The sequence below is a fragment of the Promicromonospora vindobonensis genome (assembly GCF_042685865.1).
GTDB classification, from domain to species: domain Bacteria; phylum Actinomycetota; class Actinomycetes; order Actinomycetales; family Cellulomonadaceae; genus Promicromonospora; species Promicromonospora vindobonensis.
In genome coordinates, this window is record NZ_JBHUOG010000002.1 from 1 (window position 1) to 56,888 (window position 56,888).

Below are 56,888 nucleotides of genomic sequence, written 5' to 3' on the forward strand. Positions count from 1 at the left end.
GTCTTGTTGACCGCACTACTGGCGTGTCGTCCGGGTAGCACGCGCTGGCAGCACCGACGCTGATGCCCTCTGGCCCGACCTTGAGGAGCAGCAGCAATGACACCGGACGTAGATGGGGAAGACGGCAGCCGTTCGGTCGCGGAACTCGTCGTGACACGCAGCGGCGCGGTCCGGCCGACCCGCGCGGCGGATCTGCCGTGGGTCGTGTGCGACGGCGCAGGTATGGCGATCGAGCCGGTCAGCGAGTTCCTGCGCGAGCTGCTCGCATGTGGGAACGGGACCTCGTCATGCCGGTCGTACGCATACGATCTGCTGCGCTGGTTCCGGTTTCTGGCCGCGGTAGATGTGCCGTGGAACCGGGTACAGCGCGCAGAGGTCCGTGACTTCGTGCTGTGGTTGCGCACGAGCGTCAACCCGGCCAGGGAGCGGTCGCGGCCTGGTGCGTCGGCGCCGGGGGCGATCAACGCTCGGACCGGGAAGTCGTCGCTGTCTGCGGGATATGCGCCGGCCACGATCAACCATGCGTTGTCGGTCGTCGCGGCGTTCTACGCCTTCCACGTCCGGACCGGCAGAGGGCCGATCGTCTCGCCCGTGCCGGCGCAGTCTCGTCGTGGCGGGCGGGTCTACTCCCATCACAACCCGATGGAGCCGTTCGCGTCGCACAAGCGGGGCAGCTACCGGCAGAAGCAGCCAGAACTGCCCCCGCGTGCGGTGCCCGACGACGTCCTGGACGACCTGTTCTCCCGGCTCGGCTGCAACAGGGACAGGGCCATGTTCAGCATGTACCTGTCCAGCGGTGCCCGGGCCTCGGAGCTGCTGGGCATGAGCGTCGGGGATGCTCACCCGGGCGAGGGGCGCATCTACGTAGCGACCAAGGGCCTGGGTGGGATCAAGCAGGCGTGCCCGGCGGCGCCGGAGGCGTTCACGTGGCTCGCTCTCTACCTCGGCGAGCTCACAGGTGAGGGGCACCGGCCCGAGCCGGACGAGCCCCTGTGGTGGACCCGACGTAACCCGCTCAGGCCGCTGACCTACACCGCGGTGCGCGCGGTGCTGCGGCGCATCAACGAGTCGATCGGCGCGAACGTCACATTGCACGACCTGCGGCACACTCTCGGGCTCCGGCTGATCGCGGACCCGCAGGTCACCCTCGTCGACGTCCAGCAGGTCTTGCGACACCGGCAGATCACGACCACGGGCCTCTACCTGCGGCCTCGCGTCGACGAGGTGATCGCCAGGGTTCACGAGCACTACACCCGCCCGAGACCCGAACCGCGTCCGCTCGCCGGGTGGACCTACGACGAGCAGGATCTGTCCGACGTGTTCGGGGAGCACTGATGGTCGGGCGGCACGGGCAGACGACCCGCGTGACACCGGTCAGCCGGCGGGAGCCCGGCGTGCTCACCGCCCCAGCCGTTCCAGCCTACGTCCCGGCGCTGCCGGGCCAGGAGGGAGCAACGCGGCAAGAGCTGGTTCGCCTGGCCGAGGGGTTGCTGGAAGGTGGGTCCTCCTCCCGGCAACGTGCGGAGCACTCCCTGGCGCTGAGTCGTGCCCTGCACTGGCTGGAGACCTTCGACGGCGGGGACTGGCAGGAGCGGTGGCTGTACAGCGGTTCCGACCAGGTCGGTCACCGGTGGCTCCCGGACGTCCATCCAAAGGCTCGGCATTCGCTGACCTCGGGCATCAGGATGCTGATCGTGCTGCGCGCGATCCGGCCCACGTACGCGTGGTTCTTCGCCAGCCGCCTGCTCGGGGTCTACGCCCAGTTTCGCCAGCACAATCACCCCGCCGTCTTCGCTGCGATCGAGCCGCACACCGCTCGCGCGGACACGGGCAGCTACGCCGCCTACGCGTTGACCGTGCTGACGCACATCGCGATCGTGACCGGTAAGTCGCCGCGAGACATCGATACGGCCGACTTCAACACCTACCGGGCCGCGCGAGCTGCCTCGGGGCGTCCTAGCATTGGCCTGCCCCTGGCCTACGAGGCGCTGCAGGCGATCGGCGGGCTCGTCGGTCAGCCCCCGACGCTGCGGCAGGCTATAGCCCGCGGGCAGCTGACGGTTGCCGAGCTCGTCGACCGCTACCCGATCGTCGATGCCGGGGTTCGTGACCTGCTCGTGCACTACCTCGTGGAACGCTCGACGGTCCTGGACTACAGCACCCTGAGCAGTCAGGTCCAGCTCCTGGCCGGCCTGTTCTGGTGCGACCTGGAGCGCCACCACCCCGGGATCAACTCCCTACGACTGTCCGACGAAGCCATCCAGGGATGGAAGGAACGGTTGCGGGTCCTGCCCGACGGCAGCCCGCGCAAGGGCACCCACCTCATCCTCCTCGTGGTCCGGGCTCTCTACCTCGACCTGCAGCAGTGGGCACTGGAAGACCCAGCCCGCTGGGCGCAGTGGGCCGCTCCGAGCCCGATCACCGAGGCCGATACCCGAGGCAAGATCAAGGAACTCCGCCTCCTGAAGGCGCGCATGCAGGCGCGCACCCGCACCCTGGTCCCGGTCCTGCCACGCCTGGTCGCCACCGCCCAGGCTGAGCTCGAGCACACCGGCAAGCTCCTGGCCGCGATGCAGAACACGGAACCGTTGGCCGAGGTCATCATCGACGGGCGCCGCTACCAGCGCACCAAGACCACGTGGAAGATCAATGCCGTCGCCCTCGACGACGATCCCGGGCCCCGGTTCGATGTCGCGCAACGTGACACCGACGCGTTCTGGACCTGGGCCACGATCGAGGTCCTGCGCCGCACCGGAGTCCGGGTCGAGGAACTCCTGGAGCTGACGCACGTGGGCCTGCGCCAGTACCAGGCGCCCACCGGCGAGATGGTGCCCCTGCTGCAGATCAGCCCGTCCAAGACCGACGCCGAACGCGTCATCCCCGCCGACCCTGTTCTCGTCTCCGTGCTGGCGAAGATCATCCGCCGGGTCAAGGACGACGAGGGACGCGTCCCATTGGTCCAGCGTTTCGACGAGCACGAACAGATCTTCGGTCCGCCCCTGCCGCACCTGTTCCAGCACGTCGTCAACTACCAGCGCCAGGTCATCTCCACCGAACGCATCCGCAAGCTGCTGCGCAAGGTCGCAGGGCGGGCCGACCTGCGCGACGTCGACGGAACACCGCTGCGGTTCACCCCGCACGACTTCCGCCGCGTGTTCTCCACCGAGGTCGTCAACGGCGGACTGCCGATCCACATCGCCGCGAAGCTACTCGGCCACCTGGACCTGAACACCACCCAGGGCTACGTCGCCGTCTACCCCGAAGAAGTCATCAGCCGCTACCGAGCCTTCGTCGACGAACGTCGGCAACGCCGCCCGAGCGAGGAGTACCGCGAACCCAGCGACGCCGAGTGGAACGAGTTCCGCGACCACTTCAGCCTCCGCAAAGTCGCCCTCGGCACCTGCGAACGCCCCTACGGAACCCCCTGCCAGCACGAACACGCCTGCGTCCGCTGCCCGATGCTCCGCATGGCTCCTACCCAGATGCCACGCCTGCTCCAGATCGAACGCAACACCCACGAACGGCTCGAGGAGGCCCACCGTCTGCAATGGCTCGGCGAGGTTTCCGCGCTCGAGGAGAACCTGCGGCACATCGCTGAGAAGAAGCACCAGGCCGAACGGCAGCTGCGGCAGGCCGACAACGACGAGGCGGGGCCCGACGCGCTCGACTGACGAGGAACACCGGTGAGCGCCTCTCCCGTTGGGTCCGCTCATCGACGCGGTGAGCGGCACGGCCATCACCCCGGCGGTGCGGAGCACGCCGCCTGACGACGCCGCACGGCTCCCTACCCTGCTGCTGTCCGGTCCAGCTTCGGCGAGTGCGTCCTTGATCAGGGTCTCCAGGGTCGAACGGTCGACCTCGCCGATTACGTATGCGGCGACCATGCGACTGGGGTCGAGCACGATCGTGGACGGCGCGGCTTTCAGGGGCACGGTTGCGGACAGTGCCGCGACGACGGCGCCGGTGTTGTCCTGCAGGCCTACGTGTGGAGGTCGAGGATCGACCGCACGGTCGCGGTGATGATGTCGGCGACGTCTGTGGTCTTGATGCGTCCGGCGCGGTTCTCCTCGGCGGCGCCGTGCAGGACATAGTGCACGACGTTCACCAGCCACTCGATCGGAAGGTCAGTGCGGAACGCGCCCTCGTGCTGGCCACGGCGGATGAGTTCCTCGATGCGTTCTCCCGGACCCGCGTGCAGCTCACGGATGCGGCCGGCGGGCAGGACGCCCTGGGCGGCGGCAAGCAGCGCCGCTGACTCCGCGACCAGCGCCCAGCTGGACGCGAGCAACCGGTCCAGGGCGTCGCGTGCGTCGCCGCCGAGATCGACGGCGGACAGCGTCTCCTCTCCGGCCCGCAGCGCGTCGACGAGAGCCGCCTCCACCAGATCCGCGCGGGTCTTGAAGTGTCCGTAGAGCGTCATCCGGCCCACGCCCGCTGCCGTGGCGATGGCATCGATGGTCGCGTCCGGGTCTTCGCTGAGGCTGACGCGTGCCGCGGACACGATGCGGGCGATGCTGCGCTCGGCGTCGGCTCGCCTCCGCGGGCGGGTATCGGTGCTCATGCCACCCAGCCTATCTCGTACGGGAATATACGGGTTATGCTGCCGCTTGTAACTCGTACTTCGACATACGAATTAGTCCATGGAGGACGGCGATGACAACGAACAAGACCAGCGCAGCAGCCCCACAGCGGGATGCTGGGCATCCGTTGCGGTGGCGCATCCTGGGGTTCCTCGGGGTGGCGCAGCTCATGCTGATCCTCGACGTGACGGTCGTAGCCATCGCCTTGCCGCACATCGAGACCGATCTGGGCCTGAGCCGGGCGGCACTGACCTGGATGGTGAGCGCGTACACGCTGACGTTCGGCGGTCTGATGCTGTTGGGCGGGCGGCTTGCCGACCTGGTCGGGGCGAAGCGGGTGGTGCTCGCCGGCCTGCTGATCTTCACGGCCGCGTCGCTGCTGACTGGGCTGGCTGACTCCACCGTCCTGCTGCTGGGCGGTCGCATCGCCCAGGGCGTCGGCGCGGCGCTGCTGTCACCGGCGGCGCTGTCGCTGGTCGTGACACTGTTCGACGGCGAGGAGCGGAACAAGGCCCTCGGTGTGTGGTCCGCGCTCGGCGGCGGCGGCGCGGCCCTCGGCCTCCTGGTCGGCGGGCTGCTCACCGCCGGACCGGGCTGGCCTTGGGTCTTCTACGTCAACGTCCCGATCGGCCTGGTGATCCTTGTCGGCCTCGCCGTCCTGCTGCCCCAGCAGAGCGGGGCAGTACCGCGCGCCCGGCTCGACGTGCTCGGCGCGCTGCTGGTCACCGCTTCGTCGGGCTCGCTGATCTACGCGCTGATCAACGCCGGAGAGGACGGGTGGCTGACGTCAACCACCGGGTGGCTCGTGCTGCTGGCCGTCGCCGGCTACATCGTGTTCGTGCTCTGGCAGCGGACTACGCGTTCACCGCTCATGGATGTCGCCCTGCTCGCGCGGCGCCCGGTGGCGACCGGCACCTTCCTCATCCTGATGGCGACGATCCTGATGATCGCCGTGTTCTTCCTGGGCACGTTCTACTTCCAGCACGCACGCGGCTACGGCGCACTGCAGACCGGCCTGCTGTTCCTCCCGGTCGCGCTGGCCACGATGCTCGGCGCGAACCTCACCGGCCGTGCCATCGCCCGCCTCGGCGCGCGCACCCTGGCCGTGACTGGCCTGCTCGTCGCGGCGATCGGACTTGCCGTGCCCGCACTCTGGACGCAGCCCGTCGCCGTGACCGTGGGCGTCGCGATCGCGGGGGCCGGGACCGGCGCGCTCTATGTCGTCGCATCTGCGACTGCGCTCGGTCAGGTCGCCCCCCACGAGGCCGGCGTCGCCTCAGGCCTCGTGAGCACGTTCCACGAGTTCGGAGCGTCCATCGGGGCCGCGGTCGTGTCCAGCGTCGCGGCGGCCAGTCTCGTCGGAGACACCCTCACCGGGTTCACGAACGGCTTCGTCGTGATGGCGTTCGTCGCGGGCGGCGGGGCGCTGGTGGCCGCTGCGCTGACTCCGGGCCGTCCCGCCGATTCCCACTGAGCGATGACCGCAGCCCCGTGAGTTCAGGAACTCTGCAGGCAGTCCCGGCTTGAACTCACGGGGTGGCTAGCGTCACCGATAGCGAGGTTATCCCTTGAGCTCAGGCAACTCACCGGTGCCCTTGGCCGATTGCAGATTGCAGCGACGGATGTCGAGGTTGAAGCACTTGATGTAGCACGGAGGACCGACCTGACCCCTCCGCTCGAGGTTCGTCGATGGGTGACCGAGCGCAACAAATTCACAGACTTCGAGACATGGCGAGGCGAGCACACGACGGGGTGCTCATCGACGACGACCATGTGGCGCTTGACCTTCGAGTCGACCTGAAGGTTTACGGTCGGGGCATGGACGGGATACGGATCGGTGAACTGTCGCGGCGCAGCGGGATGACCGCTTCGACGCTGCGGTACTACGAGGCCGAGGGTTTGCTCCCCGCGGATCGCGCAGGCAACGGGTACCGGATGTACGGACCGGACGCCGTAGACCGGCTGGCGTTCATCACCCAGGCCAAGCACCTGGACCTGCCGCTACCTGCGGTTCGCGAGCTGGCGACGGCATGGGAGTCCGAACCATGCCGCAGCGTACGAGCCAGGTACCGGCCCTTGCTGGCGCAGCGGGCCGGGCAGGTCGCCGAGCGGCTTGTCGCTCTGGAGGGACTGCGGGCCACACTGGCGACGGCGATCGAGCGCCTGGACGCGTTGCCCGACCGGGACGGCCCGTGCGAGACGGCATGCACGTTCCTCGACCAGGAGAGTGCCACGATCACGGACCCGATCAGGCTGCTGCCCGCCGTCGGGCCTGAGCCGACCCCGATCGCGTGCACCCTGGGAGCCGGTGACTACGCCGAACGCGTCGCCGCGTGGCAGGTCTTGATCGGTGGCGGGTCCCGTACCGATGTCGACGGCGGGGTGCGAGTGACGCTGCCGACGCCGGCGCTGGAGCGCGCTACCGCGCTTGCCGCTGCCGAGCAGGACTGCTGCGGGTTCTACCGCTTCCGCATCGACCTGTTCGGCCCCACGTTCGACCTGACCATCACGGCACCGCCGCAGGCCGCGGCGATGCTCGCAGACCTCTTGCCCGACGACTCCATGCCGGTTCGGGCGGCGGCCCGATGACGGTTCTGTACTCGATCGCACTGTTCCTCGGCGCGGCGGTGTTCGAGATCGGCGGCGCCTGGCTGGTCTGGCAGGGCATCCGGGAGCACCGTGGCTGGGTCTGGATCGGGACCGGGGTCATCGCGCTGGGAATCTACGGCGTGTTCGCCAGCCTCCAGCCCGATGCGAACTTCGGACGGATCCTGGCCGCCTACGGCGGCGTGTTCGTCGCCGGGTCGCTGGCCTGGGGCATGGTCGTCGACGGGTTCCGACCCGACCGGTGGGACGTGACCGGGGCCCTGATCTGTCTGATCGGCGTCGCGATCATCATGTACGCACCACGGCCTGCATGAGCACCTACCGGCTCGAACCACCCGATCTGAACGGAGGACGGCAATGATCGACGATGCGAGCACCTCGACGCAGCGCCAGGTTCAGGTGCTGCAGGTTCCGGGCTGCCCTCTGGTCGACCGTTTGTTGGCACTGGTCGAGGAGTGTCGGGTCCAGTCCGGTATCGACCTGGACGTGCAGGTCCTGACCGGCCAGTACCCGTCCCCGACCCTGGTCGTGGAAGGCCTGGACGTCGCTACCGGTCAAGCCGTGATGTCTGCCACCTGCTGCCGGCTTGACCTGCCTACCCGAGCACAGGTCCTGGGCGCGCTCCGCGCGTGAGCCTGGGCAAGACGACCCGGACAGGGGCGCCGATCTCTGCGAGCTCAGCTTTTCGGACGTTCCTTCTGGCCGTCCTGGAGCAGGCGGACGACCTCGGCGATCCGCACCGGGCGCTGCTCGGGGCGGCGTTTGGTCGCCTCGATCCAGCGCAGGTAGGCATTGCGGTAGAACTGGGCGAGCGAGTCGAAGAAGGCACCGGCATCCGGCGCCGCGTCCAGGGCAACCGCGATGTCCGTCGGCAGATCAGCGCGTTGTGGCCCCTCGGGGACGAGGACTGCCTCGACCCGGTCGCCGGTAGTGAGCCGTACGTCCCGGCACCACGCCGGCCCCAGGACGAGCACGTAGCCGTGCGCTGACCGGTCGAGCACGCCGCGCAACCCCAGCCCGTTCAAGGTCCCGGTGACGTGATGGCGCGGCTTGGCGCCCCAGGCATCGTCCGGCTCGAACGGAACCGGCACATGGGTGCGCCCGCGCTCGTCGATCCGCACGACGGCCATGAACCGCTTCGCTTGCTTTGTCCCCACCCGGTCACCGTAACCAGGCCACGCTGAGTGTCACTGCCAGACCCCGCCCGCCGTCGATGAGTGCTGGGGGGGTTATGCGGTTGCTGGCGTGAGCCGTTGAGTGGTTTGCCATGTTTGAGCGGCGACCTGGACGGCGTCCCACGGGGACCCGAGCGGCGGGGTGTAGGAGAGGTCGAGGTCGCTGATCTGGTCGATGGTCAGGCCGGTGTGCAGGGCGGTGGCGAAGGTGTCGACGCGCTTGGCGACCTCGGTCCCACGTTTCCCGACGAGCTGGGCGCCCAGGAGGCGCCCGTCGCGGGTGTCGCCGGTGATGCGGAAGTGGATGGGGTGAGCTCCGGGGTAGTACCGCTTGTGGTCGTCGGCGGCGGCCGTGACGGTCGAGGGCGTGTATCCGGCGGCGGTGGCTTCGTGGTCGCGCAGTCCGGTGCGCGCGGCGACGAGGTCGAAGACCTTGACGACCTGGGTGCCTACGGACCCGGCGAACTTCCGGTCGCCGCCCAGGGCGTTCTCTCCGGCGATGCGGCCTTGCTTGTGGGCGGTGGTGCCCAGCGGGAGGTAGGTCGGGCCGAGGAGGCGGTGGTGGGTGATGATGCCGTCGCCGGCGGCCCAGACATGTGGCAGGCCGGTGTGCATGTGCTCGTCGACCACGACTGCTCCCCCGGCGCCGAGGCTGGCGCCGGCGTTCTCCAGGAGCGCGGTGTTGGGGCGCACCCCGACCACGACGAGCACGAGGTCGGCGCTCTGCACGAACGGCTCGCCGTGCTGGACACCGGTGACGGTGAGCCCGGCCGGGGTCTTCTGGATGCCGCTGACGGTGGTGTTCGTGATGACGTCCACGCCGTGGGTGGTGAGCTCGTCGTGGACCAGTGCGCCGAGCTCGGGGTCCAGGGTGGACAGCACCTCGGGGCCGCGCTGGAGCTGGGTGACGCGCATGCCGCGGGCGGTGAAGGCCTCGGCCATCTCCAGGCCGACGTAGCCGGCACCGACGATGATCGCGGAGGCGGGCTGGCGCTGGGTGAGGTCCTGGTCCAGGGCGAAGGTGTCGCCCATGGAGTGGATGACGTGCACCCCGTCGGCCGGCGTGAGGTCGTCCAGGCCGGTGATGCCGGCGTAGGACGGGATGGCGCCGGTGCCGACGATCAGCTCGTCGTAGGCCAGGTCCTGGCTCGTGCCGTCCGGGGTACGCACCGTCAGTCGCTGCCCGGGAACATCGATGCCGGTGGCGAGGGTGTTCAGGCGCAAGGTCATGCCCGTGGCTTCGAGGTCAGCCGTGGTGCGGTGGGCCAGGGACTGCCAGGGGGCGACCTCGCCGGTGAAGTAGTACGGGATGCCGCAGATGGAGAAGTTCGGGTACTGGTCGGCCACGACGACGCTGACGTCGGTGGTCGGGTCGAGCTCGCGGGCACGCAGTGCGGCGGAGATGCCGGCGTCGGAGCCGCCGATCGCGATCAGGTGGGTCATGCGGATGCCTCTCGATGCGGAAGTCGGTGCGGGAAGAACAGCAGGACCAGCCCGACACCGAGAGCGCCGCCCAGGAGCTGGGCGGCCAGGTACCAGGGCGTGGAGGCCGGGGCGATGCCGGCGAAGGTGTCGGTGAAGATGCGGCCGATCGTGACCGCGGGGTTGGCGAACGAGGTCGAGGACGTGAACCAGTAGGCCGCGCCGATGTAAGCGCCCACGGCCGGGGCGACCAGGGCAATACGGCCAGTGCGGACCAGGGCGAAGATCACCAGGACCAGCCCGGCGGTGGCCACGACCTCCCCGAGCAGATGCCCGGGGGCGGCACGGTCGGTGGCGGACAGCGCGGTCGGGGTCTCGAACATGAGGCCCGCCAGGACCGCGCCGCCGACGGCGCCCACGATCTGCGCAGTGACGTACACGGCGATCTCCGCCCCGCGCACCCGCGCGCCCAGGACGCGGTCAGCGAGGGTGACGACGGGGTTGAAGTGCGCACCCGAGACGCTCTGGAAAACCAGGATCAGGATCGTCAGGCCGAGCGCGGTGGCAAGGCTGTTCTCCAGGAGCTGGAGTCCGACGTCGTCCGGGGAGAGCCGTTGGGCGGCGATACCGGAGCCGACCACGACGGTCACGAGCAGGCCCGTGCCGACGAGTTCTGCGCTGGCCCGCCGCCAGAGCGGGGCGGGTTCGGGAGTGGTGTTCATCGCAGCATCATCTTGACGGGCCGAGGATCACTCAGTCAAGATTGAGGTAATGAACATTGAGGGAAATGATCTGACAGGGCGGGCGGCGCGGTACGCGGCGCTGGCCGATCCGGTGCGGCTGCGGATCGTGGACCTGCTCACCCTGGGTGACGTCGCCCCCGTGGAGGTGCAGGGCCAGCTGGGGATCTCCTCCAGCCTGCTGGCCCATCACCTCAACCAGCTTCAGCAGGTGGGGCTGATCGTGCGCACCCGGTCCGAGGCGGACCGACGCCGCACCTACCTGCACCTCGCGCCGGGCGCGTTCGACGGCCTGGTCCCGTTCTCAGCGCTGGCGGTCCGGCGGGTGGTGTTCGTCTGCACCGGCAACTCCGCCCGCTCGCAGCTGGCCGCAGCCCTGTGGCACGACACCAGTGACATCCCGGTCGCCTCCGCGGGCACGCATCCGGCCGAGGCGATCGAGCCGGGTGCGATGGCGACCGCGAGTCGGCACGGCCTGACCTTGCAGGTCCGTGCCCCACGCGCCCTGGACGACGTGCTCCACGTGGACGACTTCGTGGTGACGGTCTGCGACACCGCGCACGAGGAGCTCGGCGACGCGGGCCGGTTGCACTGGTCGGTGCCCGACCCGGTCCGCGACGGGTCGAAGGCAGCGTTCGACGCGGCGTTCGAGGACCTCGCCACCCGCATCCACACCCTGGCACCCCAGCTCACCGCCACCCGTTGAACCAGCTCGATGAAGCAGTGCCACCCGATGAAGCAGCGCCACTGGACGAAGGCATGACGACGATGTCACCGCAGAGCGACAACCAGAACCCCAGCCAGCACCACAGGCAGGGCGATGGCAATGACCGGGGCCACGCCGTGGTCACGATCGATCAGGAGGGGCCGTTGGGTTCAGCGGCCGCTCGCCTGGCGCGGGAGTTCGACGGCACGTTTGGGCAGGAGACGATCGACCGCTTCCTGCACTCCTCCTATACCGAGCTGGCTGCCGGGGCAACGGTGCCCAACTTCTTGCCGGTGCTGACGGAGAAGTTCGCGCGGCAGCGGCTGAGCGCCCTGGCCCGGGTCGACGGGCTTCATGTCACCGGGGCACCGACGGTGCTGTTCCTGTGCGTGCACAACGCGGGCCGCTCGCAGATGGCCCTTGGCTTCTTCCAGCACCACGCCGGTGACCAGGCGGTGGGCTGGTCAGGTGGTTCCGAACCGGGCGAGACGATCAGTCCGGTCGCGGTCCAGGTGATGGCCGAGCGCGGGATCGACATCACCGGGGAGTTCCCCAAGCCCTGGACGGACGAGGTCGTTCGCGCCGCGGACGTGGTGATCTCGATGGGCTGCGGGGACGCCTGCCCGGTCCTGCCCGGCAAGCGCTACGAGGAGTGGACCCTGCCCGACCCCGCGGGATGGACACCCGAGGGAGTACGGCCGGTGCGCGACGAGATCGAGCGCCGCGTCCTGGCCCTGCTGACCGAGCTGGGCGTCCTGGCCGGCACCTGAGTCAGCTACCGCGGGCCAGCAGCGCGCCGAGCGCAGCGACGGCGGCCTTGACCAGCGTAGAAAGCCGCCCGCCGGCGAGGTCGGTCACGAGCACGTGACGGGTCTGGTGGGCGGTCAGGGCCTGCAGCAGGCTCGCGGTCAGGGGCGACGACCGGTCCGCTGATTCTCCTACCAGTACCTGGCCACCAACGCCGGGTACGCGGTGGGCCCCGCTCCTCGGCGTGCTGCTGTCCACCTGGAACGGCGCGGTCATGTTCCCCGGTGTCGGCGCGCTCGCCCTCCTCAGCGCGGCGATCTATCTGCTGGTCGCCCGGGAGGGTGCCCGGACTGATGCGCCGCGCTGAAGTCAGTCTGTGACGGACGCTGCGACAAGCCAGGCCGTGATCAGCACGATCACCACCATCAGCGAGGTCTCGCGAGTGGCGCTGCGGCGCAGCAGGTTGCCCGCCTTGCGGGCGCTGCGCTGCCGGAACCGCCTGGACTCGAGGCGAGGCACCACCCGGAAGTGGCTGTACGCACCGATCGCCCCGACCACCACGACGACACCGACCTTGGCGAGCAGGAGGAGCCCCCAGGTGCTCTCCCAGAGCTGCGCCGGACGGTCGACGATCTCGACCGCCAGCACCACCCCGGCGGCGCCCACCACGGCGACGGCCACGGCCGCCACGACGGAGAACCGGGCGCCGATCAGCGCGGCATCGAGGGCCCGTCCGTCACGGCTGCGGCGGCGCAGCAACATCCACATCGCGACGACGCCGCCCACCCACGTGGCGGCGGCCGCGAGGTGCGCGACGTCGGCGCTCATGACCAGCCAGCGCGGCTCGGCGGTGTTGCTGTGGCCGCCGAGCACGTGCCCGGCGCCCACGAGCACGCCGCCGAGGATCGCGAGCCACGAGCCTGGCACGGTGCGCCGTGCCCCGACCGTGATCGACACCGCGCCGACCGCCTGCAGGCCTAGTGCCCAGCGGGTGGTATCGGTGAGCGAGTCCGCGATCGCGGAGGGCGAGACTGCGGCGGCGAGGTCGCCGTGCGCCAGGTGTACGGAACCGGCGGCGACGTGGATGACGAGACCGCCCAGGATCAGCAGGCCCGACCCGCGGACCACCCGGAGTACGACGGGGACGTCCTCCCGGTCCTCCGCACGCAGCACGAGACCGGCGAACGCCAGGGCGCCGGCGGCGACCAGCGCGCCCCAGAGGGCGACGGCGCTGCCCAGCCGCGCCACAGCCTGGGCGGCGTTGCTCGCCGGGCTGTCCATCGCCATGGCGTCGTGGTCCATCCCGTCCATGTTGCCCATGTCGTGGGCGCCGTGCGGGCCGTCGGTGTGTTCCCCGCCGGTGTCCTCGGGCTGCTCCTCGGGAGCGGCGGACCCACTCGGGGCGGGGCCCGCTCCGGCGACGGTGAAGCCAAAGGTGCCCTCCAGCGGGTGGCCGTCCTGGGCGGCGGCCGTCCAGGACACCGTGTAGTCGCCGGCAGCCAGCGGTTCGCCCGGTGTCGCCACGAGGACGAGGCCGCCCTCGGCCGAGGCGACCTCAGCCGCGACCGTGCCGGCGGGTCCGTCGACGACTATCCCGTCGCCGAGCGGCGTCACCGGGAGTGTGAACCTCAGCGCGACCTCGTCGACGGGGACGTCGGAGGTCGAGCCGGCGGCGGGCGCCGTCGACTCGATCTTGGTGTGGGCGGAGGCGAACGGGGCGCACCACGTCGCGAGCACGAACGCCGCCAGCAGGCCGACGACCAGCCGGGCCGAGGCGTGCATGACCCTGGAGGGTCGGAACATGAAGGACTCCTCACGAGCGGGTGGTGCGCCGGCTCGTCGCCGGCGCACCACCCATCGGTCACCTGGACGTCGGTCACATGGACGCGAGCAGGTCCTCCATCGTCCCGATCTCGGCGGTCTGCGTGTCGACGATGGTCTGCGCCATCTCGACGGCGGCCGGGTCGCTGCCGTCCTCGATCTCGGTCTGCGCCATCTCGACGGCGCCCTCGTGGTGCGCGATCATCTGCTCCAGGAACAGCTGGTCGCTCTCGGGGGGCGTGGCCGCCTCCAGTGCCTGCATGTCCTCTTCGGTCATCATGCCGCTCATCGCGTCGTGGCCGTCGTGCTCCTGCGCGGTGCGCTCGGCGCCCCACGAGTCGAGCCACTGGCCGAGCTGCTCGATCTCGGGGGCCTGCGCCGCCTTGATCTGGGTGGCCAGCGCCGCGATCTCGGGGTTCGTCCCGTTCTTCGCCAGGACGACGTCCGCCATCTCGACCGCCTGCTCGTGGTGCGGGATCATCATCTGCGCGAACATCATGTCCGCCTCGTTGTGGGCCGCTCCGTCGCCGGACTCCGAGCCGGCCATGGTGGACATGTCGTGGTCCGCGGGCTCCTGCGAGCCTGAGCAGCCGGCCAGGGCGAGGGCGCCGGCCAGGACAACGGCGGACATCAGGGTGCGCTTCATCAAAATCTTCCTCTGGTTCGTCTCGATCTTCGGGGTAGCACTCATCGGCGCGTCACGCGGGGCGTGGTCGCGCTGGTGGGGGTCGGCGCGGTGCGCGCCGACGCCGGGTCTACGTCCGGGAGATGCAGAGCTCGTGCAAGGAAGGTGCGGCAACCGCACGCAGGTCGGTCACCACCTGCGCCAGGGGTACAGACCACGCGGGCAGGGCCCGCCACAGGAGACGCCGTACGGGTACGACGAGAGCCAGCAGTGCGACGAGGATCATGAGGCACATCGCCATGGCGGCGTCGTGCCCGCCGCACCCGTCACAGCAGTCGCCCGCGTGCCCGTGGGGTTCCGTCGTGACCGGGGCGGTCGGCGTCACCGTCGGCGGCAGGCCATCGACGACGGCGCTCTGCGTGGCGACGACGGAGGCGTCGTGCGGCCCGTAACCGTGCGAGGCCGGGGACCCGCTCATCTGGTGCATGGTGACCACGCCGATGATGACCGTGAGGATCATCAGAGCGCCGTTCAGGCGTCGCCCGGGCTCGGCGACGGCCGAGCGGAGGAGCGAGATCACGCGCACGTCACGGAGAGTAGTCCACGGCGGGTGCCGCACGGAAACCACCTGCCTACGCCTGGTCGTGAGCGAGCGTCCGCGTCTGACGGACCACGGGGCGCCAGCTCTGGATGGTCACGATCGCACTCGTCACTTGAGGCTATCGACGCGCTCGCGATCCTGCGGGGTGACCGTGCCACGGTCGCGGATCGTACGGGCGCTGATCTCGGGCCGCAGATCCAGCCGGCGCAGGAGCTGGGCGTTCGCCGCCACGACGATCGTGGACAGCGACATCAGGATCGCGCCGATGGACATCGGCAGGACGAACCCGATCGGAGCGAGCACACCCGCAGCCAGCGGCACGGAGATGAGGTTGTACCCGGCCGCCCACCACAGGTTCTGCTTCATCTTGCGGTAGCTCGCACGGGACAGCTCGATCACCGAGAGCACCGAACGTGGGTCATCGCTCGCCAGGATCACTCCGGCGGACGCGATCGCGACGTCAGTACCGGCGCCGATCGCGATCCCGACGTCGGCCTGAGCGAGCGCAGGGGCGTCGTTGACGCCGTCGCCGACCATCGCGACCTTGCGTCCCTCGTCCTGCAGCTGGCGGACCTTGGCCGACTTGTCCTCGGGTCGCACACCGGCGAAGTACCTGTCGATGCCGAGCTCGTCGGCGACGGTCTTGGCCACGGCCTCGGCGTCACCCGTGATCATGACGACCTGGACACCCTGGGCGTGCAGGGCGTCGACGGCTTCCCGCGACTCAGGACGGATCTCGTCGGCGAGCTTGAGCGCACCGGCGACCTGACCGTCGACCAGCACGTGCAGGATGATCGCGCCGTCCGTACGCCACCGGTCGGCGACGTCGAGCTCACCGGTGCCGTGCTGCTCGAGCAGGTAGGGACCGCCCACGGCGACCTGACGGCCGTCGACCATGGCGCTGACGCCTACGGCAGGGGACGAGGTGAAGTCGGCGGCACCGGGGATCTGCAGGCTGCGGGAGCGTGCCGCCTGCACGATCGCGCGCGCCAGAGGGTGCTCGGAGTCGGACTCGGCAGCAGCGGCCAGCGCCAGGACGGTGCCGGTCTCGTTGTCGCCGGTGGGGTGGACCTCGGTGACCGTCGGCTGACCCTTGGTGAGCGTCCCGGTCTTGTCGAACAGCACGGAGGTGACGGTGCGCATGCTCTCCAGAGCGAGCCGGTCCTTAACGAGCACCCCGCCGCGCGCCGCACGCTCGGTCGCGATGGACACCACCAGGGGGATCGCCAGGCCCAGCGCGTGGGGGCAGGCGATGACCAGCACGGTGATCGTGCGGACGACGGCGTCGTCCGGCATTCCGGCGAGCGACCAGACCAGCGCGGTGATCACGGCGGCGCCCAGGGCGAACCAGAACAGCCATCCGGCGGCGGTGTCGGCCAGGCGCTGGGCGCGGGAGCTGGAGTTCTGGGCGTCGGTGACCAGGCGCTGGATACCGGCCAGGGCGGTGTCTTGGCCGATGGCGGTGACCTGGACACGCATGCCAGAGTCGGTCGCCACCGTGCCCGCGACTACTGGGTCTCCTTCGGCGCGACGTACCGGGCGCGACTCTCCGGTGATCATGGACTCGTCCATGCTGGCCGAGCCCTGCACGACCTGGCCGTCAGCGGGTACCCGACCGCCCGGGCGCACGACCACCACGTCGCCCACCCGTAGGTCGGCCGGCGCCACGGTGACGGCCTGGTCGCCCTCGATGCGCTCGGCCTCGTCGGGCAGCAGCGCGGCCAGAGAGTCCAGTGCCGACGTCGTCTGGGCCAGGGACCGCATCTCGATCCAGTGGCCGAGCAGCATGATCACGATCAGCAGCGCCAGCTCCCACCAGAAGTCGAGCTGATGCTCCAGCAACCCCAGGCTCGCACCCCAGGACGCGAGGAACGCGACTGTGATCGCCAGCCCGATCAGCAGCATCATCCCGGGCTTGCGGGCCTTGAGCTCCGATACGGCACCGGTGAGGAACGGCCGCCCGCCCCACACGTACATGACCGTGCCGAGCACTGGCGACACCCAGGCCAGGCCCGGGAGGTCCGGCAGCGCGTAGCCGAGGATCATCACGAACATGCCGGACAGCCCGACGACCGGCACGGCCAGCACGAGCATGATCCAGAACAGGCGCCGGAACTGTCCCACGTGGTCCCCGTGCCCTCCGTGCCCGGCGTGGCCTCCATGACCGGTGTGGCCGGCGTGTTCGCTGTGGTCCGCGTGACCCGTCTGGTCGGGGTGCTCACCGTGTCCGCTGTGGCCGGCGTGGTCGTCAGCGTGCATGGCGTGCTCGTCGGCTCCGCCGTGCCGGTCGTGCGCCGGCTCGGCGCTGCCATGGCCGCTGTGGTCGTCGCTGTGCTCGTCGGTCGCGGTGTGCCCCGCGTGCTCGTCACCAGCCGGAGCCGCCGGGTGGTGAGAGTGCTCGCCGCGTCCGGGGGTCCCGGCGCCGTTCGGCCCGTGGTGGTGCTGGTGATCCTGGCTCATGGTGGTCAGCCTTCGCTGGGTGGGGTGGATGGGCAAGAGGAACGGTCGTGGGCGGCCGGGCGGACGCCCACGACCGCTGGGGTCAGGCCGCGGTGACGTACCGTTTGGGGTCGGCGTCGAACAGTGGCCCGCACGCGTCGCAGCAGAACCAGTACCGGGCGCCGTCGTAGTCGCGGAACAGGCCCGCGGCCTCGGCGTCGGTCTTGATGACCGAGCTGCCGGGCATGACTGGGCAGTCTGCGACGTCCTCGGCGCTCAGGCCGCTGGTGTCCGCGGCGTGCCCGCAGGCGGTCGCCGGCGCGGGGCCGTCGTGCGCATCGCCGTGGGCGTGGGCGTGGTCATGCATGCCGTGGTCGTGCGCGTGATCATGCGCCATGAGAGAGAAGCCCTTCGTTCTGGGGTCGGGGTCAGGTGTGTTGCGCCGGCGTGCTCAGGCCCGCTGTGCGCTGTAGCCGGCCTCGGCGACCGCGGCCAGCACGTCCGCGTCATCTACCGGGGCAGAGCTCGTCACGTCGAGACGGCCCGTCGAGGCGCTGACCTGCACGCCGTCCACTCCGGGCACCTGGGTGACCTCTTCGGTCACCGACATCTCGCAGTGACCGCACGTCATACCGGTCACCGCGTAGGTCGTGGTGGTCTGGCTCATGGTTCATCCCTTCCAACAGATACCCTTAGGGGGTATGTTCCCGGAGAACATACCCAGCCCGGGTATCCTATGCAAGGGGCGGAGCATGAACACGTTCGGCGTCGTCGTAGTGGGGCATGGTGCGGCTGCCCAAGCCGTGCTCCGAGAGCTGCGAGCCAACGCGCCGCACCTGTCCGCGGCCCTGATCGCCGATGCAGGTGGCATCATTCGCACGCTGGTCACCAAGGGCGTGCTCACTGGTCTGCTCTCCGCCGACCAGACAGCAGGCCACCCGCCGCAGGGTGTGGAGCGGGTCGAAGGCCCCGCCGCGGGCCCGAATGCCTCCGGCGGCGCGTCGACCTGCACCTGCTTCACACTGCCCACCCCGGGTCAGCCCGGGTGGCGATCCTCGGCGCGGGATTGGTCGGTGCGGAGACGGCTGCACCTTTGACGGACGCCGGCGCATACGTCCATCTGATCGCCCGCTCCGAGCGGCCGCTTGTGGCGACGCTGGGGCCACAGCTCGCCGATCGGGTGGCCGACCTGCACCGAGAGCACGTCAGCAAGGCCCTTTAAGTCCACGGCTACGGCGGTCGGGTCTCTTCGGCGAAGTCGAGTGCAACTACTCGCCTGACGCAGCAGTGACCACTGTTCGGTTGCAGCGACTTGTCGACGGCGTCTGGAAAAACTTCGGGAAGTCCGTAAGCAGTTCCAGCGCCGCTACGCACCTGTCGATCTATGGTGGGGCGGGCGCATCCTCGGGTTGCCATCGCTTTTGGGGTCGGATTCATCGTGAGGCCTTTTCACGGAGCCTGGGGCTATGCAACCAAGTACGGCACGCCCGTGACCCTCTGCTTTTGAGAGAGGTACTGACATCACCTCCTGGTGGGACACAAGACATCGCCTGCAAGCCGGCAGCAGGAGCATCCTGGTCGAAGCTTCTGACGACTCGGTCTACATTGCGCTCGTTCTCGACGAGGTGAATCCGCTGACGGCTCGCGCGCACGCGTTCGTCGTGCGTGCCGACGACGGGCGTGTTCACGAGCTGAATCCCATGCTCGCCGTGCAACTGACCGACGAGCAAGCTCTCTATACCGGTGTAGTCGCTGCAGGTAAGGACGCCCCTCCGTTCGTCCACTTTGTGTTTGCGAAGGGTGCTCCGGGGCGAATCGAGGCGGGCCTTGCTCCCGATGGTTCGCCCGTCGCGGTCGACCTATCCCCTAATGGATGGGGAGCAGCAGTCCAGGCAGCAGATTCGCGTTCACCAGGGTTTGAGTTCTGAGCCATGCGAGTCGTCACTGCGACTTGTGGCACAGTTGCGGCTACGGTCGCACTCGCTATTGAATCCTAGGCCTGCAGGAGACCAAGTCCCGCGTTCGGGCTGTTTATCGACGAGATGCAAGACCTCGACGAGGCGACCTTCGCAGGACTCATCGCCGCTCAGCATGCCGCGGGCCAACGCGAGTGGCGGTTCTGCATCATCGCCGCCGAGCTACCGAGCCTTCCCCGCGTGCTGACCGAAACGCGGCCATCACCCGGTTCATCAGCTCAGCCGGCCGGCTGGTCGGCACTGTCGCCCTCGATGCACCAGGCGTGGCCCGAGATCTCGTGCCCTCGATCTCCCGTGCCTGATCGCACGCAGGATCCCTGACGATTCAGGACCTGCTCGCCAGCAAGCGCCTCGGGCGACGGTGTGTCACTCCCACGGCGACGCGCCGTCCACCCAGGCTAATGGGCCCCGCGATGATTCCTGGCCGCTGCTACCTGGCTGCCGTTCTTGGCCTGAGTCGAGTATCCGAGTCCGTCCAGCACCACCCGCGCGAGCATGGCAACTCCGTCCAGGTCGCTCGCCTCGCTGGCCGCTTCCAGCGCGCGTCGGCAGTACACGGCGAGCCCGTCCGGGCCGACATCAGTACGCACGAGGCCTTCTGCTGCCGCCTCCGCAATCAGATCGGCGAAGACGCTGTGCAGACGCCGCTCCGCGTCGGCGATCTCGGGCCCTTGATGGACCAGCGCGCGGATGTCGACGGACGAGTGCCTCCCGCGGTGGAAACAGATGGACGCGTAGGCGTCGACAACGGCCTCGAGTCGAGCACCCGACGGCCGTGATTCCACGCGCAGGTCCTCCAAGGCCCGGAGGTGGCCCTCGACGTGCTGTTCGTGGTGCTCCACAAGGATCGACTCGATGTCCGTGAAGTACTTGTAGAGCGTCGCTCGACCGATTCCTGCGGCGCCGGCCACTTGCGACATCGTCAGGGAGAGAGGGCCGTGCTCCTGGGCCAGTCGCCAGGTGGCCTCAGTGATGGCATCTCGCACGGATCGGCGATGCTCATCGATCGATTCCTCCCACAGCTTCGGCACCCGGCAATCGTACGCCTCGTCGATGGCGTGACACTCCGTCGATAGCCAATACACTGTGTCTCGAACGATTAGTTCTGGCCAGGCCGATCCAAGGAGACGACGATGACGCGAAACGCACCGGACCCGGCGGCAGACAACGACCCACGGCCCCATCCTGGGCTGCCCCGATGGGCCAAGCTGCTAGTCGCGGGTGCTGCGATCGCGGTCGTCGTGCTCGTGGTGGTCATGCTGCTCGTCGGCGGCGAGCACGGTCCTGGGATGCACGGCTGATGCTGATGCCTCCGGCGATTCGGAAACTGATGCTGACGGTCCACATCACCAGCTCGGTGGGCTGGCTTGGCGCGATCGTGGCGTACATCGCCCTCAATGTCCCCGTCTACGTCAGTAATGACGAGCAGGCCGTGCGGGCGGCGTACCTGATGATGGAACCCGTTCTGCGGTATGCCCTGATCCCGCTCGCCGCGGCGGCGCTGGCCACCGGCATCGTCCAGGCCCTCGGCACACCCTGGGGTCTGCTGCGGCACTACTGGGTGACGATCAGCCTGGTACTGACCACCTTCGCGTTCGCGATCCTCGTGCTCCACCTGCCGGAGGTCGAGGCCCTAGCGGCTGTCGCGGCGAACCCGACGGCCGATGTCGACCGGCTCGGCGGGGACCTGTTCCACGCCGTGGGCGGCCTGGTCGTGCTGCTGGTCCCGCTGGCACTGAACATCTACAAGCCGCGCGGGTTGACCCGTTACGGCTGGCGTCGCGCACAGGACCGCCACACAACGAGCCCAACCACCTGACCAGCGCGACCAGCACGCATCACAGCATTGGCCAAGGCCCCGGACGGCACGGATCACGACCCGGTGTTGCAGAACACCGTGTCCATTCCGTTACTCTTGGGCTCGCTATGGACCTGAACCGTGTTGCTCGCTCGCCGCTCGCCGCTCCTCGGCGTGGTTTCGTGAGCGTCCTGACGGTCATGTTCCTCGTGCTCGCTGTCCTGGGCGTGCAGGCCGTGTGCGGCGTCCACCTGGACGAAGCCGGCCACACCAGCGCGCTCACGGATGCCGGTGCCGGGCACCATGCGGCCTCTGCCGGGTTGGGCACCTCGGACCAGGCCACCGAGGCGGACCTCGGACACCACGGTGACGACCCGTCCCACTGCTCGGAAGAGCGCACGGCGACAGCACGGTATGACCGGACGCTGTCGCCCTTCCCGGACCTGGCCCAAGCCCCGGACCTCGCCCAGCAGTGGCTGGTGCCCGGTATCGCGCACCACGCCCCCCGGGGGCCGTCGGGCCTGGCCGTAGCAGCCGCGCCGTCGCTGCACGCTCTCGGGATCTCCCGGACGTAGACCACCACATCCCGTCGACACCACCCCACCTGGGTGTCGACCGGTTCAGCGCGCCCCGAACCGGGTCGCGTGCGTGGTTCTACTCCGATCCGAAAGGTCCCAGCTTTCATGGAGCCCAGCTTCAACCTGAACCCGGCCGTGCGCGGCCGTGGTCGTCACCGGGCGGCGCGTCGCCCCGTCCTGGCCGACGTCGCCCGAACCGCCACCGAGCAGGCCACCGCGTTCGCCGGCCGCACCGCCGTGGTAGCCGCGGCCGGTTCCGGCGTCCTGCTGTCCCTGGTGGCCGCCCCCGCCCAGGCCGCACCGGCGCCCGCGTCGATCAACACTTCGCTGGCCGGCACGCCCGTCAACGGCACGCTCAACTCGGTCGATCTCAATGCCCTGGCTACCCAGGCAAAGGAATCAGTCGCCGCTGCGCCCGTGGTGACCGTCGCTCCCGATGCGGAGCTGAAGGTCGAGACGGCCGCCGTCTCCGTCGTCTCGGCCGACGAGAATGAGGAGTACCAGGCGCAGCTCGCCGCTGAGGCAGAAGCGGAGGCGGAGGCGGAAGCCGCCGCAGCCGCCGAAGCGGAGGCTGAAGCAGCTGCCCAGATCGCCGTCGATATCCCCGCCTCCGCCCAGGGCTCCGCGATCGTGTCCATCGGGATGCGGTACCTCGGGGTGCCGTACCTGTGGGGCGGATCGACCCCGGCGGGGATGGACTGCTCCGGGTTCACGTCCTACGTCTTCGCGCAGGTAGGGATCAACCTTCCCCGGACCTCGTCCGAGCAGCGGTACGCGGGGACCGAGGTGCCCTGGTCCCAGGCGCAGCCCGGTGACCTGCTCTGGTCGCCCGGCCACATCGCGATCTACGCCGGTGACGGCATGCAGATCGAGGCGCCCGTGCCGGGCAAGTCCGTCCGGTACACCCAGGTCTGGCAGTCCAACCCGGTAGTCCTGCGGGTCGGCTGACCGATACCTGGCGTGAGGGGCGGGTTCAGGCCCGCCCCTCACGCTGCCCACCGGGCGCCGTTCCGGTCGCCCGGAAGCCTCGGTACCGCTGAGCCGAAAGACCCCCATGCACACCCACTTGACTCCTAACCCAACAACAAGAACGACGCCAGACCTCCGCTCCCGACCGCGGGTCACCGGCGTTCAAGTGGCCATGCTGTTCTTCGTGCTCGCCCTGCTGCTGGCTCCTACGCACGGCCAGCTGTTGTCGTCGGCATCGGCAGCCCCGAGGGCAGAGCTCACCCAGCCCCGCGGGGAGAGTCCCGCTGATCGGGCTTTACAGACCGGTCCGAGTCCCGCTGCCGCGTCGTCCGCATCCGAACCGACAACGGGCGGCCACCACAGCACAGTCGCCGGAATCCCGACCCCACTCGCCCTGGCCGTCGGAGCCGTGATCCTGGTGCTCGCGATCCTATTGGCGATCACGACACTCACCAGGCAGCGCCACGACGACGATCCCCGTACGCCCACCAGAAAGGCCCAGCCGTGGCTCGACCGAGATCTGTTGTCATGACCGTCGGGATCGCGCTCGCCGTCGCTCTTGTCGTCGCCGCGCTCATGATCCCGAGGCTGGCCGCCGATACTCTGCACGAAGGCCAGAGCGACACCGGAGCTGCCCCAGAGATGGAGCACATCCATGGGATCGGGATCGATCCTGGCGACGGCACGGTCTATGCGGGAACGCACCACGGCCTCTTTCGGATCGCCGACGGCCGGGCGACCCCGGTCGCGGACCGAGTGCAGGACTACATGGGCTTCACCGTCGCCGGACCGGGCCAGTTCCTGGCCAGCGGCCACCCCGGCCCAGGGCAGGGCGGCCCGAGTTCGGTCGGCCTCATCGAGAGCACCGACGCCGGCCAGACCTGGAAGACGCTCTCTCTGAGCGGGCAGGCAGACTTCCACGCGCTCGAGTACCGCCACGACCGCGTGTACGGACTCAACTCGATGACCGGCCAGCTCCTTGCCAGCACCGACAAGAAGTCCTGGGAAGAGCTCAGCAGTGCACAGATCGCGGACTTCGCGGTCAGCCCAACGGATGCCGACTTCCTGGTGGCCACCACTGAGCAGGGCCTGACCCACAGCACCGACGGCGGAGCCACGTTCGAGGTGGTTGAGTCCGCACCGGTGATGATCTTCGTCAGTTGGGCTGACGACGGCACACTGGCCGGCGTGACCCCGGACGGCGTCGTCTACACCACGCAGGACCCCATCGATGAGTGGACCGAGCAGGCTCACCTGGACGGCCAGCCCGAGGCGCTGACCATCGCTTCAGGCGCGCAGATCTACGCGGCTGCCAACGGCACCGTGCTCGCCTCCACCGACGGCGGGGCCACCTTCTCCTCGATGGTCGAACAGTGAACTGCTCGCCATCCGTCGGCCCGACGGCCAAGAGGTACTCCATGACACCGATGGCTCGAGGGTGTGTCTTCGCCCGTCGCCCACCACACGTTCCACACCGCGATCCGCACCACTGCCTACGTCGGAGGAAGCGATGAGGCACGGACGAGACGCGACCTCCTCCCGGCGCCTAACCCTGGCCGAGGGCTCCGAGACGCAGACGCGGCGTAACCGAGGACGGCGTCGCAAGGGTCGCCACGCGGCCTCGCCGCGTCGCACGCCACCTCCGACCTCAGGACGATGGTCGTTGACTCTTGGCGTGGGGATCGCCCTGGCCACCACGACATCGTTCACGGTCGCCGCAAACGCCGGGGCGTCGGGCGGCGATGAGCACAACCGGTCAGGAGCGGCTGACGCCGTGGCGGCATCCGGTCCATCGCCGTCGAGCATGGCAGCGGCGGTGCCCGACCGGCGGAGCGGAGCGTCGCGCAGTCAGGAGCGTTCACCACGCGGAACCTCTGCCGCTGGTGTCACCGTGTCTCCGGATGCGTCGATGCCGGTCGAGGAGCCAGCCCCCGTGCGGGTGAAGGCCCCGCCGGTCCTGCCTGGTTGCGATGGCGAGGCGACGGGCGCGGGACTCAACGGCCAGGTGCCGCAGAGCGAGCTGTGCGACCTGTGGGACGGACACCCGCCGATCCGTGCCGACGCGGCCGTGGCATTCGCGCGCATGAACAAGGCATACACCGCGCAGTTCGGCGAACCCATATGCATCACCGACGGGTACCGCAGCTACGCGCAGCAGGTCGCCGCGAAAGCGGCAAAGCCCACCCTGACGGCAACGCCGGGCCGGTCCAACCACGGTTGGGGGCTTGCGGTGGACATCTGCGCCGACGGCTACGCCGGTGAGCGCTTGAACTGGCTCAAAGCGCACGGACCCGAGTACGGGTGGGACAACCCGCCGTGGGCCCGAGAGGGAGGCTCGGGACCGTACGAACCGTGGCACTGGGAATTCACGGCCGCCGTGGCTCAGATCGACGAACACCACTGAGGCAGCCAGCTTCGACGGCTGCCTGCCCTATCCGGCACGCTGCGAGCGTGTCAGACGGCGATGCGTGAAACGGAGGATCACATCACCGCCTCTTTCAACAGGTCTGAATCCGGTCATACCCGAGGGGGGTACTATCCGGGAGTGCTTGAGACTTCACCGGCCCGTGCTGCGACGTCGACCCCTGGTCTGACGGCGTGCAGTCTGTGCGCTGGAGAGACGTTGGGTGAGGGTGACACGATGCCGGGCGGCCAGCTCGCCCGGCTGCGCCGACTGGGTGCGGCCGGCATAGCGCGCCTGACCCTGTCTGAGTGCCTGGACGAGTGCGAGCGGGGAGATGTCGTCGTTGCGCGTCCGAGCGGCGCCGGGCGGGAGGCAGCGGGCAGGCCTGTGTGGTTCGAACGCCTCGCCGGCGACGAGCCGACCACCCGGCTTTGCCAGTGGCTCCAAGCCGGCGGCCCAGGTGTCGAAGACGTCCCTGACGAGCTGGTACCGCTGATCATCGACCGGTCAGGATTAACGCAGCACCACAGCCTTCCGCCAGAACCGATCGCTCCCGCCACTCGGCTCCAACGCTCCTGAAACCTCTGTAGCCTCAAGCCACCACCTCGTCGGTGATCATTCGGTCGAGCGCGTCGAGACCGGACTCGTCGTTGTCAGCGTCCTGGAACTGTCGTTCAGCCTGGCGCTTCTGGTCGGCGATGTGCCTAAGTCTTCGTCGAGCGCTGAGTTCGGCAAGCCAGGACGAAACGATCCGCGCCGCTCTTCATGATCGAGTTCGAGGGCATCAGCGTCAGCGTCGGCTCTACACGCAGGGCAGGTGCACAAGAGGTGCTTGGCGTACGGCATGCCGGTAGTGCAGAGAAGGTTGGTGGCCCGGCAGTTGCATCAGACCCGTGTCGAGCGCGGCATGCGTGTCTTGGAGGTCGGCGCGGGGTCCGGGTACAACGCGGCGCTGCTGGCGGAGCTGGTCGGCCCGACCGGGCAGGTCGTGACCGTGGACATCGACCCTGTCGTCGTGGAGTCCGCTCGCGCCGCCCTGGCCGCGACCGGGTACACGGATCGGGTCACGGTCGTCCATGCCGACGGCGTCGAGCCGCTGGGCCTGGGGCTCTTCGATCGGATTGTGGTCACGGTCGGGGTGTGGGACATCGCCCCGGCCTGGCTCGAACAGCTGACCGCCGGAGGCGCCCTGGTCGTCCCGCTGCGCGCCCGGCATGCCTCGGAGTGCTGGTCGATCGAGCTCCGCCACCAGGGCGACCTCCTGGTCGGAGAGTCGTCGATGGTCTGCGGGTTCGTCGACATCCAAGGAACCGCCGGTCTCGATCCAGACACGGCACTGATCACCGGCCCAAACGGGGGAGCAGTCGTGGCCCGCTCGTGGGACCACGGCACGGACCTGTCCGGCCTGCCAGAGACCCTGGCCGAGAAGAGCGTCATGGTCCCCTCCGGGGTGGTCCTGCCGCCCCCAGGGATGTTCATCGGCCTGCGCACCCACCTGGTCTACGCGCTGCCCGGCCTCGCCGAGCTCGCCTTCGAGGACCGAAACCTCTTGGGGCACACCACCGAGCAGTGGGTCAACATCGCGCAGGTAGACGACGACTCCCTGGCCCTCCTGTGCTACTGGCCCGTCGACGGCGGGCACGAGTTCGGCGCCCGCGGCTTCGGCCCTCGCGCACAGCACATGGCGGAAGTGCTGGTCGAACAGGTGGCGGCATGGGGCCGGGCAGGCATGCCGCAACGCGCCGCCCACGTCTACCGCCCGGCCGGCGTCAAGTCTCCGCTGGACGGGACGACCATGGCGTTGCCGAGCGGGGACCTCGCGGTCACCCTGCACCACGACGGCGCCGACGACATTTGAGCCCACCCGCTCGACCGCCGGCACGACCTGGTCGCGAAGGCTGGCGACGCCATCCCTGCTTCAGGGAGACAGGACAGCGTCGCCTGAGCCGCCCTGCGGCCAATGAGGTTCGCAAGACTTGGTCGTCGCTTGGGGGCTCCCATCTCCCGCGCCGCGCCCGGGCCGGGCAGGATCGTAAATGACGTTGCGACACCAACCAGGTAACAACCCGAAGGAGAGTCCCACGTGACCGAGCTACCCACGACGACCGCTGACGAGCGGGCCATCGGCCTGCGCGAGGAGATGGTTCAGTACCTCGTCGAGCACGGCGATGCACGCACGCCGTCCGTCATCGCAGCTCTGCGCGTTGTGCCCCGTCACTTCGTGGCGGGGGCCGATCCGGAGCGGGCCTACTCCCCGGAGAAGCCGTTGGTGACGAAGCGATCGGACGAGGGCGTCAGCCTCAGCTCGGTCTCCGCAGCACGGATCCAGGCGATGCAGCTGGAGCAGGCAGACCTGCGCCCGGGGATGAGGGTCCTGGAGATCGGGTCCGGCGGTGTGAACGCTGCTTATCTCGCCGAGCTTGTCGGCCCGTCAGGCAAGGTCGTGACGATCGATATCGATCCGGACGTGACTGATCAGGCACATCTGTTCCTGGCCGAGGCCGGATACCACGACGTGACAGTCGTGACGGGCGATGCCGAGCACGGCGTACCAGGGCATGGGCCGTACGACCGGATCGTGGCCACGGTGGAGACCCCCGACATCCCTCCAGCCTGGTGGGAGCAGCTGAGCCCAGACGGGTTGATCGTCGCTCCGGTTCGGGTACGTGGACTGACCCGCAGCACCGCGCTGGTCCGCGACGGCGACACGCTGGTCAGCCGCTCGATGGACGTGTGCGGGTTCGTCCCGATGCGCGGTGAAGGCGAGAACGCGGTCCGACTGGTAGTCCTGCACGACGAACCTGGCACCTCCGTCGGGCTGCGCGTGGACGGTCCCGAGGACCTGGACGTAGCAGGACTGAGCCAGTCGCTGCACACCGAGCGAACCGAGCAGTGGACCGGGGTGAGTATCGGGGGAACGGAGTCGACCGAGTACCTCGACATGTGGCTGACGACGGTCCTGAACCCGTTGCCGCTGATGGCCGCCGAACCGGGCGCACGTTCCGCTGGCCTGGTGGCCGCGGCGTCCCCATTGGGGATTCCGACGCTGGTCGAGGGGGACACCTTCGCCTACCGCAAGGCGCGCCCGACCGAGGAGCCTGACCGGTACGAGCTCGGTGTCATCGCGCACGGACCCCGTGCCGACCAGGTTGCGTCCCAGTACGCCGAGCAGATCGTGGCCTGGGATGCGCAGCACCGCGGCGACCGGCCCCGCCTGACCGTCCGACCCAGGAGGACCGAGGCGCCCAACGCCGCTGGGCCTTCGCGGACCGTCGAGCGACCGCACAGCCGGCTCACGATCACCTGGCCCTGAGCGGCCAGGGAGCAAGAAACCAAACCGATTCACAACCAGGAGGCACACCTATGCCCACTTCCACCATCTCGCGCAGCAGCTTCGGCGAGTTCGACCTCGACATCACCACGGTGAAGTCGGCCCCCGTGGTCGGCAACCTGATGCGCGGCACGTCCGACGGCTGCACCTCCACCTGCGAGTCGGCCTGCACGAACTCCACCTGCGGCTGATCCACCCCAGGCCTGGTGCCGTGACATCGCCCAGCCGGCTGTCCCGGCACCAGGCCACTACCGGAGCGGAAAGGACCAACCCATGTACCGACACCGTCCCCATGCCTTGATCCGTACGGCTGCCCTGCCCGTCTCCGACCAGAGCCCCGCGTTCCCCGGCCCAGACGCTGACCCGGCGCATCTCCTCGGGTGGCTCCGAACACTGTGGGCCCAGGCGCCATTCCGTACGGCCGTGCAGAACGCCAGCCCCGACCTAGCCTCAGCGGTGGCCACCGTCCTGACCGCCACGCCTGTGCAGGATGTGCGTACCGTGCGCCGCATCGCGTTGTCCGTGGCGCGCTACCACCTGCGTGCCACGACCCGCTCCAGCCCGTTCGGTCGGCTCGCTGGGATCGGCCCGGCCCGCTTCACCGAGACGACGGAGCCGACACAGGTCACGCACTCCGCACCCCGGGTGCGGACCCGGCCTGACGCGCTGTGGCTCGACGCCAAGGTCGCCAGCTTGGAGTCCGACGCCGAGGTGCTCGAGCACTGCCAGGTCGTCGCCGACGCGACGGCGCGCCGCCACGGCGACACCCTCGTCCTGCCGAACAGGCCAGGCAGCGACGGCCCCACCGAAGCACGCCTGCACGCCACACCGGCCCTGACCAAGATCCTCGAGCTGGCGACGCACCCGATCCACGTGACGACCCTGCTCGACGCTGTCCAACAGCAGTACCCGCACGTGCCTCGCGATGTCGTCCGCACCGCGATCATCGGGCTGGTCCGTGAACGCTTCCTGCACACCGACGTCCGGCCCCCGGCCACAGCACCGGACCCGCTGGCCTACCTGGCCGCGCATCCCGTCGAGGCCGTCCGTGACGTCGCAGTGGCCTGGACCGAGGACGCCACGACAGAGGGCAAGTCCAGCGCGATGACCGATCTTGTCTCAGGTACCAGAGTTATGGTCTCGGCCAAGGTCGCCCGCGAGGTCGAGCGGGCTCTGGCGGTCATGGCACGGACCTCACCGCACCCGAACGGCACCCCGGCCTGGCGTGCGTACCGCTCCCGGTTCCTAGAGGTATACAGCCTCGGCACGCTCGTGCCGCTCACCGACCTGATCGACCCAGTCGAGGGGATCGGCCTGCCCGACGGGTACCGAGGCGCCGACGAGCAGGACACATCCAAGGACGTGACCGGCCGCGACGAGCACCTCCTGGCCCTGGTGCAACAGGCAGTCGTCACCGGTGCCCCGGAGATCATCCTGACCGCCAGCGACGTCGACGCACTCACCACCGACCAGACTGGCGCGAGTCAGGTCCCGTCCAACACCGCGATGAACATCACCGTTCACGCAGCCTCCGCGACCGCGATCGACCAGGGCCAGTTCCGGGTCGTCTGCGGGGGCCTGTCGGTGGCGTCCGGGGTCACCGCGGGCAGGTTCCTCCCGCTGCTAGACCCCGCAGACCATGATGAGCGGGTCGAAGCCCTGGCAGCTTTGCCCACCCTCGACCGTGACGCCGTCAGGGTTCAAATCTCCGGTGCCGCGCTACGTGCTCGCACGCAGAACGTAGCTCGAACCGACCAGATCGTGCCTGACTTGATCGCCGTGGGTGAGCACAACCAGGACGCGACGATCCGCCTGGCCGACCTGGCGGTCGGGGCCACCACCAGCCGCATGATCCTGGTCCACCTGCCGACCGGGCGCCGTATCGAACCGTTCGTGCTGCACGCGCTCGAACCTGTCTCGGCGACTCACCCGATCGTCCGTTTCCTCTACGAGCTGCCCCGCGCCCACACCACGGTCATGGCCCCGTTCTCCTGGGGCGCTGCGGGTTCTCTGCCGTTCCTACCGCGCGTGCGCACCGGCCGGGTCATCCTGTCCGAAGCTCAGTGGAAGCTCGGCGTGGGCGACATCGACCAGGGTCGCACGAAGGGTAGCGGTCAGGTGGACCCCTCCTACATCTTGGACGTGTGGCTCGACCGCTGGGGCGTGCCCGACCACGTCTTCCTGGGCGCCTACGACCGGCGGCTGCGCCTGGACCTGGCCGAGCCCGGGCACCGTCAGCTGCTGCTGCATGAGGTCAGGCGGCAGGGACGGGTGACGCTCACCGAGGCCCCCGACCTCACCGATTACGGGTGGATCGGTCACGCCCACCAGCTGACCGTCGAGTTCGCCGCTACCCAACCCCCGGCAACAGCCCCCGAGCCGCTGGCGGGGCCAGCCCTGGTCCGACGCCCGGATGTTCGTCAACCCGGCACGGCCCGCTCCTGCCTGCTGAAGATCTACACCCCGGCCGACCTCATGGACACCCTGCTGACGGATGCCCTGGAAACCGAACTGGCCCGCGAGACCCGCATCCAGGACTGGTGGTTCATCCGCTACCGCGACCCAGACGACCACCTCAAGCTGCGACTGCGGCTGCGCGACCCGGACGACTTCGGCGCCGTCGCCCGCCACATGGCCGACTGGGCCACGCAGGCCCGGGAGACCGGCATGGTCTCCCGGATCCGCTGGGAAACCGACACCCCGGAGGTCGGGCGCTACGGCACCGGCGCCGTACTGGAGGCCGCCGAGGAGTTCTTCGTCGTCGACTCCCAGGCCGCTGTAGCGCAGGCAGCCTCCAGCACCCACGACCTGGCAGACCAGGACAAGAGCGGTGGCCTGGAAGAGAGCACCTGGCATGCGGCTGTGACGGTGGCAAGCATGGTCGATCTGGCCGGAGGGCTTCTGGGGCAGAGCGACGGCCTCGACTGGATCCTTCGGCGGCCTCGCCGCGATTCCGCTGAGCGCCCTGACCGGTCCATGCAGTTGCTGGCCTCCCGGTTGGCCGGGCCTGAAGGGCCGGCGCTCATGGGCCAGACCCAGCACGGCCAGCAGCTGGTCGCTGCGTGGCGCCAGCGCCGTGACGCCCTGGGACAGTACGCCGAACGGCTGCGCTCGGCAGGTACCGACCCGGCCGAGGTCCTCGGAGCACTGCTGCACATGCACCACAACCGGGCGCTGGGTATCGACCGCGACCGCGAGACGATGATACTGCGCGCCGCACGCCAGACCGCCCTGACCCTCACCACCGCGCCACCGACCAAGACAAGCCGCAGGGACTCTGGCAGCGATGACGTCAATGCCCCCGACCAGCCGGCACCCATGCACGGCTTGGACGCGGTGCCCGCATGAGCACCACCAACCCGCCCACATCTGTCCCGTCGGCCACTCCGGTGGCCGGACGGGAGGCAGTTGCGACGAACGCCGGTGAACTACCGGCGGCCGCGCAGTCGCTGTCCCGGGGCGACCTGGGAACGGCACTCCTGCACGCGATGTACCCGGACGACCCAGCCCATACCCAGGCGCTGAGTCAGCTGGCGCGGGCGGCGATGCCGCTGGTGGACGGCCCGAGCGCGGGCATCTTCTTCGGGGCTCCGGCCCTGACGTTCGTCCTGCACACCGCTGGCTGGACCGGTCCCACGATGGCTCATCTCGACCAGGCCTTGGCCACACACACCACTGCCCGGCTGGCCGCCGCACACCAGCGCATCGACACCGAGCAAACAGCGCACTTCGGCGAGTACGACCTGATGCATGGTCTGGCGGGAATCGGCGCCCTGCTCCTGGTCCGGTCGACGGACCCGGAAACCACCCGAGCACTGCTGACCTATCTGGTCCGACTGACCGAACCCTTACGCGCAACGGCCGATGAGCCGGATCCGGGGTGGCAGGTGTGGCACCACCACTCCGACCTGGAGCGACCCTGGCCGCACGCCAACGCCGGGCTCGCCCATGGCATCACCGGACCGCTGGCCGTGTTGTCCCTGGCGGTCCAGCGCGGCGTACGGGTGCCGGGTGACCTGGCCGCGATCGACCGCATCCTCGACTGGCTGGACACCCAACGCCGTTCCGGCGACGGCTGGGCGCGCTGGTCCGGCGACCACCAGCCCGGCCCGCTGGCACCGTCATGGTGCTACGGCACCCCTGGCATCGCACGAGCCCAGCAACTGGCGGCCATCGCCATAGGCGATCAGCAGCGCAAGAATCAGGTCGAGACCCTGCTGGCCGACTCCCTCACCAGTTGCTTGACCGACCCCGCACCGACGAGCGATCTGGTCGGCGACGGTATCTGCCACGGCCCGGCCGGCGTCCTGCAGACCGTGCGGCGCGTCGCCGCCGACGCCGACGACCCGTCCGTGTTCAACCAGCACATCGAGCACTGGACCGCACGCGTGCGCGCCGCAGGTGAACCGCGCCGAGCCGGTCTGCTCGAGGGCACGCCCGGCCTCCGCCTGGTCTTGGACCACCCGCCCCACCCGCAGACCCCCGCCTGGGACGCCTGCCTCGGTCTGGCCTGACAGGAGACACCCATGACGACAGCAGCACACGAGCTGGAACAGCACCTTCTCGGAAGGGAAACTGTGGAGAAGTCCTCGCTCGAGAGCGCGATCCTGGCCTACCTGAGCGGCACCGACCCCGACACCGCTGCACAGAGTGCCGGGGTCAGCATCGACCACCTGGCCCGGGCGGCCGACCGGTACCGAGCCGCCGGGCTGGCCACCTTGGCCCCAACGGTCGGGTGGGCACAGATCAACGTCGAGTTCACGAACTACGCCGAAGCCGAGGACGCTTTCCGCAAGGGCCTGTGGCCCACGTTGCAGAGCCAGCCATGGTGGTTCGTCCGCAAGACGCCCTGCTGGAGGCTGCGATACCCGGCCACGCACGGCGTGCCCGACGGCCTGCGCGCAGCCCTGGAGGAGATGACGCAGGGCGGCGTGCTGCGCCGGTGGGACGAAGCAATCTACGAACCAGAGACCACCGCGTTCGGCGGCCCCGACGGGATCGAGGCAGTCCACGAGCTCCATCGCGCTGACGCCGCTGGCCTGTTCGCCTACCTGGACGCCGCCGCGGTCCCCACCTACGACGGCCCGGGGCGGTCGGTGGCCTCCCTCATGGTCCTCTCCCACTTGATGCGGGCAGCAGGCCTGGAATGGACCGAGCAAGGGGACGTATGGGCGCGCGTTGAGTCCCAGCGACCCCCAGCACCGATCACCGCTGACCAAGCCGCAGCCCTCGCGACGAACGCCCGCGAGCCCCTGGCCGCGGACCTGACCGTCCTGATCGAGAACGACCCTCGCTTTACCGGACTGAGCACGTGGGCCACCGGGATGCATACCGCCGGGAACCGGCTGGTGGAGCTGCACCGCAGCGGCGGACTCCAGACCGGTCTGCGGGAGGTCCTAGCCCGTGCGGTCATCTTCTGCTGGAACCGCGTCGGATTCACCGCCGAACAGCAAGCAGTCTGGGCCCACGCCGCCCGGCTCGCCATCATGGACTGAGCGTTGCCGCCGCACACCCCTACGCCGCCGGCATTGCCGAACCTGCCCGACCCGCAGACCCGATACCGAATGACCGCCGCGTTCGACGTCGCGACCCACCGACTCGGAGGCCAACCCAGGCCAGAGGCCAAGCGGATCTGGGGGTGGCGGGGCAGGACCCTGTCCGGCCCCGCCACCGTGGGCGACACGCTCGCCTGGGTACGAGTAGCCAGCGGCCGGATCGGAGAGATCGCCCAGACCTTCTGGCACGGGAACGCCGCCGCTCAGCGGGCCTTGCCAACGACCGTGCCCCGACCTCGCTTGCTGCTGCGCGACGAGTGGGAAACGCGCCCCTGGCGCTACGCCGCCGAGATGTTCGAGTACGCGACCGTCGATCCCCTCAGCGAAACGGCCGCCGTACCTGCGCCGCTCTCCGGCCCTCTGCACCTGGGGTGGTGGACGACTCTGCGCGGCGCGCTCGGCACCGTCGCGACGGTGCCCACCGATCGGTTCACCATCGGCCCGATCTGGGCCAGCCAGCTCGTCGTCGACCGTTTCGGCCAGCCAGTCGCCGGTGACTATCCGTGGGCGACCTGCCATGGCGACGTGCACTGGGCCAATCTCGCCGGAGGAGACCTGATGCTGTTCGACTGGGAAGGCTGGGGCAGCGGCCCGGTCGGCTACGACGCCGCGACACTGCTCGTGCACAGCCTGCTCGTGCCAGACCTGGCCGCCCAGGTCCGAGCTCACTTCGCCGATGTCCTGGACGGCGAGCACGGTCGATACGCACAACAGGTCGTTGTCGCCGAGCAGATCTGGCGCCGTGAAGACACCCCGAACGATCCGCTCCTGCCAGTGCTGCACGAACACGCCGCCGCCCTCCGCCGCCCGCGCTCGCAAGCCTGAGCGGGTCAGGCGAGCAGCAGCTCGTACACCGCGCGGTCCTTGCCCGGGCCCTTGAAGTCCGAGACCACCTGGACACCGTCGACCGCCTGGTCGCCAGGGACGTTCGACCAGCCCAGCGCCTTCCAGGCCGCATCCGCGGCCCGGTTGTCCGGCTCAGAGGTGAGCCACAACCGGGCACAGCCCCACGCCGCTGCCTGTGCGCGAACGGTGCCAAGCAGCGCCGACGTGATCCCCTTGCGCCGGTGATTCGGGTGCACCATCACGTCCTGGACGTAGATCTGGTCGGGCTCGTCCTGGCTGCGGAACGCCATCACGGCTCCGGCGAGCTCGCCGTCGACGTGCGCGACCGGGCAGGTCGAGGAGAACAGCGTGGCGTACGCCCAGTAGTCCGATGCGGTGCGCGCGGTGATGAACGGTGCGCCCTGGTCCATCAGCGCGATCACGTCGTTGATCATCGGCACGGTCAGGGGGGTGACAGTGGCGGTCATGAGGTCCTCTCAGCAGGCGGGAAAAACAGTTCGGTCAGGGCGGCGGTCGCCCGGCTGGGATCGGCCGACTCGGTCACGGCGCGACCCGCGATCAGGATGTCCCAGTCCGGGCTGGTGACCACAGACGGGTCGGCCGCGGTGAACCCGCCCGAGACAGCCACCGGCAGTTGCGTCCATGCTCGGATCTGCCGGGCGCGCAGCAAGGGCTCTCGGCCCCCGGGGCCGAGGTCGATGTTGGTGGTGACTACGAGTCCGTCGACGCCGGCACGCGCCATCTCACGCACCCATTCCGCGGAGTGTCGTTCGGCCGGGGCGTCAAGCAGGATCGACGTGCCCAGTCGTCGGGCGGCGGCACAGGCCGCGGCCACGCTCGCCCGGCTGGCCGGCCCGATCAGCAGGACGACATCTGCACCATGCTCGACGGCGTTCTCCACCTGGTCGCGGCCCCAGTCGGACGACATCATCTCGGCCACCACCAGCGCGTCGGGCACGGCCCGCTTGATGGTCTCGATGGCGAAGACGCCACTGGCCTTGATCAACGGGTCACCGACCTCGATTAACCTCGCTCCAGCGTCGGCGGCGGCCTGCGCAACGGCTACTGCCAGGTCCAGGTCGGAGACGTCCAGGGCGACCTGGAGATGGCGGCCGTCGCGCAGCCGGCGGAAGGCCTCGCTCGTCATCAGACCTTGTGGCTCCTCATCGTGCGAAGCGTGTTGCGCGGCCAAGGCCTTTCCCTCGCGGACTGCGAGCCAGGCACCTGACCGGGCAGAGACGGTTGCGAGCAGAGAGGCGCGCGCGGTCGGCACTGACAGTGCACCAGTGCGGATCTCCCGCACCAATCGGACCGCGGCCGGTGGCACCACGTCCTGTTCGACCTTCGCCGGATCGTCGCACAGCAACGAGAGCCGATCCAGCAGGTCGCGCACGTACCGAGGAGCCCGCCGCCACGACTCTCGGGAGCGACATCGAGCCAAGGCGGATCGAACCAGGTCAGTAGGATCCTCACGGCGCGAGAGCTCCTCCAGTGCGCGAGCCCGTACGTACCAGACGTCGTCGTCCAGCAGTGTCGAGAGCACGGCGGACGCGACATGGTCAGGAGCGGTGCGCAGCAGCTGGGCACTGGCGGAGCGAACCTTGTAGTCCCGATCGGCAACCAAATGCTCAAGGCCCCGTACGACGGCAGGAGCCGAGGCCGTGACCTGGCTGAGCCCGGATGCGACGGCTGCTCGGACACGCCAGTCCGCATGAAGCAAGAGGCGGGTGACCAGGCCGGCACGATCGTCGGCTGTGATGAACAGGCTCACGTGGTGGGCGAGGAAAGCTGCGACCTCGGTGGTGTCAAGGACGCGGTCCTGGACGAACTGTGTGGCCGAGTCGGCATCGAATCGTGCCTCGACATGCCGGGCGAGATCGGGCCAGATGGTCGACCCGTGATCGTGCAGAACCTCGGTCAGCCAGGTGAACCAGCTGCCGCCCAGCGCGGTAGGCAACGATCGGTGGCGCAACAGCGCAAGAACGACCGGGAGAGCTTCCGGATCACCGGCGCAGCTACGGGCGCACGAGCGCAGCACCTCAGGAGTGGTGAAACGGGCACCGTCGCTGCCAGCGTCGAGCAGGCGTGCCATCGCGGGCGTACCGGCGAGAGCCGGAGCGAGCGCGACGGCCGAGAGCGTCCCAGGTGCGCCGTCGTCTACGGCCATGACGAAGAACCGGTGCAGGCCGGCGGCCACGGCGCTGGTGTCGGCCGCGTCCGACAAGACACCGATCATTTCGATGAGCTGGCCCCGTCCTCGTTCGGATGTGACATGCGCAAGGTTGGTGGCCGCGAAATACTCCCGCACGAGGTCGTGGCTGAACTCGACGCGCCCGCCGGCCGTTCGCTGCGCAAGTTCCGCAGGAGCCTGGAACAGGTTGGGGCCGGTGGCGGGGGAGAGCCAGGGCCGGAGCTGCGGTAGGCGGGTACTGAGGTCGGCGGCGGCGGCGTCACCTAGGACGCGCATCACGTCGTCGGTCTTGAGCGCAGATCGCTGCACGATCGCGCGCACGCACTGGTCAATCAGCAAGTAGGGACCGGCGTTGTGCACGGGAAGGTCGACCGCGCCCTCGCGCAGCAAGCTCATGAACATCGGCAGCCGGATCAAGTCCTGGACCTGAGGCGGCAGATCCGCGAACGCCGGCTGGTCCGCTCGTGGCTCCCGTTCCCATGCCTGAGCGGTGGTCGATGGGGACCACAAGGAGGTCGTGTACGAAGCTGTTGAGCTCGGGCGGAACATCGACGCGGTCAGCAACGGATAGGCGGAAAGGTCCGGTGTCGGGGGAGTGCGGATCACCAGGACGAAGCGGAGAGCAGGCGCGGCCGCCTGGCGGAGGATCACGTCGACCGCTCGTCCGACGGAATCGAGCGTGGCCTCCGTGTTTATGCCGTCTACCACTACGACCAGGGGACGGAGCAGGGACTCGGCCGCACCTTCCAAGGTCAGCAGGGCGTCGGTGCCTACCGGGGCAGAGCCGTACCGGAGGATGTCGGCGGCGAGGTCCGTCGGCGTTGCTGCAGTCGCCGGATGGATCTGGACGTCCGCCGTCGCCGACAAACCGGCCGCAACGGACCGCACCAGCATGGACTTCCCGGTGCCCGCCAGGCCACTGAGCACGAACACGCGTGAACCGGACCCCACGAACTCCTGAAGAACGGCCATTCCAGCCTCGTCCGGCACGTGCCAGGCGGGCGAGGTCGCTGCAGACAGGGCCCGAGCAGTCGAAGCAGCGGCCAGATCAGGGTCGTTTCGCTCCTCGAGCAGCAGCCAGAACCGTTCCAGCACCATCTCGGACGCCTGCTCAAGATCCGTGTCCAGGATTTGCTGGGTCTCCATCCGGAGAACCGCCTCAGGGCCTTTGCGCTCGGCGTTGGACAGCGCGACGTCGCTCAACCCCAGGTGGGCGGCGTACTGGCGTTGACTCAACCGACGAGCCAGGCGCAGCACTTTCAGTTCGCGCCCGGTCCACCGCCCCACAACTGCGGTCATCAGTCCCCCTCCGGACTCGGGCTACCAAACCGTACCGACGGCCCCGTGCCTGTGTAGATGCGGCACTGCGCAGATCGCGCCGAGAAAACGCAGAGCCAGTGCGACGAGAGCCAACCTACCGGGGCAGGTTGGCGTCTCGCTGGCGACTGCAGACGAGGTCGCCGCACGATGTGGGCCTTAGTCGGATCACGCTCGCACGGTGGTGAGTTCTGCCCAGTGGGTCGTCGCGCGGGGCGTGAGCATCGCGCGTTTCATCTGCCAGGACGGACCGGGCCGGAACCCGCCGTAGCCGAGCCCGAGGGAGTCCTTGCCGGTCTTCTTCTGCACTCGGTCGATGAGGGTGGCGATGCCGGCGTCCTCGTGTGGGGAGCGGAAGATCTCGAAGGGGCGCTGCGCGCCGGCGGGGGTGAGGTCGGTGAGCAGCAGCCCGGCACGCGCGTACCGGGCACCCTCGACGATCTGGGGCAGGAGGCGGTGAGCGGCCCGGGTCAGCTCGACGGGGTCGGCGGTCGGGAACGGCAGGCGGACGGTGACTGTGGGGTGGTGCTTGTCCTGAGCCCAGTGGCTGGTGCCGGCGAACGCGGTCAGGGTGTGGGCGACCTGGGCGTGCTTGACCAGACGGGTCGCGGCCTGCTGGGCGTAGATACTCAGCGCCTTCCGCATCGTCACGGCGGAGGTGACTTTCTCGGAGAACGAGCGGGACACGATGATCTGCTGCTTGCGCCCGGTGTGGTCCTCCTCAGGGCCGATGCACGCGACCCCACGCAGCTCCAACGCGGTACGCATCACGACGACGTTGAACAGTGCGCGGATGCGCGCCGGATCGACGGTAGCTAGGTCCCAGACCGTCAGGATGCCATGCCCGCCCAGACGTCGCTCCAGACGTGAGGCGATGCCCCAGACCTCGGAGACCGGCAGCACCCGCATCAGCCTCTCGCGCCAACTGGTGTCGATGGCAGGCCACACGCACACCCCGTCGAAGTCGCCGATCTTCTTCGCGGCCCGGTTGGCAAGCTTCGCCAGGGTGCGGGTCTCGGCGATGCCGACGCACACGGGTACGCCGAGCAGGCGGCGCATCGTGTTCTTGATGTCGTGCCCGAGCCGGGTCATCGCCTCGGGGTCTGCGGAGGTGCGCCGGTCGACGGTGAGGAAGGCTTCGTCGATCGAGTAGACGTCCAGGTCGTGGGTGAAGCGCTCGAGGACCTCCATCACGCGTCGGGACATGTCGCCGTAGAGCTCGTAGTTACTCGATACGGCCACGATGCCGGACCGGGCCGCGGTGGGCCGTAGCTCGAACCAAGGCTTGCCCAGGTCCAGGCCGAGCGCCTTGGCTTCCCGGGAGGCGGCGACGACCATGCCGTCGTTGTTGGACAGCACGACCAGCGGCACCGTTTCCAGGGCGGGATTGAAGACCCGCTCAAAGGACGCGTAGGCGGAGTTGACGTCGACGTGTGCGATCACCGCCGCCCCCGCAGGTGGTGAATGCAGTACGTCACCACGCCCCATACCTGCAGGTCGGACAGCTCCGGCACGGTGATGTCGGGGTGGTTCGCGTTGTCCGCTCGCAGCACGACGCCACGGGGGCCGACCTCGAGGCGCTTGACGGTGAGCTCGCCGTCCAGGACGGCGACGACGACGTCGCCGTCCTGGGGTGTCTTGGACCGGTCGACCAGGAGCTCGTCGCCGTGGCTGATGCCGGCCTCGGTCATCGAGTCGCCCGCGGCGCGCACGATGAAAGTGGCCGCGTGGTCGTGCACGAGCATCTCGGTCAGGTCGATCGCGCCGTCATAGTAATCCTGCGCGGGGGAGGGAAACCCTGCGGCGACCGAGACGGGAGCAACCCGCAGCGCGTTGGTGCTGGTGGGGCTGATGGTGGCGCTGCTGGCGGGGCGAGGCGAGTGAGCAAACATCACGCCTCCCAGACCGCACGATGGTAGTACATGCGTTCGAGTGTATGGCCGGATGGTCATGTGGTGACAACGATGCTGGTCAGCGGCCAGCGCGCGGTGTCAGCGTCGGCGGGTGACTGTGGGTCTATGTCGGCAACGTTGCCTCCCGGGCTGACTGGTCCAGTGCAGGTCGCCCTCGCACGCGCCGTCGAGCAGATCCCGCACGCGGGCGCGCTGCCTGGCGGGTGCAGATTCGAGCTCAAGTGGGACGGTTTCCGCATGGTCATCACGCGTGACCAGCACGGCGCGAACCTGTGGTCGCGCCGCGGAACCAACCTGTCGAGGACGTTCCCGGAGATTGCCTCCGCGTGCCTCGACCAGCTCGGGCCCGGATCTGTGTTCGACGGGGAGGTGGTGATCTGGTCTGCTGGTCGTCTCGACTTCGGGGCTCTGCAGACGCGCATGGGCCGTAGCCCTCGCAGCGCCGCCGCACACGCCGCCAGCCACCCCGCCTCCTACGCAGCGTTCGACCTCCTGGCCCACAACGGCAGGGACGTTCGGAACCGGCCGTTTGACGAACGCCGCGGGCTTCTGGAGCAGCTTGCCACCACCTGGCACCCGCCGCTGAACCTCTCGCCGGTCACGGATGATCGCGACGTCGCAACCGGGTGGTTCGAGACCTACACGGCCGCCGGCATCGAAGGCCTCGTGATCAAGGGCGGAGACCAGCCCTACCCGGCTGGTCAGCGGGGCTGGCTGAAGGTCAAGCACCGCGAGACGATCGAGGTCGTCTGCGGCGCGGTGATCGGTACCCGATCATCGCCACAGGAAGTCATCGCGGGCCTCACGATCGACGGCGAGCTGCGGATCGTGGGGCGCACTACGCTCCTGTCACCATCGGTCCGCCGCTCCCTGGCGCCATGGCTGGCTCCACCGGCTGAGAAGCATCCCTGGCCCACGCAGTTGCCCCGGACAGCGCTGGCGCGGTTCAGATCCGCTAGGAGCGACGTCGTCAACCTGACGCTGGTCGAGCCGGTCGTTGTCGAAGTCAGTGCTGACGTCGGATGGGACGGGCAGAGCTTCCGGCACCTACTGCGTCTCGTGCGGGTGCGTCCGGACACCGAGGTCAGAAGCGTCACGCCACCCCACCCCGCATAGGCCGCCAATCTACTGCGTAACGACTAGTCGTCGTGATAGCGGCTCGGCGCACTACTGTGACCGGACGTGGGTCCGCCTTTGCGCAATGGACTTCGCGTCGGTGAAGACCTGCGCGGCGGCATCACGATGGCCGGCGGTTCTTCATGTCGACGGCGCGCGCGGCCATGTAGATCGAATGAGCCAGTTCGGCGGCAGCCTCCCCGGCGGCGGCAACTTTGATCTGGTAGGGCCCCATGGAGACGGTGTCGGTGGTGACGTCGTAGCGGAAGCCCCAGAAGTCGCGAGCCACGTCGCGCGGTTCGTCACCAGCTTTGACCCGCTGGCGCTGCGGACCGTGACCCAGGCCACGCGACCAATTTTCGAAGTGGATCAGTCCGTTTCGGATTTGTGTGATGTCCGGCAGCGACCGTTCGAATTGCCTGCGCGCCTGTTCCAGCGCTTGTCCGACTCCCGGATCCAGGTCGAGATCAGCCAGCGCGGCCTGCTCCAAATCCTCTGCCGTCAGCAACTGCCGTAGCGCGATACACAAATGTCTCGCGTCGATCTGTCGGGAGCTGAACCCGCTGACTACTTCATCGCCAGCGTGGATGCGCCGGGCGCACAGCTCGATATCACGCAATGCCCACTGAGCCTCCGATGAGGCGATCGCGTAGGGGCTGTCTGCCGGTGACCAGCCGTCGATCGCAGTCTCGTCCATGATGAGCATCCTCGTCCTCAAGACCCCACGGCGTCCGGCGTTTTCTACAGAGTCTGGCAGTCAGTTGAGCTGGCCTGGGGTCGTTGGTGTCATCGAGCAGCCGAGACACGCACCTCGCGAACCGCGCCGGCGGGCACTGTACGAGCGTTCGACAGACTGCCTGGTCCCCAGCTCTTGCCCGCCACCGGTGCGGCATGCGTGCCGGTGGCGGAATCTGTGCCGCGCGACCCGAGGAATATCGCAGGCATCGAAATCGGACGGTGCCAGGTTCCGCCCAGACGTCGAAGTACGTGCCGCGACCGCCCCGCTGTAGCGCTGATGAGGGCGCCTGCACGATGGAGCGTGGGCGCCGACGAGGGCACAGGAGAAGTCGAAGGGGCCGACTGCAGCCATGCCATGCAAGCCAACCGCCGCCACGTCACCCTGCCGGCGAGGCGATCTACTTCGGCGGGGTCTTGGCGACCTGCTCGCGCAAGATGCCGACGATCTCAGGCAGGAAGCGATCGGTCACGCGGTGACGCTTGCCTCCGGCCACCTCTTCCACGAACTTCTTCACGACCTCGGCGTGACGGAACGCGCCGCCTGCAGAAAAGTACGCGCGAAGCCACGTATCGGTGTCGAGCGGGTAGCCCTCGGCGTTGAACGACCGAAGGACCTGGATGACCGTGTCCTTGCCGTTTCCGGTGCTGAGGCCGTTGTACTCCTCGTTAACGATGAGCTCGCAACCCGCAACCTGGACAGGATCCGGCGTTTCCACTGCGCGGCCGGTGTGAAGGTCGATCGCGCCTTGTCCTTCGACCCATGAGCGTGCCAAATTGCTGGGCGCCCAGATCTGCACGTACATGCGATCCAGGCTTTCTGTCTCGTATGCGTTGCGCATAGCGTCGCATTCGCGCGGATCACGCGGGTGAATCGCTACGACCGCGATATCGCTGGCATCGTCCCGAGCGGCGAGATCGCTCAGCTGCTCGAGACCGACCACCGGTGCGGGCGTGGTCGTGTCGCCGATTTGCATCGCCGTGCCGCGCTCAATGTTGCGGGCCTTGTCGTTGAACATGTCCGGCCTACCGACGGCGTAGACCAGCTTCTTGTCCCCGAGCCACGAGCGGATCGTGGCGCTGCTCTGCTCCATCGCTGTGCCCTGTTGGGCCCAGTCTTCCCGAACCATGTAGGCGAGCTCAGTCATCTCACGAGGGTCGCACGGACCACTGACACTCGACGCGGGGAGGCGCAGCCCCAGTTAGCCGAGTTGACATCGGGACGCCTGTGGTTGGTGCATCTGATCGCCGGACCTGCCATCCTGGTTGAGAAACCAGGTACAGGAGTGGAAATGCGACACATTTTCGTGAGCCGTGTTGGTGGTCCCGTGGGAAAGGCCAAGACCGTCGCCGCAGGTGCGGCCCTGGCAGGGGCGGCGATCCTGCTCTCGGCCTGTGGGAGCGGAGCCTCCGGTGCGGACGGCGAGTACCTCAGCACGAAGAACGATGATCTGCTCAGCCTCGTCGTCGAGGGCAGCTCGGTGACGTACACGGAGATCCACTGCGACGGCGACCTCGACGACGCCGAGAGGAGCGTCGGCGAGCTCAACGAGGGTCAGACCGCGATCGCGTGGACGGAGCCCGGCCGGTTCGAGAACAGTAGCGAGGTCACGATCACCGAGAACGCGATCGACATCAGCGGCTGGGAGACCTTCGCCCGCGAGGGCTCCGACGCGGGGAATGCGGTCCGTGCCGATCACGAGGAGGGCTGCGCTGGTACGGGGGATGCCGGTTCAGGCTCTGCCACGGATGGTTCGACTTCGATCGAGGACGGAACCTATGTCGGCGCTCGTCCGAGTACGAGGTTGCCGAACTGGCCATCAGTGGCACGACGGTCACGTTCCGTGTCGCCACCTGTGAGGAAATCGTGACCACGAAGTCAGGCACGGTGTCAGACCTGGAGGTCGCCTGGGACGACGACTCCGGTGTCACCGGCATACTGGCGCACGGGGGTAACGGCCGGATCGACCTGACGAACGGGAACGACCCGACGCGCGAGTTCTTCCCCAGGAGCGATCCGAAGGTCGCCGAGATGCTGGCGACGTACGAAGAATCGTGCAGCGCGCCGATGCTCTGAGTCGGAACATCCCCGATCTCGAAAAGACAGAACCCCGCGGACATGATGCCCGCGGGGTTCTGTGTACTCCGAGTCTTGGCCAGTCGTGACGACAATCAGGGTCGCCACAGCCGGTCAATCCTTCGACCTCCGTTGCTTGTCGCGCCCGCGCCCGTTCGCGCGCTTCCGCTCCGGCCCCGGGATCTCCGAGCCCGGCTGAGCATGCTCCCCGACCTTTCGTGGTGGCGTCGGGACTTGCACCTGGTCCTGGCCGGAGTCCGGCGCCGTAGCTACCTTCGACACGGGCCGGAGCGGGGGTTGGCGGCCCCGGACCGGCTGCTTCGGAGGTGCGGCCGGAACGGGAATCGAGGGTTGGGCCGATCCTTGTGAACGCCGGGCCGGAGCCTGCAGGCGAACCGGAGTCTCAGTACCTTCCGTGCCACCGCTGCTGGAGCGTTGCGGGGACGGTTGACGTGCTACGTCCGACTGGGCCGGAGCCTGCGGACGTTGCGCTCCGGCCGGTCGCGGACCGACCGAATTCTGCCGCGGAACATCCGGCTTGCCGGAGTCGATCCGCCTCGGCACCAGGTGAGCCTGCGTGGTCCGTGTTGACGGCGTGCCCGGAACACCTTGCGTACGGGGCGTGCCCGGCCCGCTCGGGGTGCCCGGAGCGCGCTTCGTCTCCGGTGCCGGAGCAGCGTCACCAGCGCTGAAGCGCTGCGGGGTCCTGTGACCGTCCGTGCTCTGCGAAGGGGGATGCGTATCGGTACCGAGCTGCGTGGACGCTGCATGACGCGCGGTCCCCTTGCGACCTCCGCTCGTCGGAGCCGGGCTGTCGGTGCGACCCCGACTCCGGTCCTCGGCGACACCGTTGCCCGAGCTGTACCCGAGATTCGACAGGCCGCCCTGGTTGCTCAGGCCCTGTGCCGCCTCCTTGGCCGAGTGCGAGCTGCCCGCCGAGCCGCTGGTCAGCTGCAGGCGTCCACCGTTGCGGTCCGGCCCGTCGTCCTGACCGGATGCCCCCTGGGCACCCGCCGGTCCACTGCCGCCCGGCTGTCCCGGGACGTCCCCGCCCGAGCCTGCGCCGTCGGGACCGTCGTCGGGCGACGGGCCGTTCGGGTCATCCGGCCCGTGAGGTGCCCCGGTGCCGCCCTCGAGGGCCAGCTTCTGGTTGCCCGCGGGCAGAGCCTTCGGTGCCCCGTTGGTGCCGCCGGCGTTCGTGGACGCCGCCCCGGTGCGGGGCTTGCCGCCCAGGTTCGGAGACGTCGGCCCGCCCGTCTTGCTGCCGAACCCGGAGGCGAGCTTGTGGCCCGCGGCCATTCCGGCGCCCGCGCCGATGCCGCTGGCCAGGGCCGGCAGCATCCCGCCCTGGTCCGGTCTCGGTGAGGTGTTCGTGTCGAGGAACTTGTCGACGAGCTTGGTGACCACCTCGTCCATCGCCTGGAGCACCGACTTGCGCACCCGCAGTAGTGCGAAGGTGACGCCCATGATCACCAGCGAGGAGATCAGGGTGAGGACCACCACGACGATCCCGCCCAGAGCAGGGCTGCCCAGCAGCCCGTTCGGAGTCATGAAGCTCGATACCGGCCCGGCCATGATGCCCGGGACCGAGATCAGGAACTCCGAGACGAACTGGTAGAGGAACAGCGTGACGACGACCTCGAGGATCAGCGCCGCGGAGTACACGATGACCTTGCTGATCGCCTGGAGTGCGCCGAGGGTGGCGAAGGGGACCGCCGCCACGAGGCTGAACGTCCGCTTGACCGCACCGGCCAGCATGCCGATCGCGTACCAGAAGCCCAGCAGGACGATGCAGCCCAGGACCGTCGCGGCGTTGTGCCAGTACATGAACTTCGCTGGCCCCGTCCCCACCTGGCTGACGGCCATGTGGTTCTCCCGGGTAAACCCGCTGGTGGCGTTGTTCGAGGAGTACATCGTCAGTGAGTCGGCACCGAAGCCGGTGTTGAGGTAGTTGTACGCCGCCAGGGGAGACAGGTTGCACGACGCGGGAGCCTCCTCCTGGACCACGGTGAAGCCGCAGCCACGCGCCGTGGTCGACGTAGTGAAGGTCTTCGTGGCGCCGCCCGGGTTGTCCGAGGACAGCCCCTCCATACCGCCGGTGGCGATCACCGGGTGCTGTGTGGGGTCCTCGCCCTCACCGAAGCCGTCCGGATCGCCGTAGGCGTCGGTGACGAACCAGTCCTTCTTGACGTCGGAGTCCACGTCCAGCTGGGTGATCGAGCTCTTGATCCCCGACTCGAAGTCGGACGCGGCAACCTCGGTGCTGGTGATGTAGCTGTTGATCATTCCGAACGTCGCGAACACCGCGCGGAAGTCGTCCGACGCGGAGTCGTCGATCGTGACCGTGCCACTGCGCCAGGCGGTCTCGGCGTCGTCGGTCTTGGTCCCGACTTCGATGCCGTCGAACGTCGACCCGTGGGACTGCGCGTTGATCGCCAGCGCACTGGTGCGCACCGACATCATCGACTCCGGCTTGGCCTGTTCGCCGTCCCAGGAGATCGACGCGCTCGGAGGGATCCCGAGGCGGTCGTTCATCATCCAGGCGTTGAAGTCGACGTAGGTGCTCAGCACCACACGGGTAGGGCCGGCGTGCTGGCCGAGCATCGAGTCGTCGAACTTGTCCAGCACCGAGGTGTACATCGACCCGATCAGGGGCAGCCCGAGACCGATGAAGATGATGCGCACGATGAGCTTCTTGATCGCCGAGCCCCGGTCCATCTTCTTGAACAGGACCAGGCCGATGAGCAGGAAGGCGATGAACAGCGGAACGAGGGCTTGCCACGAGATCTCGACGAGCAGGCCGTACCAGCTGCTGATCCAGTTCTGCAGGCCGGCCAGGGCACCACCGCCGGCGTCACCTCCGGTCATCCCGTCGGCGAGCTCCTGCTGGTGCGCGCTGCCGCTGTTGCCGCCGGCGTCCGCGACGCCGGCGACGGCCTGGTAGAACCACATGAAGGGGTTGATGAGCTTGAGCAGCTGGATGATGACGAAGAACAGCGTGCCGACGGCAAGGGCCAGGGCGTAGAGGATCCAGATGGCCGAGCCGCCGATCACGCTTGCGATCTGACCGCCGATGCCCGACGACATCGTGTCCAGGCCGAGGTCGGCATTCGCCGCACCGAAGTGGGCGTAGTCGAGCATGCCCGCGTACGTGTCGACGCCCTCCTGGCTCGCGTCGTTGGCCTTGAGGGTGTCGTACCGGACGGTCTGCGAGGAGCCAGACACCTCGGCGAAGAACCAGCCTACGATGTTGCCCACGCTGAAGTCCGGGTCGGCGTAGCCGAGCATGGAGCCACCCGCGGCCGGGTTGCTCGTGACCTCGCGCCACTCCTGGCTCATTCCGTTCGTCTCCGGCGAGTTCTGCTCGCTGAAGTACGTGGCCGCGTTCGACGCCAGCTGGTAGAGGCTGTAGTTGTCGCGTTCCTCTTCTTCGGCTGCGTGCGCCGGCCCGGAGGACACCGCCATGAGCAACGGAACGAGCAACGCCGCCATGATCACCAGGACGAGCACCCGCATGCGTGCGCGGTGACGGTCCGCACCGCCCCCGCGCGTCCACGCCAGCGGCGCGGTCGGGATCGCCCGGACATCGCTTCTCCCCGCCTTCTCGAGGCTCATGGGCCGACCAGTTTCCGCGCAGGCTTCTGATCCGCCTTCTGTGCGCCACCCGGCGGCTTGGCCAGGGTCTTCCCCGTGCCGTCACCTGGCGGCGTCCTGTGCACGTGCGGACGGCTCTCGTCAGGCTTTCGAATGCTGGTGAGGTTCGCACCAGCGACTGGCTCGTCCTTCATGATCGCCTCGACCCGCGCCGCCTCCGCGGCCCTCTGCGCATCGAGCCGGACCCGCCTGCGCTGGGCTTCTCGGTAGGGGTTGATCCCCAGTGCGAGGTCGAGGTGGAAGACGACGTTGGAGACGTCCCGGCGCAGGTAGGTGAGGTTCAGGCCCTTCTTCGTGATGAGCTGGGCGAGATCGGGTGGGATCTGCTGATGGAGCTGGTTCTGGTAGTTCGCCACCGTGCGGTCGCGCATCGGACCGAAGAGCGTGTAGTCGGCGGCGTCGAAGGCGTTGAAGTCTGAGTCGGCGAGCATCTTGTCGACGTCGTTGTAGCTGTAGACCACCCGGCCGCCACGCTCGTGCATGTGGTCGAACTGGTCCTTGATGTACTTCTTCACCCGGTCGTCGACGTGCTCGGTGCCGTGGATGATGACCGTGTCGCCGGTGCCGAGCGTGCCGACGGCGAAGCCGATGATGTTGACCAGCTGCGCCATGGCCACGCCCTTGCCGCGGCGCATGAGCCGTGAGAAGTCGTAGACGACGCGGCGGGAGTCCCGGACTCCGTCGACCGTGCTGGCGGTGTGGTTGTTGAACAGGTCGCCGTTCGTGCTGAGCATCGCGGCTGCGAGGCCCTTGAGCACGTTGTACGCCCGCAGCTGGTCCGGATCGGTCTTCGCGGAGCTCAGCAGTGCCTTGTGCGCGGTGTTCAGGTAGGAGACGAACATCTGCAGGCGCGGTACCTGCGTGTGCGGGAGGTTCACCACGCGCAGGCGGTGTCGTTGCTCCTGGGCGTTGTGTCTCCACATGCCCTGCTCGATGTAGAAATCGGTGGCCGTGTCTTCCAGGGCGCTGCGGATGATCGAGCCGATCGCACCGTCGGAGGTCTCGTAGAGCTGCTCGAACATGAGCTTGAGCTTCTCCATCTGGGCGGCGAAGACCGTCAGCTCGTCGTCTTGGTTGCCGAACATCTCGAACATGTTCACGTCGCCCTGGTTCAGGTCCACTCGAGAGGTCAGCCCCTCCAACCTCGGGCCGAGCCGGTCCAGGTCCGTCCCGTCCAGGACGAGGTGGACGACCTGGCCGTTGTTCAGCAGGGCCGACTGGCTGATCTTGGAGCACCACATGCCCGAGATTCGCTGGCGGTCGAGGAAGGTGCTGAGCGTCGCGTCGGCGACGACGACGTGGTGGTCGTAGGCGTTGACGTCCATGAGGACCGCGGAGTTGTTCACGTCACCGACCATGTAGCCGACGTACTCGCCGCCCTTGTCGTTGAGCCCGTTGGTCACCAGCGAGTACGAGCCGGCCAGCTCGGTCGAGGTGAAGTGGAACCCGCGGCCGCGCTTCTTCTCGTTGTTCTTGAACAGGCCGGAGAGCTCCTGGCGCTGCTCGCCGGCGTACGGGGCGGCCTGGAGCGTGCCGAACCGGTCGATGTACAGCCGGGTCACGCGCTCGATCGAGTCGTCCAGCGTCTCGAGGTCCGGTGCCTTGAGGAAGAGCCGGTTGTGCACCGAGAGGTAGCTCGCGCCGTCCTGGATCTCGCCGATCGTGACCTCCAGGTCCGAGGAGATCTTCTCGGCCTTGCGCCTGGAGGAGGTGCTGCCTGTCTCCGCCTGCTCGGTCGCATCCAGCCCGTCGAGCCTCTCGGACTGCACCGTGAACGTGTCGACCCACTTGTCGCTCATCCGACCGACCTGCTCGAGCACGACGGCGGTCACCCGGTCGTCGAGGCCGTCCGGGATCCGGTCGATGCCCCAGAAAGCCGCGAAGCGGTCGTGCGACGCGTCGTCGTGGAAGTACGCGAGCACACAGGCGACCGTGCCGTCGACCTCGAAGTAGTCGGAGCGGAAGAGGTACTTCTCCTTCGGCTTCAGCGCGAGCAGGTGAGGGTACGCGTCGAACATGCCCTGGAGCTCGCGCATCTCCTGGTGGCGCCGCCACCAGCCCTTCTTCCGCTCGGCCGTCTCGTCGACGTCCGCCGCCTCGGCCTCACGCAATGCGGCGTCGTCTATGGGCGGGTTCTCGTCCGTGGCGTCGACGGGCTCGTTCGTGTTCGTCGCGGACTGCTTCTTCCCTGGGATGCCCAGCTGCCGCCGGACCGTGGTCATCAGCGCCATGGTGTCCTTCGTTCTTGGTCGTGCGGGTCAGCTCGGTGCACATCAGCCGAGCGACGCCTTCGGTGTGATCGCCGCGCCGTCGACGCCCTGGTAGAAGAGCCGCAGCATCGGCTCGGTCTCCTCGCGGTGGAGCAACGTGGCCTCCTTGATCATCAGAGCCGACCCCTCGATCTCGGCCTGGAGAACGGTGTGGCCTCGACGCAGCGCGTCGGCGCTCCTGCCCTTGAGCAGCAGGTACTGGTGGATCGAGGTGAACTTCCCGCCGACGTGCTGCGTGAGGATGTCGTACTGCTCGTTTTGCAGCTCGACGAGATCCGGGTCGCGGACCTCGAGGGCCTGGTTGCGCTCCTCGAGCTTCGCCACCTGGTGATAGATCCGTTGAGGCTCTTTCGTCGTGATGAACGACCACTCGCAGGCCGTGTCGATCTTGCGCCAGAAGGCGTCGACCCGGTCGAGGATCTGGATCCGGTCCTCGTCGAACAGCAGGTAGCTCGCCGAGCCGACGACCAGATAGACCTGGCCCTCGCCGCCGTCGGCGAAGTGAATCCGCCCGTCCTCGTCGATCCCGTGGATTCCGACGATGGAGTAGAAGTCCGAGGGGTTCGAGCTGCGACGGGTCATCACGTGGCGGGCCCTCGCCGGCAGGTACGACAGGAGAGCAGGCACTGTCATGACGCGCAGCTCTTTCGTCCTCGTCAGCCCGCCTAAGTAGGCGATCGTCAGCAGCCCCCAGATGACGAACAACGTGATGAAGCCAGGCCCCGAGCTCGAGACGAACGTCGAGGTCGTCACCCACAGCAGCACGAGCGCGCCCCCACCGAAGAAGAACAGCTGCTTCAACGGTGACGGCCTGGCCGCCCAGCCACCCTTGCTCAGGGTGATCTCGTGGTCGAGGAAGGACCGGTTGAGGCTGCTGGGCACCTTGTACGACGTCTTCGCCATGAGACTCTCCTTCGTCCTTCACTGGTTGGCGTGACTGGGGTGCACTCGGCGGGTCGGGCTCGCCGCGCCTCGGGCCGGCGCCGTGTTCGGCGGCCGCTTGATCTGACCTGATCGAGAGCGGTGCGGCATCGGGGGAGTGGTGCCGCACTCGCTCTCACCCGAAGGCCGGCACGATCTTCTTCTTGCCCTTCTCCTCCTTCCACGAGACTTCGGCGTCGAACGTCTTGCCTCGCTTCGAGGTGAAGCCCTTGACGAAGATCCGCTCGCCGTCGGCGAGCCTCTTCCTCTCGGCGTCGGTGAACGTGTGCTTGCACCAGGACAGTGGTGGCTGGTCGTCGGAGCCGAAGTCGGGAACGATCTTCTTCGCGGTCGCGTCCCAGCGGACCTTGCAGCCGAAGGCGTTGCCCGTCTTCGAGCTCACGAAGTCGTCGATCTCGAGCACCTGCCCCGCGAGCAGAGCCCCGACCTCGTCCGGCGTGAAGGTCCGGCCCGACCACGTCGTCGGCTTGTCGGGGACCTCGGGCTGGAACCCGATGAACTTGCGACCCTTGTACGTCTGGAGCGCCAGCGCGCCGCTCGCCGTGTAGGTCCGGCCGGCCCTCGTCGTCGCGGAGAACGAGATCGTCTCGCCCATCAGGAGCTTCGCGACCTCGTCGTCGCTGAACTCGTGACCTGACCAGATCTTCTTAAAGGCGACCTTCGCCGGCCCGCCCGGTGCCTTTTGCCAGATCCCCTCCGCGCGGGCGGAGACCTGCACTTCCTTCAATCCCAGGCCGGCGCGCATGGTCGCTGCGTTCTTCTGCATCGTGGCGATGTCCTGACGCACCCAGCCGGCGACCGCCTTGAGGCACTCCTGCGCCGTGGTCTTGCCGTCGGCGATGTCGCGCATGTCCTGGTAGACCTTCTCGGTCAGCCCCAGGTCGCCGATGCGCGTGCCGGGCAGGAGCAGCCAGCTCAGCTCGCCGGCCCGTGCGAGCGTGACCTTTGTGCCCTTCTCCGTGAGCAGAGGGTACTTCGCGCGGTCGTTGGTGACCTCGGAGTAGGTCGACGTGCGCGTCGCACCGGTGCCGACGTCGCGCTTCTCGAGCTGCTTCATCAGCCACTTCATGCTCGGATGCTCGGGCCGCTTGTTCGCGCCCTCGAAGATGAACGGGTCGGCCTTGCTGCCCAGGCCCTTGCCGCTCTCGTTCTCGTCCCCGGCGGAACCGTCGCCGGCGTCCGGGTCGAACACGGCCTTCCAGCCGAAGCTCTTGGGCACGTTGGCGATCCCGACGAAGCCCGGGTACTTCTGCACGTGGCCCTGTTGCTGCTCGTAGAGGTAGTCCTCGGCGAGCATGGCCAGGTAGTTCTTCGCGAGCGTCTCGTAGATGAGTCGTCCCGCCGTGCCGTACTGGTGCTCGACCTCGTCGAGCGAGGCCGGCACCTTCGGACCAGGCCGGTTGGCGCCGTGCGCGCCTTTCGGCTTCACGTGCGTCGGTCGCGGCCGTCGATGCGTCAGCAGCGCCGGATCGACGTTCACCACGCCGGCGATCTGGTCGACCAGGGGAGAGAGCTCGTCGAACTGCTCCGGGGTGATCGTCTTGTCCTCGGTGCGCGGGTAGGAGACGACCTGGTCCTCGTACATCTTCTGATAGGTCGTCAGCGTGAGCTTCGCCTTCACGCCCTTGCCGACCAGCATCGAGGACAGGGCTGCGAGATCGAGCAGCTTCGGGGGAGCGGTCCTCTTGTCCACCGTCCCGTCCAGGACGACCGGCGACGTCGTGTACTGGCCCGGGACCTGGTCCGACCGGTCGAACCGCGGCTCGTCCGGGTTGGTGTACATCACATCGTTCTCATCGCGGAAGCGGTTCTGGAAGAACGGCTTCTTGACGTAGTCGTCGTACGCCTTGAGCTGGTCGCCGACGAGCTTGACCATCGCCGACTTGAGCCGGCCCTGGCGCAGGACGAGATCCTGTCCGGACGCGCGCGCCATGTTCGTCGCCACCCGGGTGAACTGCATGGACAACAGGTCGAACTGCGATCGGTAGCGCGCCTTCCGGTACTCGTCGAAGTCGACCAGCGACGGGATCGTCTTGCGCGCGGAGAACGCCTTCTGCAGAGAAGCCGGGGCCTCGTCGGTGAAGTACATCCGCGACCAGGTCCTCGGGATCAGCCCGAGCTCGAGGAAGGCGTTGACGGCGATCATCCCGCCCTCACCGGTCGGGTCGACGTCCGTGGCGACCACGATCTCGTCGCAGCCGCCCAGCGCTCGCTCCACCTCGTGCGCGACCGACTTCACGTCCTTGATCACCTCGAGCTTCCAGTCGAGGTCGTCCGGATCCCACGGCAGGTTCCCCAGGTCCCACCTCTCGTACCTCGCCACGAGACCGGGGTCGCTGACCATCCGGTGCGGGGCAGCGAACTCGTAGAGATGGCCGCGCGCATGCGCGATCACGAACAGCTCACCCTGGTACGTCCCGCTGGTCCCACCCAGTGCTTGGGCGAAGTGTCGCGCGGCACTCGGCTTCTCCGTGAGGATCCCGACCGTCATTCGCTTGCCTCTCGTCGACGACTCGGTACGAGTGCCTATCCTATCCGATAGGTCAATGGCAATGATGATTCGATAGACGTTCGAATGGGTGTTGAATGGTCAGGGCTGGATCGGCAGGCCTGCCGGCAACGGTCGTCTGGCTGCTGAGATGCTGGGATAGCGTCTGACCGGCACACCCGCTCATCCCGCCCAGGAGCGCTTCCCTTGACCGTCGATCACGACTTCTTCCGCTCGCCCCAGGACTTCGGTGGCGCGCTTGCGGACCTGCAGACTGCCTCCTGGCCACCGACCGAGACCGATCTGCAGCATCTTGCGGATCGCTGCGCGTCGCTGATCGCGAGCATCGACGCATGGGAGACCGAGACCGGCGGTCAGAACGTCGTCGACATCGACCGTGGCGAGATCAGCACCGCGGAAGTGCGCCGGATCCTGGCCCGCGAAGTGACCGTCAGCTACGAGGGGGACATCGCGGTGCTGCTGGTGCCCGCAGGCGAGCGCCGTGTGCGCGTCGAGCTGCGCTCTTTCGTCGATGACCACAACGGCGTGCTCCGTCGACCCGAGCTCGTGCTCGACTGGCAGCACGACGGCCAGCAGCACGAGCACTACGTCCCGTGCAAGAGGAAGGGCCCGCAGTGGTACATGCTCTCGCAGCTGCGAGATGATCTGCTCGAAGACAGGCTCGCCCGATCCTGAGGCGCAGGACGGCCACGAACGTAAGGCACTGAGGGACCAGGGCCGCTCGGGGCTGGCGCCGAGAGACTTCCGTGCAGGCGGGTTTCCGGGAACTGCCCGGCCCGGCGCCGCTTCGGTACCCGGACCCGGTACGTCTGGCCGACGACGACGCCACGCACCCTCATCGTGCGCCCCGCGCGTGGCTCTCGAGTACACGCCTTTCACCGACCACCGACCTCTTGCCAGGCGGACGTGCATGCGCTCGCCGATCAGACGTTCTGGGCACAGCACCGCACCCACTGGGCTGGCAATGCGACGGTGCTGCGTCGAAAGTTGGGGGCATGGGCTCGTTCGTCGCGATCGATCTGGAGTACTCCGACGCCAGCCGGCTTCCTCTGCGGCTCGGACTCGTCGAGGTCCGCGAGAGGGTTGTGGTCGCCCGGCATGGGTTCTGGTTCCGCGTCGTGGGCCGCCCCTGGCACTTCACCGGGACCGGGCACCACCAGGACAACATGTTCCTCCGCGGCGAGCAGCTCACTCAGGACGTCTACGCCGGGTCGCCGTACATCGTCGACGCATGGCCAGCCATCGACGCGATCATCGCTGGGCGGCTCCTTGTTGCGCACGGTGCTGGCCTCGACTTCGCGCGGGTTCGCGCAGGCTTCGATGCACACGGTGCACCCTGGCCCGCCCTCCAGTACACCTGCTCGCTGAGCATCGCGAAGAGAGTCTGGAAGCCCTGGCACCGATCGGGAGCGAACCACACACTCGACGAGCTCTCGACTCATGTCTTCCCCGAGAAAGGACTGCTGGAAACGCGCTACAACGTCTGCCACGACGCCGTCGAGGATGCTGAGGCATGCGCCGAGGTGATCCTGGCCGCGATGCGTGAGACGGGCACAGCGACCCTCGACGAGCTCATCGCTCACACGGGCACCCGCACGTGGCGGATGGAAGCGAACCAGTGCCAGACCTCCAAGGGATGGGTCGAGCGCGGCTACCCGCGCGCACGCCCCGTCGCCAATGTCCCCTACGGCCTGAACCGTCACCCCGGACTACAGCGTGCCGCCTACCTGGAGATCCGCGCGCAGTGGCGCGGTGACCCCGGGATCCTTGATGAGCGGCGCGTTCCGCGACCCGAGGACCCCTTGCCCGATGGATGCCCCGACTGCAGGGCGTGTCGCTGCTGGCGCCTGTCGCCACCACTTAGCCGGCCCGAGTAACGGGCGTCCCGCGCAGAGTCAGACGAGGACGTCACTGTCCGCCGCTGTGGTGCCATGCGCGGCCCTTTCCTGCCGGCCACCGGGATGGTCGTGGTCAGCGCGAGTCTGGACGAGCTGGAGCACGCCGTCGTGGCCGTCGAGCAGGCCGCGATACATGCATCCTCGGAGATCCGGCGGCTGCGGGACCAGCAAGCCTAGCCATTCGCACGGGCAGGTCCTGCTCTGCTAACGCCCGAGGGGTCACCATCGCTCCGCTGGGGACCGTGGCGAGACGCGTGGGTGGACAGAGCGCACCGGCGGGCTACCGTGCCAGGAGGCTCAGCAGGAGCGAGATGCCCGGCACAGTGAGTGCCAAGACGCCGCCAGCCAACCCAACCCAGACGCTGACCAGTTCGACCCTGGCTCTCTGGTGCCACATTCCTCGCGGTTCCTGGTAGGTGGCGGGGTCGATCTTTCCACTCGCCGTCTCCAGGAGCGCCGTCCTGACCAGGTCACGGACCTGGGTTGCTGCGTCCTGGTCCAACGGGTGCCCTGCCAACAACTCGAACACGCGACGGGTGCGCTCTTCGGCATCCACGCCGCGCGCCCGTCCAAGACGCTGCCAGGCGTGAGCCGCTCGGATTGCCGTCTCCTTCTGCGCGAGGCTGTATGCCTCGATGTGGTGCAGCGCTCGGATCATCCGGAATCCCGCCTGCCCATAGGCATGGAAGTTGTCGGTCCACCGGGAGAACATCTCGTCAACGACCATCGCGGCGAAGAGGAACACCAGGAAAAAGAACAGCCCCGAGACTGCCCACGCGAAGGCGAAGACACCCGTCCCGGCGATATCGAGCGCCAGAGGTGGGACCGCTCCGTACATGATGCCGAGGTAGACCGAGAACAGAACCTGGAGCCATGACCCACGGTGCTGTGCCCATCCCGACAAGCGGCGGACGCCTGCGGGAGGAAGAAGGGCCACCATCGCCGGGCTGATCCCGACGCCGGCAAGCAGCGTCACGGCTCGGCGTTGCCGCCACCCACCGCCTGCTCCTTGCCCAGTTCGACCCAGTCGCATCTACTACCTCGTCTCACGTCGGTGTGTGTCGAACAGCGTTCTCAGAACAGCGACTGTCCGGTTCCTCGCCGAGTGATCAGCTCTTCGAGCGCTGCGACGACGACGTCGGCCGAGTCCACCGTCATGCAGTGGCCGTCTTCCAGCTTCATGCACCGATTGACGACACCGCGTCGGTGGGGCTTTGTCGCCGTCAGCAGGCTCGGGTCGCTATCGAGAATTCCCTGGGCGTACTCACCCGCACGGTGACGGATCTGCTTGATGTGCAGGTCTTCGACCTCGATCTTGATCCGCTCGCGCACCGTTTCGCCGATCC

The 56,888-nt window shown here is 68.5% G+C and carries 53 protein-coding genes (1 of these 53 running past the window's edge); 29 read left to right on the forward strand and 24 right to left on the reverse strand.

The window, feature by feature from the left end:
- Positions 1-150: 150 nt before the first annotated feature.
- Positions 151-1,335: a tyrosine-type recombinase/integrase gene (locus tag ACFS27_RS13235; RefSeq protein ID WP_377183550.1), complete on the forward strand. Its 1,185-nt coding sequence runs from the start codon at positions 151-153 to the stop codon at positions 1,333-1,335.
- A complete protein-coding gene (locus ACFS27_RS13240; protein WP_377183548.1) occupies positions 1,335-3,671 on the forward strand; it encodes a tyrosine-type recombinase/integrase in 2,337 nt (778 codons plus the stop codon). The genes ACFS27_RS13235 and ACFS27_RS13240 overlap by 1 nt, the downstream gene beginning before the upstream one ends.
- Positions 3,672-3,979: 308 nt before the next feature.
- On the opposite strand, the gene ACFS27_RS13245 is transcribed toward ACFS27_RS13240, so the two are convergent.
- A complete protein-coding gene (locus ACFS27_RS13245; RefSeq protein ID WP_377183546.1) occupies positions 3,980-4,561 on the reverse strand; it encodes a TetR/AcrR family transcriptional regulator in 582 nt (193 codons plus the stop codon).
- Between the two features lie 92 nt (positions 4,562-4,653).
- Between ACFS27_RS13245 and ACFS27_RS13250 the strand changes: the two genes are divergently transcribed.
- The 4 genes from ACFS27_RS13250 to ACFS27_RS13265 all read left to right on the forward strand — a co-directional run bounded on the left by ACFS27_RS13250 (position 4,654) and on the right by ACFS27_RS13265 (position 7,820).
- The gene (locus ACFS27_RS13250) at positions 4,654-6,054 is read left to right on the forward strand and encodes an MFS transporter (RefSeq protein ID WP_377183544.1); all 1,401 of its coding nucleotides are present in this window, start codon (positions 4,654-4,656) and stop codon (positions 6,052-6,054) included.
- A 344-nt stretch (positions 6,055-6,398) separates the two neighbouring features.
- Positions 6,399-7,169 (forward strand): MerR family transcriptional regulator, encoded by a 771-nt coding sequence (locus tag ACFS27_RS13255; protein ID WP_377183542.1) that lies wholly within the window; start codon positions 6,399-6,401, stop codon positions 7,167-7,169.
- Positions 7,166-7,501, forward strand: coding sequence for a YnfA family protein (locus ACFS27_RS13260; RefSeq protein ID WP_377183540.1), 336 nt, complete (start codon positions 7,166-7,168; stop codon positions 7,499-7,501). Before ACFS27_RS13255 ends, ACFS27_RS13260 begins: the two co-directional genes overlap by 4 nt.
- Positions 7,502-7,544: 43 nt before the next feature.
- Positions 7,545-7,820, forward strand: coding sequence for an alkylmercury lyase (locus ACFS27_RS13265; protein ID WP_377183538.1), 276 nt, complete (start codon positions 7,545-7,547; stop codon positions 7,818-7,820).
- A 44-nt stretch (positions 7,821-7,864) separates the two neighbouring features.
- On the opposite strand, the gene ACFS27_RS13270 is transcribed toward ACFS27_RS13265, so the two are convergent.
- From ACFS27_RS13270 to ACFS27_RS13280, 3 genes are all read right to left on the reverse strand, one after another.
- Positions 7,865-8,317: a YdeI/OmpD-associated family protein gene (locus ACFS27_RS13270; RefSeq protein WP_377183536.1), complete on the reverse strand. Its 453-nt coding sequence runs from the start codon at positions 8,315-8,317 to the stop codon at positions 7,865-7,867.
- A 99-nt stretch (positions 8,318-8,416) separates the two neighbouring features.
- Positions 8,417-9,805 (reverse strand): FAD-dependent oxidoreductase, encoded by a 1,389-nt coding sequence (locus ACFS27_RS13275; protein WP_377183534.1) that lies wholly within the window; start codon positions 9,803-9,805, stop codon positions 8,417-8,419.
- Complete coding sequence (locus ACFS27_RS13280) at positions 9,802-10,506, reverse strand: aquaporin (RefSeq protein ID WP_377183532.1); 705 nt, start codon at positions 10,504-10,506, stop codon at positions 9,802-9,804. The genes ACFS27_RS13275 and ACFS27_RS13280 overlap by 4 nt, the downstream gene beginning before the upstream one ends.
- A 49-nt stretch (positions 10,507-10,555) precedes the next feature.
- Here ACFS27_RS13280 and ACFS27_RS13285 point away from each other — a divergent pair, with 49 nt between their 5' ends.
- Complete coding sequence (locus ACFS27_RS13285; RefSeq protein WP_377183530.1) at positions 10,556-11,230, forward strand: arsenate reductase/protein-tyrosine-phosphatase family protein; 675 nt, start codon at positions 10,556-10,558, stop codon at positions 11,228-11,230.
- Positions 11,231-11,283: 53 nt separating this feature from the next.
- Positions 11,284-12,000, forward strand: a complete 717-nt coding sequence (locus tag ACFS27_RS13290) for an arsenate reductase ArsC (RefSeq protein ID WP_377183528.1) — start codon at positions 11,284-11,286, stop codon at positions 11,998-12,000.
- Between the two features lies 1 nt (position 12,001).
- On the opposite strand, the gene ACFS27_RS13295 is transcribed toward ACFS27_RS13290, so the two are convergent.
- The 7 genes from ACFS27_RS13295 to ACFS27_RS13325 form a co-directional block, all read right to left on the reverse strand.
- Positions 12,002-12,253, reverse strand: a complete 252-nt coding sequence (locus tag ACFS27_RS13295) for a hypothetical protein (RefSeq protein ID WP_377183526.1) — start codon at positions 12,251-12,253, stop codon at positions 12,002-12,004.
- 93 nt (positions 12,254-12,346) lie between these two features.
- Positions 12,347-13,780, reverse strand: coding sequence for a copper resistance CopC/CopD family protein (locus tag ACFS27_RS13300; protein ID WP_377183524.1), 1,434 nt, complete (start codon positions 13,778-13,780; stop codon positions 12,347-12,349).
- A gap of 73 nt (positions 13,781-13,853) precedes the next feature.
- Positions 13,854-14,444: a DUF305 domain-containing protein gene (locus ACFS27_RS13305; RefSeq protein ID WP_377183522.1), complete on the reverse strand. Its 591-nt coding sequence runs from the start codon at positions 14,442-14,444 to the stop codon at positions 13,854-13,856.
- A gap of 109 nt (positions 14,445-14,553) precedes the next feature.
- Complete coding sequence (locus tag ACFS27_RS13310) at positions 14,554-15,009, reverse strand: DUF6153 family protein (RefSeq protein ID WP_377183520.1); 456 nt, start codon at positions 15,007-15,009, stop codon at positions 14,554-14,556.
- A gap of 123 nt (positions 15,010-15,132) precedes the next feature.
- On the reverse strand, positions 15,133-17,283 hold the full coding sequence (locus ACFS27_RS13315) for a heavy metal translocating P-type ATPase (protein ID WP_377183712.1): 2,151 nt from the start codon (positions 17,281-17,283) through the stop codon (positions 15,133-15,135).
- Positions 17,284-17,566: 283 nt separating this feature from the next.
- A complete protein-coding gene (locus ACFS27_RS13320) occupies positions 17,567-17,830 on the reverse strand; it encodes a YHS domain-containing protein (RefSeq protein WP_377183518.1) in 264 nt (87 codons plus the stop codon).
- A gap of 84 nt (positions 17,831-17,914) precedes the next feature.
- On the reverse strand, positions 17,915-18,130 hold the full coding sequence (locus tag ACFS27_RS13325; protein WP_377183516.1) for a heavy-metal-associated domain-containing protein: 216 nt from the start codon (positions 18,128-18,130) through the stop codon (positions 17,915-17,917).
- Positions 18,131-18,215: 85 nt separating this feature from the next.
- On the opposite strand from ACFS27_RS13325, the gene ACFS27_RS13330 reads away from it, so the two are divergent.
- Positions 18,216-18,560 carry a hypothetical protein gene (locus ACFS27_RS13330; RefSeq protein ID WP_377183718.1) on the forward strand — a complete coding sequence of 115 codons (345 nt, stop codon included), beginning with the start codon at positions 18,216-18,218 and terminating at the stop codon, positions 18,558-18,560.
- On the forward strand, positions 18,509-18,685 hold the full coding sequence (locus ACFS27_RS13335; protein WP_377183514.1) for an FAD-dependent oxidoreductase: 177 nt from the start codon (positions 18,509-18,511) through the stop codon (positions 18,683-18,685). Before ACFS27_RS13330 ends, ACFS27_RS13335 begins: the two co-directional genes overlap by 52 nt.
- 1,152 nt (positions 18,686-19,837) lie before the next feature.
- Here ACFS27_RS13335 and ACFS27_RS13340 read toward each other — a convergent pair.
- The gene (locus ACFS27_RS13340) at positions 19,838-20,470 is read right to left on the reverse strand and encodes a TetR/AcrR family transcriptional regulator (protein WP_377183512.1); all 633 of its coding nucleotides are present in this window, start codon (positions 20,468-20,470) and stop codon (positions 19,838-19,840) included.
- Between the two features lie 102 nt (positions 20,471-20,572).
- Here ACFS27_RS13340 and ACFS27_RS13345 point away from each other — a divergent pair, with 102 nt between their 5' ends.
- From ACFS27_RS13345 to ACFS27_RS13405, 13 genes are all read left to right on the forward strand, one after another.
- Complete coding sequence (locus ACFS27_RS13345) at positions 20,573-20,740, forward strand: hypothetical protein (protein ID WP_377183510.1); 168 nt, start codon at positions 20,573-20,575, stop codon at positions 20,738-20,740.
- Positions 20,741-20,769: 29 nt separating this feature from the next.
- The gene (locus ACFS27_RS13350) at positions 20,770-21,258 is read left to right on the forward strand and encodes a DUF2269 domain-containing protein (RefSeq protein ID WP_377183508.1); all 489 of its coding nucleotides are present in this window, start codon (positions 20,770-20,772) and stop codon (positions 21,256-21,258) included.
- A gap of 161 nt (positions 21,259-21,419) precedes the next feature.
- Positions 21,420-21,812: a hypothetical protein gene (locus ACFS27_RS13355; protein ID WP_377183506.1), complete on the forward strand. Its 393-nt coding sequence runs from the start codon at positions 21,420-21,422 to the stop codon at positions 21,810-21,812.
- Between the two features lie 108 nt (positions 21,813-21,920).
- Positions 21,921-22,763, forward strand: coding sequence for a C40 family peptidase (locus ACFS27_RS13360; protein ID WP_377183504.1), 843 nt, complete (start codon positions 21,921-21,923; stop codon positions 22,761-22,763).
- Between the two features lie 549 nt (positions 22,764-23,312).
- The gene (locus ACFS27_RS13365) at positions 23,313-24,161 is read left to right on the forward strand and encodes a F510_1955 family glycosylhydrolase (protein ID WP_377183502.1); all 849 of its coding nucleotides are present in this window, start codon (positions 23,313-23,315) and stop codon (positions 24,159-24,161) included.
- Between the two features lie 298 nt (positions 24,162-24,459).
- Entirely contained in the window at positions 24,460-25,188 is a 729-nt protein-coding gene (locus ACFS27_RS13370; protein WP_377183500.1) for a M15 family metallopeptidase, read from the forward strand.
- Positions 25,189-26,032: 844 nt separating this feature from the next.
- Entirely contained in the window at positions 26,033-27,046 is a 1,014-nt protein-coding gene (locus tag ACFS27_RS13375) for a methyltransferase domain-containing protein (RefSeq protein ID WP_377183732.1), read from the forward strand.
- A gap of 225 nt (positions 27,047-27,271) precedes the next feature.
- Positions 27,272-28,501: a methyltransferase, FxLD system gene (fxlM, locus tag ACFS27_RS13380; protein ID WP_377183734.1), complete on the forward strand. Its 1,230-nt coding sequence runs from the start codon at positions 27,272-27,274 to the stop codon at positions 28,499-28,501.
- 50 nt (positions 28,502-28,551) lie between these two features.
- Positions 28,552-28,710: an FxLD family lanthipeptide gene (locus ACFS27_RS13385; RefSeq protein ID WP_377183736.1), complete on the forward strand. Its 159-nt coding sequence runs from the start codon at positions 28,552-28,554 to the stop codon at positions 28,708-28,710.
- A gap of 82 nt (positions 28,711-28,792) precedes the next feature.
- On the forward strand, positions 28,793-31,867 hold the full coding sequence (locus tag ACFS27_RS13390) for a lantibiotic dehydratase (RefSeq protein WP_377183738.1): 3,075 nt from the start codon (positions 28,793-28,795) through the stop codon (positions 31,865-31,867).
- Positions 31,864-33,033: a lanthionine synthetase C family protein gene (locus ACFS27_RS13395; protein ID WP_377183740.1), complete on the forward strand. Its 1,170-nt coding sequence runs from the start codon at positions 31,864-31,866 to the stop codon at positions 33,031-33,033. The genes ACFS27_RS13390 and ACFS27_RS13395 overlap by 4 nt, the downstream gene beginning before the upstream one ends.
- Positions 33,034-33,045: 12 nt before the next feature.
- Positions 33,046-34,014, forward strand: a complete 969-nt coding sequence (locus tag ACFS27_RS13400; protein WP_377183742.1) for a thiopeptide-type bacteriocin biosynthesis protein — start codon at positions 33,046-33,048, stop codon at positions 34,012-34,014.
- A 69-nt stretch (positions 34,015-34,083) separates the two neighbouring features.
- Complete coding sequence (locus ACFS27_RS13405) at positions 34,084-34,899, forward strand: phosphotransferase (RefSeq protein ID WP_377183744.1); 816 nt, start codon at positions 34,084-34,086, stop codon at positions 34,897-34,899.
- Positions 34,900-34,904: 5 nt separating this feature from the next.
- Here the strand turns inward: ACFS27_RS13405 and ACFS27_RS13410 are convergent, their stop codons facing one another.
- From ACFS27_RS13410 to ACFS27_RS13425, 4 genes are all read right to left on the reverse strand, one after another.
- On the reverse strand, positions 34,905-35,387 hold the full coding sequence (locus tag ACFS27_RS13410; protein WP_377183746.1) for a GNAT family N-acetyltransferase: 483 nt from the start codon (positions 35,385-35,387) through the stop codon (positions 34,905-34,907).
- The gene (locus ACFS27_RS13415; RefSeq protein ID WP_377183748.1) at positions 35,384-38,410 is read right to left on the reverse strand and encodes an orotidine 5'-phosphate decarboxylase / HUMPS family protein; all 3,027 of its coding nucleotides are present in this window, start codon (positions 38,408-38,410) and stop codon (positions 35,384-35,386) included. Before ACFS27_RS13415 ends, ACFS27_RS13410 begins: the two co-directional genes overlap by 4 nt.
- A gap of 186 nt (positions 38,411-38,596) precedes the next feature.
- A complete protein-coding gene (locus ACFS27_RS13420) occupies positions 38,597-39,916 on the reverse strand; it encodes a Y-family DNA polymerase (protein WP_449301530.1) in 1,320 nt (439 codons plus the stop codon).
- Positions 39,868-40,320, reverse strand: coding sequence for a LexA family protein (locus tag ACFS27_RS13425; RefSeq protein WP_377183752.1), 453 nt, complete (start codon positions 40,318-40,320; stop codon positions 39,868-39,870). The genes ACFS27_RS13420 and ACFS27_RS13425 overlap by 49 nt, the downstream gene beginning before the upstream one ends.
- A gap of 126 nt (positions 40,321-40,446) precedes the next feature.
- Here ACFS27_RS13425 and ACFS27_RS13430 point away from each other — a divergent pair, with 126 nt between their 5' ends.
- Positions 40,447-41,457, forward strand: coding sequence for an ATP-dependent DNA ligase (locus tag ACFS27_RS13430; protein WP_449301531.1), 1,011 nt, complete (start codon positions 40,447-40,449; stop codon positions 41,455-41,457).
- A gap of 121 nt (positions 41,458-41,578) precedes the next feature.
- On the opposite strand, the gene ACFS27_RS13435 is transcribed toward ACFS27_RS13430, so the two are convergent.
- Positions 41,579-42,154, reverse strand: coding sequence for a hypothetical protein (locus ACFS27_RS13435; protein WP_377183756.1), 576 nt, complete (start codon positions 42,152-42,154; stop codon positions 41,579-41,581).
- Between the two features lie 439 nt (positions 42,155-42,593).
- Positions 42,594-43,340 carry a hypothetical protein gene (locus tag ACFS27_RS13440; protein ID WP_377183758.1) on the reverse strand — a complete coding sequence of 249 codons (747 nt, stop codon included), beginning with the start codon at positions 43,338-43,340 and terminating at the stop codon, positions 42,594-42,596.
- 87 nt (positions 43,341-43,427) lie between these two features.
- Here ACFS27_RS13440 and ACFS27_RS13445 point away from each other — a divergent pair, with 87 nt between their 5' ends.
- Both ACFS27_RS13445 and ACFS27_RS13450 read left to right on the forward strand, forming a co-directional pair.
- Positions 43,428-44,063, forward strand: coding sequence for a hypothetical protein (locus ACFS27_RS13445; protein WP_377183760.1), 636 nt, complete (start codon positions 43,428-43,430; stop codon positions 44,061-44,063).
- Positions 44,060-44,269: a hypothetical protein gene (locus tag ACFS27_RS13450; protein WP_377183762.1), complete on the forward strand. Its 210-nt coding sequence runs from the start codon at positions 44,060-44,062 to the stop codon at positions 44,267-44,269. Before ACFS27_RS13445 ends, ACFS27_RS13450 begins: the two co-directional genes overlap by 4 nt.
- 114 nt (positions 44,270-44,383) lie before the next feature.
- Here ACFS27_RS13450 and ACFS27_RS13455 read toward each other — a convergent pair whose 3' ends face one another.
- The 4 genes from ACFS27_RS13455 to ACFS27_RS13470 all read right to left on the reverse strand — a co-directional run bounded on the left by ACFS27_RS13455 (position 44,384) and on the right by ACFS27_RS13470 (position 53,626).
- Entirely contained in the window at positions 44,384-47,884 is a 3,501-nt protein-coding gene (locus ACFS27_RS13455) for a hypothetical protein (RefSeq protein WP_377183764.1), read from the reverse strand.
- Entirely contained in the window at positions 47,881-50,145 is a 2,265-nt protein-coding gene (locus tag ACFS27_RS13460; RefSeq protein WP_377183766.1) for a hypothetical protein, read from the reverse strand. The genes ACFS27_RS13455 and ACFS27_RS13460 overlap by 4 nt, the downstream gene beginning before the upstream one ends.
- A 51-nt stretch (positions 50,146-50,196) precedes the next feature.
- On the reverse strand, positions 50,197-51,096 hold the full coding sequence (locus ACFS27_RS13465; RefSeq protein ID WP_377183768.1) for a hypothetical protein: 900 nt from the start codon (positions 51,094-51,096) through the stop codon (positions 50,197-50,199).
- Positions 51,097-51,250: 154 nt separating this feature from the next.
- Positions 51,251-53,626 (reverse strand): type IA DNA topoisomerase, encoded by a 2,376-nt coding sequence (locus ACFS27_RS13470; protein ID WP_377183770.1) that lies wholly within the window; start codon positions 53,624-53,626, stop codon positions 51,251-51,253.
- A 204-nt stretch (positions 53,627-53,830) separates the two neighbouring features.
- Between ACFS27_RS13470 and ACFS27_RS13475 the strand changes: the two genes are divergently transcribed.
- From ACFS27_RS13475 to ACFS27_RS13485, 3 genes are all read left to right on the forward strand, one after another.
- A complete protein-coding gene (locus ACFS27_RS13475; RefSeq protein WP_377183772.1) occupies positions 53,831-54,319 on the forward strand; it encodes a hypothetical protein in 489 nt (162 codons plus the stop codon).
- Positions 54,320-54,639: 320 nt separating this feature from the next.
- Complete coding sequence (locus ACFS27_RS13480; protein WP_377183774.1) at positions 54,640-55,521, forward strand: hypothetical protein; 882 nt, start codon at positions 54,640-54,642, stop codon at positions 55,519-55,521.
- Positions 55,522-55,575: 54 nt separating this feature from the next.
- On the forward strand, positions 55,576-55,719 hold the full coding sequence (locus ACFS27_RS13485) for a hypothetical protein (RefSeq protein WP_377183776.1): 144 nt from the start codon (positions 55,576-55,578) through the stop codon (positions 55,717-55,719).
- Between the two features lie 103 nt (positions 55,720-55,822).
- Here the strand turns inward: ACFS27_RS13485 and ACFS27_RS13490 are convergent, their stop codons facing one another.
- Both ACFS27_RS13490 and ACFS27_RS13495 read right to left on the reverse strand, forming a co-directional pair.
- Positions 55,823-56,518, reverse strand: a complete 696-nt coding sequence (locus tag ACFS27_RS13490; protein ID WP_377183778.1) for a hypothetical protein — start codon at positions 56,516-56,518, stop codon at positions 55,823-55,825.
- A gap of 98 nt (positions 56,519-56,616) precedes the next feature.
- Positions 56,617-56,888 carry the 3' end of a hypothetical protein gene (locus ACFS27_RS13495; protein WP_377183780.1) on the reverse strand. The gene runs 484 nt beyond the window's last position, so the window shows 272 of its 756 coding nt (coding positions 485-756); the start codon falls outside the window, past its right edge — the gene reads right to left on this strand; its stop codon occupies positions 56,617-56,619.

Coding starts and splice junctions, on each gene's coding strand:
- ACFS27_RS13295 (WP_377183526.1), bottom strand. CDS start 12,253: ATGACCGCGCCGTTCCAGGTGGACAGCAGCACGCCGAGGAGCGGGGCC.
- ACFS27_RS13365 (WP_377183502.1), top strand. CDS start 23,313: ATGACCGTCGGGATCGCGCTCGCCGTCGCTCTTGTCGTCGCCGCGCTC.
- ACFS27_RS13410 (WP_377183746.1), bottom strand. CDS start 35,387: ATGACCGCCACTGTCACCCCCCTGACCGTGCCGATGATCAACGACGTG.
- ACFS27_RS13275 (WP_377183534.1), bottom strand. CDS start 9,805: ATGACCCACCTGATCGCGATCGGCGGCTCCGACGCCGGCATCTCCGCC.
- ACFS27_RS13285 (WP_377183530.1), top strand. CDS start 10,556: ATGAACATTGAGGGAAATGATCTGACAGGGCGGGCGGCGCGGTACGCG.
- ACFS27_RS13400 (WP_377183742.1), top strand. CDS start 33,046: ATGACGACAGCAGCACACGAGCTGGAACAGCACCTTCTCGGAAGGGAA.
- ACFS27_RS13395 (WP_377183740.1), top strand. CDS start 31,864: ATGAGCACCACCAACCCGCCCACATCTGTCCCGTCGGCCACTCCGGTG.
- ACFS27_RS13250 (WP_377183544.1), top strand. CDS start 4,654: ATGACAACGAACAAGACCAGCGCAGCAGCCCCACAGCGGGATGCTGGG.
- ACFS27_RS13320 (WP_377183518.1), bottom strand. CDS start 17,830: ATGCATGACCACGCCCACGCCCACGGCGATGCGCACGACGGCCCCGCG.
- ACFS27_RS13430 (WP_449301531.1), top strand. CDS start 40,447: ATGTCGGCAACGTTGCCTCCCGGGCTGACTGGTCCAGTGCAGGTCGCC.
- ACFS27_RS13255 (WP_377183542.1), top strand. CDS start 6,399: ATGGACGGGATACGGATCGGTGAACTGTCGCGGCGCAGCGGGATGACC.
- ACFS27_RS13420 (WP_449301530.1), bottom strand. CDS start 39,916: ATGGGGCGTGGTGACGTACTGCATTCACCACCTGCGGGGGCGGCGGTG.
- ACFS27_RS13405 (WP_377183744.1), top strand. CDS start 34,084: ATGACCGCCGCGTTCGACGTCGCGACCCACCGACTCGGAGGCCAACCC.
- ACFS27_RS13345 (WP_377183510.1), top strand. CDS start 20,573: ATGACGCGAAACGCACCGGACCCGGCGGCAGACAACGACCCACGGCCC.
- ACFS27_RS13240 (WP_377183548.1), top strand. CDS start 1,335: ATGGTCGGGCGGCACGGGCAGACGACCCGCGTGACACCGGTCAGCCGG.
- ACFS27_RS13315 (WP_377183712.1), bottom strand. CDS start 17,283: ATGCACGCTGACGACCACGCCGGCCACAGCGGACACGGTGAGCACCCC.
- ACFS27_RS13415 (WP_377183748.1), bottom strand. CDS start 38,410: ATGACCGCAGTTGTGGGGCGGTGGACCGGGCGCGAACTGAAAGTGCTG.
- ACFS27_RS13375 (WP_377183732.1), top strand. CDS start 26,033: ATGCCGGTAGTGCAGAGAAGGTTGGTGGCCCGGCAGTTGCATCAGACC.
- ACFS27_RS13270 (WP_377183536.1), bottom strand. CDS start 8,317: ATGGCCGTCGTGCGGATCGACGAGCGCGGGCGCACCCATGTGCCGGTT.
- ACFS27_RS13305 (WP_377183522.1), bottom strand. CDS start 14,444: ATGAAGCGCACCCTGATGTCCGCCGTTGTCCTGGCCGGCGCCCTCGCC.
- ACFS27_RS13330 (WP_377183718.1), top strand. CDS start 18,216: ATGAACACGTTCGGCGTCGTCGTAGTGGGGCATGGTGCGGCTGCCCAA.
- ACFS27_RS13245 (WP_377183546.1), bottom strand. CDS start 4,561: ATGAGCACCGATACCCGCCCGCGGAGGCGAGCCGACGCCGAGCGCAGC.
- ACFS27_RS13260 (WP_377183540.1), top strand. CDS start 7,166: ATGACGGTTCTGTACTCGATCGCACTGTTCCTCGGCGCGGCGGTGTTC.
- ACFS27_RS13325 (WP_377183516.1), bottom strand. CDS start 18,130: ATGAGCCAGACCACCACGACCTACGCGGTGACCGGTATGACGTGCGGT.
- ACFS27_RS13435 (WP_377183756.1), bottom strand. CDS start 42,154: ATGGACGAGACTGCGATCGACGGCTGGTCACCGGCAGACAGCCCCTAC.
- ACFS27_RS13440 (WP_377183758.1), bottom strand. CDS start 43,340: ATGACTGAGCTCGCCTACATGGTTCGGGAAGACTGGGCCCAACAGGGC.
- ACFS27_RS13350 (WP_377183508.1), top strand. CDS start 20,770: ATGCTGACGGTCCACATCACCAGCTCGGTGGGCTGGCTTGGCGCGATC.
- ACFS27_RS13300 (WP_377183524.1), bottom strand. CDS start 13,780: ATGTTCCGACCCTCCAGGGTCATGCACGCCTCGGCCCGGCTGGTCGTC.
- ACFS27_RS13360 (WP_377183504.1), top strand. CDS start 21,921: ATGGAGCCCAGCTTCAACCTGAACCCGGCCGTGCGCGGCCGTGGTCGT.
- ACFS27_RS13390 (WP_377183738.1), top strand. CDS start 28,793: ATGTACCGACACCGTCCCCATGCCTTGATCCGTACGGCTGCCCTGCCC.
- ACFS27_RS13385 (WP_377183736.1), top strand. CDS start 28,552: ATGCCCACTTCCACCATCTCGCGCAGCAGCTTCGGCGAGTTCGACCTC.
- ACFS27_RS13280 (WP_377183532.1), bottom strand. CDS start 10,506: ATGAACACCACTCCCGAACCCGCCCCGCTCTGGCGGCGGGCCAGCGCA.
- ACFS27_RS13455 (WP_377183764.1), bottom strand. CDS start 47,884: ATGAGCCTCGAGAAGGCGGGGAGAAGCGATGTCCGGGCGATCCCGACC.
- ACFS27_RS13460 (WP_377183766.1), bottom strand. CDS start 50,145: ATGACCACGGTCCGGCGGCAGCTGGGCATCCCAGGGAAGAAGCAGTCC.
- ACFS27_RS13265 (WP_377183538.1), top strand. CDS start 7,545: ATGATCGACGATGCGAGCACCTCGACGCAGCGCCAGGTTCAGGTGCTG.
- ACFS27_RS13485 (WP_377183776.1), top strand. CDS start 55,576: ATGCGCGGCCCTTTCCTGCCGGCCACCGGGATGGTCGTGGTCAGCGCG.
- ACFS27_RS13465 (WP_377183768.1), bottom strand. CDS start 51,096: ATGGCGAAGACGTCGTACAAGGTGCCCAGCAGCCTCAACCGGTCCTTC.
- ACFS27_RS13425 (WP_377183752.1), bottom strand. CDS start 40,320: ATGTTTGCTCACTCGCCTCGCCCCGCCAGCAGCGCCACCATCAGCCCC.
- ACFS27_RS13470 (WP_377183770.1), bottom strand. CDS start 53,626: ATGACGGTCGGGATCCTCACGGAGAAGCCGAGTGCCGCGCGACACTTC.
- ACFS27_RS13290 (WP_377183528.1), top strand. CDS start 11,284: ATGACGACGATGTCACCGCAGAGCGACAACCAGAACCCCAGCCAGCAC.
- ACFS27_RS13480 (WP_377183774.1), top strand. CDS start 54,640: ATGGGCTCGTTCGTCGCGATCGATCTGGAGTACTCCGACGCCAGCCGG.